This is a genomic window from Sphingomonas rustica, from assembly GCF_039652585.1.
Lineage (GTDB): Bacteria > Pseudomonadota > Alphaproteobacteria > Sphingomonadales > Sphingomonadaceae > Sphingomonas > Sphingomonas rustica.
In genome coordinates this window covers 54,445-109,926 of the sequence record NZ_JBDIZK010000008.1, presented here as the reverse complement: position 1 = coordinate 109,926, position 55,482 = coordinate 54,445, and the positions used below count along the sequence as shown (strand labels likewise).

Genomic DNA, 55,482 nt, shown 5'->3' with positions numbered 1-55,482 from the left:
CGAACGGCAGCTGTTGTCAGAGACCGTCGTTTAGCGAGCCGTTTCGGAACGACCACTTCGTCCCAATCTCGGTCGTCCGGCTGGGCTTCGGCGTATGCCTGCTTTCGGGCGAAAGGGCTTCAGTCTCCAACGACAGCGATGGGGCGCATTGCAGAACGGCCGCATTTAGAACCTGCGGTCCGGCGAAGCCTGTTCCAACCGCCGATCGCTCCAAGTTGGCTCAGAAAAATCTCGTATTTTGTGGTAGGAAAAGTGGTGGGTAGATGCTTTCAAGCTCAAGGTTTTGGCATTAAAATCAACAGCTTATACGGAAAGTGCAACTACCTCCCGCGGATCTTTACGAGACCGGAGGGGCTAATTCGGCAATTTTCCGTATCTCTGCGATCGTCGTGATAATCACAGTTTGCCCGAAGGCCGGTAGCGCCTCAAGCTGCGCCATGAAATCCCACTGACTGTGGGACGGGAATGTGGGACGAGTTTACCGCCCACCCCCTAAGGGGTTGATTTTAAATCAAAGATTTTGCTGGCGTGGTGGAGCTGAGGGGAATCGAACCCCTGACCTCTGCAGTGCGATTGCAGCGCTCTCCCATCTGAGCTACAGCCCCGCCGCCGGCCCCGGCATCGCCGGGAGGCGATCCAGATAGCGGCGCTTCGGATGCGATGCAACTGGCTTGGCGCGCGTGCTGCGACTTGTTTTCCGCGTGCGGCGAACCGCTTGAACACGCTTCCCTTTTCCCGGAACCAACCTGCGTTTCATCCGCTGAATCGGCCATTGGACGCCCGAGCGTCCCTGTGCCCATTGAGCAGGAGAGTGAGATGAACGACCGTTATCCCGGTTTCGACAACGGCGATCACAGCTATTACGGCCCGCACGATCAGGAGCATTTCCGCAGCCCCGGCACCGGCGGCAGCTATCGCGGTTCGAGCAGCGCGCGCGACTATGCCGCGGCCGGCTATCGCGGTGGCGAGCGCGACCGTTCGGACCGCGGCGATCGCGGCTATCGCGCCGGATATGACTCGCGCGGCGCCTATGGCGGACGCGACGAGGGTCGCGGCTATGATGGCGGTTATGGCGGCGGCTATAGCGGCTTCACCGGCAGCTATCGCCCGGACGACCGGTCGGACGATCGCGGCTATGGCGCGCGCGGCGGCGATCGCCAGGATCGCTATCGCGACGAGGGGCGTTCGCGCGGCGGCGGTCGCCGGCCCGAAGGCTATGGCAGCCATGACGATCGCGGCTTCCTTGCCCGCGCCGGGGACGAGGTCCGCTCGTGGTTCGGCGACGAGGAGGCGGAGCGCCGCCGCGAATATGACATGCGCCAGGACGAGGAGCGGATGCGCCGCGAACGGTTCGAGGACAGCCAGCGCGACGACCATTATCGCTCGTGGCGCAACGAGCGCGTGTCCGAACTGGACCGCGACTATGACGAATATCGCAACGAGCACCGCCAGCGCTTCCAGAGCGAGTTCACCAACTGGCGCACCGAGCGTCAGGGCCAGCGCGACAGCCTGGGCCGGGTGACCGAGCATATGGAAGTCGTCGGCTCGGACGGCGGCCATGTCGGCACTGTCGACAAGGTGCGCGGCGACCGGATCGTCCTGACCAAGAACGATACCGATGCGGGCGGCCATCATCATTCGATCCCGTCGCGCTGGATCCAGACCGTCGACGACAAGGTGACGATCCGCAAGACCGCGGACGAAGCCAAGGCGGCGTGGAAGGACGAGGAACGCGGCGCGATGTTCGGCAGCGATGACGACAAGCGCGGCAGCCACCGCGACCGCGGCAACGACTGGTCGAGCGACCACAACCTCAACAAGTCCTTCTCGGGCACCTATTGAGGCATGACAGCGCCGCCCGATCCGGGCGGATGCGAGGGAAAGCCCCGGCGCCGCGCGCGCCGGGGCTTTCCTGCATTCAGGACCCGCGCATCATTTCAGAAAGTCGTTCAGCGCCGTGCGAAACGCATCGGGCTCGTCGAGCATGATGAAATGATAGCTGCGGGGAAAGGCGACCAGGCTCGCCCTGGACCCGGCATAGGCCCCCTCCCAAAAGGGCTTGGCACGCGCCTCGCCCATGCCGGCGGCATAGAAGACGGTGAAGCGCGGCGGCGCGATCGCCTTCAGCCTGGGCCGCAGGTCGGTGGTCAGGTCCTCGTACATCGCCTGGGCGACGACGCGCGGATCGGCCTGGGTGCCCCACAGCGCAACCTTCATCCGCCCCTCCGGCGTGATCGACATGTTCCCGCCAGGATCCTTGGTCACCGCGGCGGCTGGCTTGCCATGGGTCGCGGCGATACCGTCGCGCATCTGGCCCGCGCGCGCCTCGATCGCATCGACGCTGTCCGCGCCGAAGATCGTGCCGATGAACGGCAGCGCGTCGACCACCAGCAGCCGGCCGATATCGTCCGGATGCCGCTCCGCCAGCATCATGCCGACCAGTCCGCCCATCGAATGGCCGACCACCGCGGCGCCCTGGAGCTTGTATTCGCGGATATAGGCGTGCAGCTCGGCGACCACGCCGTCGAGAATGCCGGGCTCGAGGTTGCTGCGCGGATCGTCGCCGCCAAAGCCGTTGACCTGCACCAGATAGACGCGGTGCGTCTTCGCCAGATCGGGGGCAACGCCGTCCCACACCGCGCGCGGGCTGGACAGGCCGGGGATCAGGATGACCGGCGGCCCGTTGCCGATCGCCTTGATCGACACATGGCCCATCTGCAGCGTCGCGGGCGCGGCCTGCACCCGTGCGGCGGCAGGGCCGGCCGCGGCATGAACCGGAGCAAGCGATGCGGCGAGGGATAGCGCCAGCGTCGCCGCCAGCCTCTTCGAGAATCGCGGGGTCATGATGCAGTCTCCTTGGACGGGTTCTGGAATATATCCTCGATCGGCATCGCGAACAGGTCGGCAATGCGAAAGGCGAGCGGCAGCGAGGGATCGTATTTGCCCGTCTCGATCGCATTCACGCTCTGGCGCGACACCTCCAGCCGGTCGGCCAGTTCCTGCTGGCTCCAGGCACGCTCGGCGCGCAGCACGCGCAGTCGGTTGATCATTCCGCCGACCCGCGCTCGCGCAGCGCCATCGCGCAATGCGCCATGCCCCAGAAGAAGCACCAGCCCGGAAAGGCCCAGAAGGTGCTGATCTCGCCGAGCAGTCCGTTCATCTGGAGAAAGCCGAGCACCGTCGCCACCGACATCACCCCGCCGAGCCCGATCAGCATCGCGGTAACCACCCGGCCGCGCAGATACTCGTCCCGCTCCTCGCGCAGATACAGGCCGATGATGACGAGCACCCCGATGATCGGGAGCGCCGGCAGGACCGAAAGGATGACGAGCCCCGCGCCCGTCGGATGCCAGGTCCGGACAGTCCAGGAGACCCCGAACAGCACCCCGACGTACAGGAGGATCGCCGGGAAAAAGCGTCGCAGATAGCGGTTCTGCGCCGGGTTTCGAGAGGCCATGCGTGGCGTCCTTGTCAGTTGGTAACGCGACCTTTACTCCCCTCGAATCGAGTGTCAAGCATCCTTGATAAAATGACCAGCGTGCTTGATCGCCGAAAAACCTTCATGTTATGCTATATTCTCGTTGCCCTACCGTTACGTTCATCTATGTGAAGCGTCGGGAATCGGCGCGGGGGCATCGATCCCGGGAGGGGAGCTTCAGCGATCCGGACCGGCACACGCCGGCCGGATCGACGGTCGGGCGATCGCCGAGAGGCAGGGCGAACGCATCATCGGTGTGCCAGGGGGCCTTATGAATTTTATGCAGTTGATGCGGTGCTTGAGGGGCAATCATCACCGCGACCACGCCCGGCGGTGGAAGGTCGGGGACAAGACCTATTCGGTCTGCACCGGCTGCGGGCGCACGATGACGCGCGTCTATGGCGACTGGCGGATCAGCCGGGAAAAGCTGCGGCCGCCGGTCGACGCCTGAACGATCAGCCCAGCCGCGAAACCATGTCCGCGGCGAGCAGGCTGAGCGTGTCGTCGCGCGCGCCCATCAGCACGATCCGGTCGCCCGGCCGCGCCTCGGCGATCAGCGCCGCGGCGGCATCGTCGCGCACCGGAATGTGACGCGCGCGGCCGCCGATATCGGCGACGATATCCGCGCTGGTCACGTCGCGGCTGGTGGTGCCGCCATGATAGACCGGATCGGGCAGCACCAGCAGGTCCTCGGCGCCCAGCCGCCGGCGGAACATCTCGACCAACTCGCGCCGCATTACCTTCAACGGGCCATAGCCGTGCGGCTGGAACAGGATCAGCAGCCGCCCGGGAAACGCGTGCAGCGTGTCGAGCGTCGCGGCGATCTTGTCGGGGTTATGCCCGAAATCGTCGATGACGGTCACGCCGCCGCCCTCGCCCACCCGTTCGAACCGGCGCTTCAGCCCGGCGAAGCCCTCGATCGCGGAGATCGCATCCGCCGCATCGACCCCGGCGGCCACCGACGCGGCGATCGCGGCCAGCGCGTTCGAGACATTGTGCCGCCCCGGCACCCCCAGCCGCACCCGCCGCGCCGCGCCGCGCGTGACCAGGTCGAAGGCGATGGCATAGGGTTCGGGGACCAGGTTCTGCGCCGACCAGTCGGCCTCGGCCTCGACCGCGAACGTGACGACCTGCCCTGCCCGCCCGGCCAGCGCCGCTGCCTCTTCATCGCCTGCGTTAACCACGGCGGTTCGCGCCTTGCCGACGAAATCGCCGAACAGGATGCGCAATTCCTCCATCGACTTGTGATCGAGGCTGACATTGTTGAGCACCGCGACCTGCGGCGAATAGAGCGCGATCGAGCCGTCGCTCTCGTCCACCTCGCTGACGAACGCATCGCCCCGCCCCACCAGCGCGCTGGCAAAGGGCGCGTCGGGCGAGGCGAAATTCTTCATCACCGCGCCGTTCATCACCGTCGGATCGCGGCCGCAGGCGTGCAGGATCCAGCCGATCATGCCGGTCACGGTCGACTTGCCGCTGGTGCCCGCGACGCCGATCGGCACGGCGGCCGCGTTGAACAGGCTGGCCAGCAGCTCCGCCCGCGACAGCCGCGCCGCACCGACCCGGTCGGCGGCGATCATGTCGGGCACCGTCGCCTCGATCGCGGCGCTGGCGACGACGATCTGGTCCGCGGACACGATGCCGCTGCCGTCCTGGGGGAACAGCGCGACGCCGCGCGACTTCAGGTCGTCGAACTTGGCGGGCAGCCGCGCCTGGTCGAGGCTGCGGTCCGATCCGGCGACGGTCGCGCCCTGTCCGGCCAGGATCATCGCCAGCGGCATCATGCCCGAACCGCCGATGCCGACGAAGAAGTAAGGTTTGCGATGATCCATGGCCTCGCGCTATCGCCGGTTCGCGCGGGGGGCAAGTTCCCTGCCGCCGCGATCGGCCCGATCGGGCCGAAGCGTTGGGTTCGCTGGGTGTCTCGGCGCCGGCTGTTTTGGAGTTGAGACGCAATGCGCATCGGAGTGGTCGCGCCGGCACGAACGGTCACGCAGGTATCGGCGCTGCGCATGTCCGCCTTCATGGCGCTGACCTACCCCGCGCACGAGATCGTCTTTCACCCGCAATGCTTCATGAACCAGGGCCATTTCGCCGGATCGGACGCGGTGCGCGCAAGTGCTTTCCTGGAATTCGCCAATGATCCGGCGTTCGATGCGATCTGGTTCGCGCGCGGCGGCTATGGCTCGAACCGCATCCTGCACGAGGTGATGCCGCAACTGGCCCCGGCGGCGCGCAACAAGACCTATATCGGCTATTCCGACATGGGGTTCATGCTGGGCGCCCTCTATGCGCGGCGGATCGGGCGCCAGGCGCATGGATCGATGGCGAGCAGCATGGGCGTGGACGACACCGGCGAGGATGCCGGCTGGGTGCTCGGCTGGCTGATCGACGGCGACAAGCGCGGGCTCGAGCCCAGCCTGCTGACCGATCGCCGCCCGGCCGCCGCGTTCAACCTGGCGATCCTGACCGCGATGATCGGCACGCCGTGGCTGCCCGACCTGACCGACCATGTGCTGATGATCGAGGAGGTAAGCGAGCAGTTCTACCGGATCGACCGGATGCTGTTCCAGCTTGCCCATTCGACCCAGTTGCGGGGGATCGCCGGCATCCGCCTGGGCCAGGTGACCGACGTGCCGTCGAACGACACCGAATTCGGCGAGACGCTGGAACAGATGATGACCCGCTGGTGCGCCGAAATGGGCGTTCCTTATCTGGGCCGCGCCGGGATCGGCCATGTCCGGGCGAATCACGTGGTGCCGTTCGGCGTGATCTGAGCCAGGGGGTCTTCCGGCATACGGAGGCAGGCTCGCCACGCGGCACTTCCTACCCCGTTCGGGCTGAGCTTGTCGAAGGCCGCCTTTCAACCCTTGGTGGCCAGCCTGGGGATATCCGCCCTTCGACGAGTTCAGGGCAACGGAAGACGAACAGCACGCTCTCCGAGCCCTTCATTCCATCATCCGAAGCGCGCCGCATCGCTGCGGCGCGTTCCGTCATCGCCTCACTGATAGCCGCCTTCCTTGCGCTCCTCGGCGGCTTCTTCCTGCGCCTCTTCCATCTCTTCGGCTTCGGTCTCGGTCTCCGGGGTGTCCTGTTCGGGGTCGATCATGTCGCTGCTCCGCGGTTCGGGGGAGGCCTCAACGGCGGGGACGCCGGCGGGTTTCACTGCCGCAGGGCGCGGAACGCACCGCGCCGGCATGGCGTTGAGCGGAACATACAGGGAGCCGATCGATGGAAACACAGGAACTGCACCGCGGCAGGCTGATCGACCATGTCCATCTGGTCGTGGCCGATCTCGACGCCAGCCGGCGCTTCTACACCGCCTTGTTCGACGTGCTCGATATCCCGATCGGCGGCAGCGGCGAGAGCTATTTCTGGGTCGACGAGCTGTTCGTCTCGACCGCCGACAGCGACGCCGCGGCCGGCAGGCTGACCGGCCGGCATCATCTGGCGTTCCAGGCACGCGACGAGGCAATGGTCCAGGCGTTCCACCGCGCCGGCCTGGCCGCGGGCGGCACCGACAATGGCGCGCCGGGGCTGCGGCCCTATCATCCGGGCTATTACGCCGCCTTCCTGCTCGATCCCGACGGCAACAATATCGAGGCGGTGTACCACGGCCCCGCCACGCGCAGCGCAGCGTCGGTGCACATCAGCTTCTAAGAAATGCGCCTGTCCGCGCATCGCGGCACCCGGTTAAAATCGCCCTTTCGCGATTTCCCAAACAGTCTCCGAAGTGCGCCGTCACTTCACCTTGACGCGGAAGCGCAAGGTGAAGCTCGACCCCGCGACCTGGGTACCGCTCAGCCGGACGCGGATATTGGTCACGTTCGCGTCGAATTCGCCGCTGGGGACATAGGTCCAGGTGGCGCCATTGTCGTTCGAGAAGTCCAGCCGGTCGGTCGTGCTGCCCAGGCCGGAGAAGGTGTAGCTGAGCAGGCTCGCCGGCAGCAGGCCGTCGGTGAACACCACCGGTCCCGACCCCGCCAGCAGGCCGAGATCGCCCACCCGCAGCACCGTATTGGCGGGGATCGCATCGCTCAGCGTCACGCCGGTGACCGGGCTCGCCACGCTGTTGGGATTGGACACCGTGATCGTATAGTCGATCAGCGCCCCCGGCACCCGTTTGGGCAACACGTTGCCCTGCGGATCGGAAACGACTGCCGACGTCTTCGAAATGTTCAGCGGGGCCATCGCCGCCGTCAGGAACAGCAGCAGCAACGGCGCAAGGTGGATCGGTTTCACCGGCGACCTCCCAGGATCGGACGAACCAGGCTGCCAAGCATGTCCTGGTCGAATTTCATGCGCACTGTCAGATAGGGGCCCTGGCGGGTCCAGCGGGCATCCTCGAAATCGCGGTCGCGATAGCCGGAGATGTTGTAGCCTGCGGTTACCCACAGATTCTTCGCGGGCGAGGCACCGGCCGAGGGGCCTGCCGACCAGGCGATCGTGCCACTGGTCAGCCCGTGCTGGACGCTGGCCTGCGCCCCGATGTCGAAGCGGGTGCCCAGGTCCTGGCGAAGCTCGACCCCGACGACATGGACGAACCCGTCGACGGTTTCGTCGGCATAGCGGCCGCGGACATATTTCGCGCCATAGTAGAGGCTCGCCTCGAACCCGTGGCCGTCGCCCTCGGCGCCGGTGCGGTAATTGACCGCGATGTTGTTGACCAGGCGGAAGGTGGCCAGCGTGCCGTTGGCGAAGGTCGGGATGCCCAGCGAATTGTTGGTGCTGGTCTGCGCACCCGCGCTGTCCTGGCGCAGCTGGAACCGCTCCAGCAGCGACCAGCGGCTGTCGACCGGGCGCAGCGCCAGCGCCAGGTCGGCGGTGATGCTGCTCGACACGGCACCGCTGCGCTCGCGCAGATGGCTGACGCGGACGCCGGAGGCCAGCGTGCTGCCCTGCCCCAGGCTGCGCAGCAGGTTCGAGGTCAGGCCCCAGCGGCGCTCCTCGCCGGCCAGGCGGATCTCGCCGCGGCCGTTCCAGCTCCAGCGATTGCCGCGATAGGTGGCACCCAGCGTCAGCGAGACGAAATCCTCTTCCAGTCCGCTGCCGCCCAGCGCGCCGCCCGACGAGACCGGGTGAAGCGGATTCACGATATCCGCCTCGGGAATATGGCCCGAAATCGTGCTGGCCGAGTCCAGCGTGGCGTCGATCGTCCAGCGCTTGCCCAGCGGCAGCGACTGGCTGAGGCCATATTGGGCATAGGTACGCGGGCCGTTCTCGCCGATGTCGCCGCGGTTGATCGTCGTCATCAGCCGGGCACCGCCCCAGGGTGCGACATCGAAGCCGATCCGGGCATTCTGCGCGGTGAATTCCTGGCCCTTGGCGATCTCGATATCGCCGACCAGCCGCAGCCAGTCCTTGAACCGCCAGGATGCGCCCAGCCGCTGGCGGGCGGGGAAGTCGACGCTGGCGTCCTCGCCGCCCAGCGGAACCTGCGCCTCGGCGTTCAGCTCGAGCCGGTTGGCGAACAGCTTCTGGGTGCCGCCCAGCGTCAGCAGCAGCGACCGGCGGTCGTCACCTGTGGTGCCGACGCCGCGATCCGATGCATAGCGCAGGCCGCCATACAGGGTCCCGGCGTCGCGGCGATATTCGGCGCGGACTTCGCCGGCAATGCGGTTCGCCGGGCCGTCCAGCTGGTCCTGATGCCATGCCGAGCCGACCAGGCTCAGCCGCTGGCCGATGCGCAGCCGCCCGTCGAAGCCGATCTTGCGCGTGCCCGCCTCGCCGCTGTTCTGCTGGCCGAAGCCATAGTCGCTGTCCTGCTGGCGGGCATAGGCCAGCACGTCGGCGGCCGGGCCATGATGCTCCGCCTCGACCAGCCAGGCCTTGCCCTGCTCGATGCCGAAGCGGCCGCCAAAGCCCATTTCGGCGCGCACCTCGGTGGTCCGCGACAGCGCGACCTTCGCATCGGCGGCGGCCAGCATCGCATCGCCGAAGCTCTCGTCGCGCAGCACGGTCGCCCCCAGCTCGGCGGGGCCGGCCTTCACCGATGCGCGGCCGCCGGCGACCAGCGTGTTGATCCCGCCGCGGGTCTCATATTCGGCGACGATGAAGATCGGGTTCAGTTCCGGATCGCGGCTCAGGATCGGCTCGCGGAAGCGCAGCGTGCCGGCCAGTGAATCGATGTCATAGTCGATGTGGCGGGTCAGCAACCGACTGTCGAGCACCAGCTCAGAGCGGAAGCGGTCGCGCACTTCGATGCGCAGCTTGTCGCTGCCCGGGATCAGGTCGCGCGCGGTCAGGCGGTACGGGCCGCTGAGGCCGTTGCCCTGGATCTCGTCGCGGCCGAACCGGCTGTCGTCGCGCGCCGCAAAGGCGGTGAAGTGCAGTGCCCGCCCGATATATTCCGCACGCACGCCGTTCAGCGTCCGGCTGAAGCGGCCCAGCCGCGTCTCGACCAGCCCGGTTTCGTAATCGCCGAACAGGGCGACGAATTCGGGGCGCTCCAGGCGGATGTACAGCTTGCGGCGGCTCGGGGCGTCCTGCCCCTGCAGCGTGCCGTCGCCATAGACGGTGTAATAGCGGTTCGGATCGATCGCGCCCAGCACGCCGCGGTCGCGCATCCGCTCTTCGTCGCGGTCGCTGTCATAGGCCAGCGTCAGCAGCCACTGGCCCTTGATCCGGCCCTTGGCATACAGCGCCAGCTGGCCGTCGGTCACGACATCGTGCCTCTTGCCCTTTTCCAGCTTCTCGGCGCCGGCCAGCGTATCGTACCCGATCGTGCCCTTGCCGAAGCCGACGACGACCCAGTCCTGCGCCGGCGCGGCCAGCCACGCCTTGATCTCGATCTTCTGCTCGCGGTCGCGCTCGGCGAGCGTCAGGGTCAGGTGGGCCATGCCCGCCTGGCGCGTCGGCTCCAGCGCGATGAAGGCCAGGCCCTCATCGCCGATGACGGCCGCGGTCGCCTGGGTCTTCTCGAGGCCGGCGAGCTGGCGGCCCTGCTCGGCCTCGACCTGCTGCGCCGCGCGATAGGGCTGATCGACGCGGAACGCGACCAGCGTGCCCTGGCGCACCGGACGACCGGCGCGATCGGTGACGCGCACCGCGATCAGCGGGCGGGTCAGGCCGTCGGCGCTCAGCCGCGACTTGTCCGCGACATAGGTCGCGCCGGTCGGCAGGCCCGAGAAATGGACCACCCGCTCCAGCGTCTGCGCCACGCTGCCATCGGCATTCAGGACGCGCGCTTCGAGCTTGTTCTCGCCCTCGACGATCGCCAGCCCGCTCCAGCGCGAGATCGCGACGCCGCGCGCCTCGTCGGCATCGCTGCCGTCGAAGGTCAGCGCGTCGACCAGCTTGCCGTTCAGCGACATCGCGACGCGCTGTCCCGGCAGGTGGCGGATGACGGCACGGACCGAGGGCGCGCGCGGGTTGTAGTCGATCTCCGGGAACAGCCAGCCGATGCCGGGCTCCGCACGGTCCAGCCAGTCGTCGCGGTTGCCCGCGGCTTCGGAAGGGGCGACCGGCGTGATCGGCAGCGCGTCCTTGGCCTCGGCGGTCAGGCCGGTCGGGCGCAGCTGGAAATCGACCCGCTGCAGGCTGCCGCCGCTGCCTTCGACAAAGCGCGAGATGCCGTTCCCGGCGCTGCGCGTGTCGCGGTCGCAGATCAGCGGCGCATGGGTCCGCGGAACGCTGGCGCGGTCGAGCTGGACGACATGAGTGCCCGGGGCCACGCCCTCGAAATGGTAATAGCCGTCCTTGTCGGTGACGACGAAGCTGCCGTCCTCGATCATCAGGCGGATTCCGGCGACGCCCTTGCGGCCGCGCTCGGGATCCATGCAGCCGCCTTCGGTGACGCGGCCGATCACGGTGAAGCTGTCGGTGAACAGCGGCGGGCGGATGCGCACCGGTGCGCTCGCCGCTCCGCTGACCTCGCCGCCCTGGCCGGGGGCAGTCGCGACCACGCGGTTGATCGCCTCTCCGGTGGGCGCTCCGGCCGGAATTTCCACCAGATAGGTGAATTCGATGCGCGCATCGACCGCCAGCGAGGGCAAGGTGAAGCGCAGCGTCTTGCCGTCGCCGCTCACGACCGGCTCGGTCGCGCCGCGGGTCGATCCGACCCGGTAATGCAGGCCGCGCGGCAGCGTGTCGGTCACCACGACCGGCTTGGCCGCGAGCGTGCCCTTGTTGCTGACGGAAACGCGGTACTGGACGAAATCGCCGATCTCGGCCTCGCGGCTCGACGCGATCTTCTCGACCACCAGCCGGGGCGAGGCATTGGGATCGACCCCGCCCGCGGCGGTGTCGATCGGAATGTCGATCGTCATCGGCTCCGGATCGACCAGGTCGAACGGCGTGCCATAGGAAGCCGCGCTGATCTGGTAGGGCAAGCCGTGCGGATTGCGCAGCCCGGTCATCTCCTCGGGCTTGCGCTTCGACGGCGCGGTGTAGCCGGCCGGCGGCGTCACGACCAGGCGATAGCGGCCCTTGGCAACCAGCGGAAAGCGGAAATCCCCGTCATCCAGGGTGTAACGCCAGCCACCGGCATCGACCACGTCCTGGCCGGTCACGACCTGGTTGGGATAGGCGCTCATGCCGTCGTCGCCGAACACCTGGGTCGCCGGCTGGCCGGTCGCCTCGTCGATCAGCGTGACGGTGGCGCCGTTGATCGGCTTGCCGGTCGCGGAATCGAACACATGGCCCAGCGGATCGATCAGCAGCGCGTTGGTCGACCCATAGCTGTCCTCGTCCTCGGCGAAGCTGAGCGTCAGCCAGCCGTCATTGTCCTGGGTGATGTCGCAGGCGACCGCCTCGAGCACATTGTCGTCCATGGTGCTGGGCGGGAAGGCGCCGGCGAACATGCCGGTGTCGGGACCGGTCTCGACCATGACGATCCGCGACGTGCGCGAACCCGAATTGGCCAGCATCTCGGTGCGCTCGATCCGGCTCGGGTCCTTGTTCTCGCCCTTTGCCTCCAGGACGATGATCAGCGGGTTGTGCAGATCGAGCGACGCCAGCGGCTCGGCCTTGGCGAGTTCGGCGGCGGTAACGGGCAGCGGGGTGAAGCGCAGCGGATCGGTTTCGCAGACCAGCTTGCTGTAGTCCGGCACGAAATCCGTCGGCAGGCGGCGAAAGCTGATGCGGGTGGGATATTTGGTGCGACCGAGCTCGACCGTGTTCGACGGGATCTGGCGGACGCCATCGGGGGTGCCGACGCTGAGCGTGGCGGTATTGGTGATGCGGGTGACTTCGGGCTGCCCCTGCGCCGCTGCGGCGACCGGCATGACCAGCGTCGCCAGCGGCGCCAGCACGGTCAGGGTCTTTTTCAGCAGGGAGCGGAGCGGGTTCATGCATCGGGATCCGGTTCCCGGCGCGCATCGCGGGGACGATGCGCGCCGGGTGGGGGACGTCAGGCTCAGTTGATCGTCACGCGGAACGCGACGTTGACGGTCGTGGACGGCAGGACGCTGCCCAGCGCGCCGCGCACGGTCTTCGTGCCGGTATCGAACGAGCCGCCGACGGGATCGCTCTCGTCCGCACCCGTCGCGTCGTCGTCTTCCGACGTGCCGAGCAGGATGCAGGTGCCGGTACCCGGCGTACCCACGACGATCGAGCCGGGGACATAGGTCGTGTTGGCGGGAACGATATCGCTCAGCGCCATGCCGGTGGCGATGCCGGGACCCGCGTTCGACACGCTGAGGCAATATTCCATGGTGGCGCCAGGGATCGCCTTCGGGTTGACGAGCAGGTTGTACGGATCGCTGATGACCCGCGACGTCTTGAGGACCGAGACGACGGCGGAGTCGATGACATAGGCGTTGAACGCCCAGTGCTTGCCGTCGCGCAGCTGGTCGAGCAGGTTCGCGTCATCGGCGAAGACGACATCGACCGTGGTCGGCGAGTCCGGCGTCAGGATCGAGGTGGCGACCAGGTCGGCGCCCAGAGAGCCGGCCGAGCCACCGGCGGCAACCGTGCCCTGCAGGCCGACGATCGCGGCCTTCACACCCGGGGTATTCGGGATGTTCGCGACGATGAACACGGTCACGCTGGCATCCGCCGCCAGTTCGTCCAGATAGGTGATCTGGGCGTCGCCCGCGTCCCACTGGCCGTTATTGTTGGTATCGCGGAAGATGCGCATGTTCGACACGTTGAAGTCGTCGGTGCCCAGCAGCGGGATCGAGACGTTCTGCTGGTCTGCGGTCAGGCGGATGTCCTGGGTCGAGTTGGTCAGGTTGGTCACGGTCCAGGTGGTCACCTGGTCGTTCGAACCGACCGCCACGCGGGTCGGGCCGCCGACGGCGACGACCGACAGGTTGACCTTCTTGTCGACCACGAACGTCGCGGTGTTCGAGGTCGCGGTTCCGTTGGTTCCACCGACGGTGAAGCTAACGGTTGCCTGGTTGTTGATGTTGGTACCGGCGGCAGTTTCCTGCTGCGCGAAAGCAGGCGTTGCGAAGATCGACAGGATCGCCGCGCCGCTCAGCAGCTTCAGCTTCGTATACATGGTGCTTTATCCCTCTGTTCTAGGAGTTTGATTTGAGATTACTTGGACGGTTACTTGATGACGGCGCGGAACGAGACGTTGGCAGTGCCTCCGGCGGGCACCGAGGCGATCCGCCAGCGGACGACGCGGACGTCGGCTGCCTTGGCGGCGCGCAGTTGACCGTTCGCGCCATGAGCGGTCAGCTGAGCGATGGGGGCGAAGCGCTTGCCGTCGGTCGACAGCTCGGGCGCGGGCGAGCCGGAAGCTGCGCCGACATAGGCGAGCTCCGCGGGTACGGGATTGGCGATCACCAGGTTCGTCGCGGCCTGCTTGCCGGAGTTGCGAACGGTGAGCTGGAAGACCACGTTGGTGCCGGGCGTCACGCGGCCGGCCGGTTCCAGGTCGGTGCGCACGGTGCCGTCGGACGCGGTCTTGCGAACCTCGGCGAGCACCCGGTTGGTGATCGTGATCGGGTCGATCGCCGCGCTCAGGGCGGCGGCAGGCAGGGCAATGGCGATCAGTGCCACGGCGGCACCGGATTTGATCAGAGCAGTCATGGTCATGGTCCTCACTTGATGGTCACTTGGAATTTGACGATGCGGGTGACGGGCCCGGCGATGTCGCCGAGTGCGATGCGGATGCCTCCGCCGTCGAAGCTGCCGGCGTCGTCGCCGTCAGCGTCGGTCAAGGCGGTACCGTCCAGCAGAAGGCTGCCCGGGACATAGTCCGTGCCGGCGGGGATGGGGTCGGCAAGCCGGGCATCCTGGACGGTACCGCTCCCGCCGAAGCGGGATTCGATGGTGTAGGTGACGATCGCGCCGCGCACCGGCGACGTGCCGCCGTCGGGCGAAGCGACGCTCTGCGACTTCACCACGTCGATCTGCGAGGGGTCGCCGCCGGCGATCGTCAGCGTGATGCTGGTGCGGGCGGCAGCGGTGGTCGCTCCGACGATCGCGTCGCAGCCATCGTCACCCTTGCCGCTGAAATCGGTGCCCGGCGTTCCCGATCCGGTCACTGCGCGGGCATCGACGATCAGTCGTCCGTTCGCGGCGGTGTTGCCCCGCACAAGGACAAGAAGCGGCAGGACGGTGCCCGGCGCGAGCCGCGGCGTGGCGCCGTTCAGTTCGATGCGCAGATCGACTGCCGGGTCGAACCGGCCATCCCCGTCGCGATCGATCGCGAATGCCTCGATGACGCCGTCGATGCCCTGAAGCTCGCCCGACAGGATGAAGGCTTCCTGCCCGTTGCCGGCATTGGTCAGCGTGAAGGGAACAGGGCTCAGCGCTCCACGCTCGATTGCCAGCTGGGAAGTCAGCGCGCCAAGATCGATATCCAGGACTTCATTGACCCGGACATTGACTGTGTTCGACGCCGTACCGCTCTGCTGACCATTGATGCTGTACGTTACGGAGGCAGTATTGGGCAGAATCTCGCCCGCCGGGGTCGCAGAGGCCAGCGCGGGAACGGTAGCAAAGCTACCCCACGCGCCGATCATTACTGCAAGACACCCCTTAAGCGAAAACATCGTCGCCACTCCCCCATTCCTGTTGATCAAGGAACTGGGAGTGGATTTATTTATTCTTCGATCGGGTGGCTAATAGGTACTTGTACCGCAGATTAATACATTTCAATCCAGAATGGATATTTAGTACCTGTAGTTTACCTTAGTCCTGTACGACGTTGTCATTACCAAGGTTATATTTATCTGTCGCTATCCTTAAGGAAGAATACCTAAGTATCTTTCTTCGGAATGACTAGAATCGTCGCAATGCGCGTGTCGGCGCATTGCCCTCGCGAATCGCTCTTTCGCGAAGGTTCAGACGGTCTTCCGGACCCGAATCGCGAGCAGCGCGAAGCTGGCCAGCCAGTGGCTGCCCATATAGCTGTCGTCGAGATGGCCCAGGCTGGCGTCGAGATGCGCCTGGGCGGTCGTCCGCGCCGCCGACGCGGCGGGATGGTCGCCCAGCGCCGCCGCCACGCTGCGCCAGCACCAGGCGCGGCTGAGGTTCAGCCCGTCGAGATGCGCGATCTTGCCGTCGTCGCGGTCGGAGACATGGGCCGGCACGAACAGGCTGGCCGGATTCCCCGACGCGGCGCGCGGCAGGAACGCGTCGAACCAGGCGGCGAAGTCCGCGCGGCCCAGCACCCGGCTCATCAGCAATGCCTCGCACAGCGCCGAGGACAGGAACTCGTCCCCGCCCGGCTCCCATGCCTGGCAGTCGCGGTCGCCGCCGAACCAGGCGCGCGCGCGCGCGTCGATCAGCGTCACCAGCGCGGGATCATGGGTCTCCGCCCAATCGCGCGCCAGCGTCAGCGCGAAGCTGGTGTTGAAATGCGTCCCCACCCGGATCGGATAGGTCAGCTTCGGCAGGAAGGCATGGAATCGCGCCGCGAATGCGCGCGCCAACGGCTCGAGCGCCGCGCCCCAGCCCGCGTCATGCCGCGCCGCCTCGCCGTGCAGCGCCAGCAGCCACGCCCAGCCATAGGGCCGCTCGAACCCCGCGCTCATCGGCCGGTCCAGAAAGGCGAGCTCGCCCGCCACCTTGTCGGGCACCAGCATCCGGTCGGCCTTCGCACGCACCTCTGCGGCCTCGGGCAGGTCGGGATAGAGGCGCGCGATCGTCAGCACCTGCCACCAGCCATGGACGCAGCTGTGCCAGTCGAAGCTGCCGTGAAAGATCGGGTGATGTTCGATCGGCAGCCGCACGTCGTGCGGGCCGTTCATCACCAGGTCCATCTTGTACGGCCATTGCTGTTCGAGATGGCCCAGCGTCAGTCGCGCGAAGCCGGCGGCGAGTTCGGGGGTGAGTTCGGTCATCGATAGGCCAGGAAATAGATGAGGAGGATGTTGACGCCCAGCAGCGGCAGCGCGGTCGCGACCTGCGCCTTGACCACCGCATTGCGGTCGCGCAGCTCGAGCAGCGCCGCGGGCACCAGGTTGAAGTTGGCCGCCATCGGCGTCATCAGCGTCCCGCAGAAACCGGCGAGCATGCCGATCGCGCCGATCACCGCGGGATCGCCGCCATAGTCGCGGATCAGCAGCGGGACGCCGATCCCCGCCGCCATCACCGGGAAGGCCGCGAAGGCATTGCCCATGATCATCGTGAACAGCGCCATGCCCAGCGCGAAGACCAGCACTGTCAGGAAGATGCTGCCGTCCGGAATCGCCGCGCGCGCCGTCTCTCCGACGATCGCGCCGACGCCGACACTGGCGAACACCGCGCCCAGCGCCGCCAGCATCTGAGGCAGCACCGCGGCCCAGCCGATCGCCTCGATCAGCCGGCTGCCCTCCTGCAATGGCGCGGCGGCGGGGGGCCGCAGCCATGCCCAGATCACCAGCACCGCCAGGATCGCGCCCAGGCACAGGAAGACATAGGTCTCGCGCTTCGCCTCGATCAGCCCCGACTGGCCGAGCGGGGTGTAGTTCCACACCACCGTGCCGATCAGCGCGGTGACCGGGATCACCAGCGCCGGCAGGAACACCCGGTTGCCCAGCCGCGCGCTGAAGCCCTCGCGCTCGGCATCGCTGGTCGTCGGCGGGGTGCCCCGGCCCAATGCACCGAAGCCGGCCAGCCCGGCCAGCCCCAGCACGATCAGCCCGTTGGCGAGATCGCCGATATGGGACCCGCCCAGCAGGCTCAGCGCCATCAGGCTCCAGAAGGCGGCATTGCCGAACCGCTTCCTGTTGCTGCGATCGATCACCGCGAAGATCGCGAAGGCGGCGAACAACAGCCCGAGCAGCGCATAGAGCGTCGCCATCGAGATCGGCGCAGCGCTCACGTGCCCCGCCTCCCCAGCGACCGGTCGAGCAGCATCAGGCGCAGGCTGTGGATCAGGAAGGCGGCGATCGCGGTCGGGATCGCCCAGATCGCAAGCTGGATCGGGGTCAGCTCGATCCGGTAGGTGGCCAGCGTCGCCTGGATCAGCACGATCGATCCGATCGCGAAGAAGATGTCCTCGCCGAAGAACAGCCCGACATTGTCGGTCGCCGCCGCGCTCGCCTTCACCCGGTCGATCGTATCGGCGTCGAGTTCGCCATGCGCCTTCTCCGCCGCGGCCAGCGCCATCGGCGCGACCAGCGGGCGGACCGTCTGCGCCGGGCCCGCGGTCGAATGCAGCCCGATCGCCGCGGTGATCTGGCGATAGAGAAGGTAGAGGACCAGCAGCCTGCCCACGGTCGCGCCGCGAAAGCCGAGGATCACCGCGCGGGCGCGCTGTTGCAGCCCATAGCGTTCGAGCATGCCGATCGCGGGCAGCACGATCCACACGATCGCCAGGATGCGATTGTCGTTGAACGCCTTGCCGAAGATCTGGGTGACTTCGACCGGGCTCTTCCCTGCGAGCAGTCCGGTGACATAGGCCGAGGCGACGACCACCAGCATCGGATTGAGCCGCAGCGCGAAGCCGGCGACGACGACCAGAATGCCGAGCAGCGGCAGATAATGGCTCATCGCCCGTACCCGCCGCCGCCGGGCGTCTGAATCACGAACATGTCGCCGGGCGCCATCTCGGCCGATGCGGTCGCGGGCAGGTCCTCGACACGGCCGTCGGCGCGCTCGATCCGGTTGATGCCGACCGCACCGTTGCCGCCGCCGCCCAGCCCGAACGGCGCGACGCGGCGATGGTTGGACAGGATGCCGGCGCGCATCGCCTCGCGGAAGCGGATGCGGCGCACCGCGCCGTCGCCGCCCCGCCAGCGCCCTTCCCCGCCGGACCCGCGCCGGATCGCGAAGGTCTCGACCAGCACCGGATAGCGCGCCTCCAGCACTTCGGGATCGGTCAGCCGGCTGTTGGTCATGTGCGTCTGCACCGCGTCGCACCCGGCAAAGCCCGGCCCCGCCCCCGCCCCGCCGGCGATCGTCTCGTAATATTGGTGGCGGTCATTGCCGAAGGTGAAGTTGTTCATCGTCCCCTGCGACCCCGCCAATGCGCCCAGCGCACCGAACAGGGCGTCGGTCACTGCCTGGCTGGTCTCGACATTGCCCGCGACCACCGCGGCGGGATAGCGCGGGTTGAGCATCGATCCCTCGGGCACGCGGATCGTCACCGCGCGCAGGAAACCGTCGTTCAGCGGCACATGGGTCTCGATCAGCGTGCGCATCACGTACAGCACCGCCGCGCGCACCACCGCCAGCGGCGCATTGAAATTGTCGGGCTGCTGCGCGCTGGTCCCGGCAAAGTCGAAGGTCAGCGCGGGCGCGCCGGCATCGACCGTCACCGCGACCTCGATCGCGGCGCCGCTGTCCATGTCGTAGCGAAAGCTGCCATCGGTCAGCGTCGGGATCAGCGCGCGCACCGCCTGCGCGGCATGATCCTGGACATGCGCCATATAGGCCTGGACGACATCGACGCCGTATTCGGCGGCGGTGGCGCGCAACCCGTCCGCGCCGCGCGCGCATGCCGCGACCTGCGCTGCCAGGTCGGCGATATTCTGGTCGATGTTGCGCGCCGGCCAGTCGCCCGCCCCCAGGAGCGCGCGGACCTCGTCCTCCAGCAGATGCCCGTGCTCGACCAGCAGGACATTGTCGAAGATGATCCCCTCTTCCTCGATGCTGCGGCTGTTCGGTGGCATCGATCCCGGGCTGATCCCGCCGATATCCGAATGATGGCCGCGCGCCGCGACGAAGAAGGCGGGGGCCGTGTCATCCTCCGCGACGAACACGGGCTGGATCACGGTGATGTCGGGCAGGTGCGTGCCGCCGTCATAGGGGGCGTTCAGCGCATAGACGTCGCCGGGCAGGATGCCGCGCCCGTCCTTGCCGCGTCGTGCCAATATGGTTCTGATGCTTTCCCCCATCGAACCGAGATGGACGGGGATGTGCGGGGCGTTGGCGATCAGGTTTCCGGCAGCATCGAACACCGCACAGGAGAAATCGAGCCGCTCGCGGATGTTCACCGACGATGCGCTGTGGCGCAGCGCAGCGCCCATTTCCTCGGCAATCGACATGAACAGGCCCGAGAATATCTCCAGCCGCACCGGGTCCAGCGCGGTGCCGAGCGCCGCGGTGGCGCGCGCGGTCGCCCGCGTCAGGATCAGGCAGCCATCGCCGTCCACGCTCGCGCGCCAGCCAGGCTCGATCACCGTCGTTGCAACCGGATCGGTGATCAGCGCCGGACCCTGGACGATCGCGCCCTGCGCCAGATGCGCCCGGTCGAACACCGGCGTCGCGTGGCGGTCGCCCGCCATGAACGTCTCGACCGTCGCGACCGGCGGATCGGTGCGCAGCGGGGCATCGGGCAGCGTCGTCGCCGCGTCGCTCTCGGCGATCGCCTCGGCCCGTAGCATGTCGACGATCAACGCGCTCGTCGCCTCATAGCCGAAGCGCTGGCGATAGGCGGCGGCGAAGGCCGTCCGCATCGCTTCCGGCGTGTCCAGCACCACGGGGATCGCGCTGTCGCTCCCCTGGGTGCGCAGATGCGCGGTCGTCTCGACCCGGTTCGCCTCGGGCAGCGCCGCCCGCGCCTCGGCCGCCAGCGCATCGGCGACCGCGCCCAGCCCGGCATCGTCCAACGGCAGCTCGACCGTCCGCTCGCGCACCTCGCGCCGTGCGGCGATGCCGATGCCATAGGCGGACAGGACCCCGGCCAGCGGGTGGATCATCACCGTCTCGATGCCCAGCGCATCGGCGACCGGGCAGGCATGCTGCCCGCCCGCCCCGCCGAAGCTGGCCAGCGCGAAGCGGGTGACGTCGTGCCCGCGCGCGATTGAGATCGACTTGATCGCATTGGCCATGTTGGCGACCGCGATCGCGATAAGCCCCTCGGCACAGGCGAGCGGTTCAAGCCCCGCCGCCGCCGCGACCTCGCCCAGTCGCGCCAGCGCCGCGTCGCGGTCCAGCCGCTGGTCGCCGCTCGCGCCGAACACGCCGGGGAAAAACTCCGGCTGCACCTTGCCCAGCGCGACGTTGCAATCGGTCACTGTCAGCGGCCCGCCACGGCGATAGGCGGCGGGGCCAGGCAGCGCGCCGGCCGATTCCGGCCCGACCTTCAGCCGCCCGCCCTCGAAACTGCACACTGATCCGCCGCCCGCCGCCACCGTATGGATGCGCAGCATCGGCGCGCGGATGCGGGCGCCCGCGACGATCGTCTCGTTGTCGCGCTCATACTGACCGGCGAACAGCGACACGTCGGTCGATGTGCCGCCCATGTCGAAGCCGATGACCCGGTCGAACCCGGCGCGCTTCGCCGTCTCGGCCATGCCGACGATGCCGCCGGCCGGGCCCGACAGGACCGCATCCTTGCCGCGAAAGCCGCGCCCCGGCGCCAGCCCGCCATTGGACTGCATGAACAAGGGCGAGGCGCCGTCCAGCGCATTCTCCAGCCGCTCGACATAGCGGCGCAGCACCGGCGACAGATAGGCGTCGACGACGCTGGTATCGCCGCGCCCGACCAGCTTGATCAGCGCGCCGACCTGATGGCTGGCGGACACCTGGGTAAAGCCGATCTCGCGCGCCAGACCGGCGAGCGCCGCCTCGTGCGCGCTGTGCCGGTAACCATGCATCAGCAGGATCGCGATGGCGCGAAGCCCGCGGTCATGGGCCGCCTGGAACGCGGTGCGCGCGGCCTCCAGGTCGAGTGGGCGCAGCACCTCGCCCTCATGGGTCACGCGCTCGTCGATCTCGACCGTCTCGGCATGGAGCGACGCGGGGCGGACGATCTGGCGGGCGAAGATGTCGGGCCGGTCCTGCGTCCCGATCACCAGCGCATCGGCAAAGCCGCGCGTGATCGCCAGCAGCACCGGCTCGCCCTTGCGCTCGAGCAGCGCGTTGGTGGCGATGGTGGTGCCGATGCGGATCTCGGCCGGGGGCAGCGGCCCCTCGGCGACGCCGGTCAGCTGCCGGATCGCGGCGACGGCGGCGTCGTCATAGCGTTCCGGATCCTCGGACAGCAATTTGGCGGTGACCATGTCCCCCGCCGGTGTCCGCGCAACGACGTCGGTAAAGGTGCCGCCGCGATCGACCCAGAAATGCCATGGCTCCATGCGCGAAGGGTTTCGGGGGGCGACGTGCCCGCGTCAAGCGCTGGCGGGCGCAATCAGGCCGCGGCGCGCAACTCGGGCGCCGGGCGGCGATGCGCCGCGATACAGCTGACCACGCCCGCAACCACCAGCGCGAAGGCGCCTGCCTCCGCGAGGCGGGGCAACCGCCCTTCCCAGGCAAAGCCGTAGATCAGCGCGAACAGCGTCTCGAACAGGATCATCTGCCCGACCAGAGTCAGCGGCAGCAGCCGGCTCATCCGGTTCCACAGCGCATTGCCCAGGATCGACGCGAACAGCGCGACGCCGACCGACACGCCGCCCAGCAACGCCCAGGCCGATGCGGCATGCGTCCCCGTGCCGATCGCCAGCGCCACCGGCACCAGCACCAGGCTCTGCGCGCCCGTGACGATCCCGGTCAGCAGGTTCCACTCGTCGGCCGAGACCTGATCGAGCCGGCCCAGCCAGCGCGCGTTGCCCACCGCGAAGGCTGTCCACGACGCCAGCGCCCCGACCGCGCAGGCAAGGCCGGTCAGTTGCGCCCCGACCGATCCCGACACCGGCATCGCGATCGCCTGCCACCCGATACAGACTGCCCCGCCGACGCACAGCAGCAACGACGGCGCCAGGCGCGCCAGCGGCACCGCGTCGCGGTCGCGGCTGCCGATGATGGTTACCGCCACGGGCAGGAAGCCGATCACCAGCGAGGTCATCGCGATCCCCCCGATCTGAACCGCGCTGGCGAGCAGGATGAAGTATGCGGTGTTTCCGGCCAGCGCGAGCCAGCCCAGCGCGATCCACTCGCGCCGCCCGATCGCCCCGCGAAGCCCCCGCCACCGCGGCGCGATCAGCCCGGCCGAGATCAGCCCATAGGCCAGATACCGTCCGATGGTGAGCTGCAAGGGACTGAAGTCGCGCGCCAGTTCGGGCGCCAGGAACACCAGCCCCCACAGCGCGCCGGCCCCCATGCCGCACAGGATGCCGAGCCCGATCGATCGGCTGGAGGCGTGGGGCTGAGTCATCGTGCGGTGCCGTGCCAGCCGGAGCCCCGCTTGTCATCGGGCGATCGACCCGCCGTCAGCAAAACTCCCGCACAACCTCGATCGCGCCGACGATCGCGTCGTTGAACGCCTCCAGTTCCTCCGCCGGAATCCAGTATTCGCGGTGGGCGCGGCCGCCCGCGTCCTGGATGTCATAGGCGCTGAGGAAGTCGCGGCGCACCTCGAAGCGGGTGACGAACCCCGCGCCGCTGTCGCGGACATTCCAGTCGCGCGCGATCTTCACCGCATAGTCCTCGGTCGTGACCGGGTAGAAAATCGGCTGGTCGGGCAGGCGCGGCGGGAAGCGCCGCATCCCGCTGTCGCGGATCAGCGCCAGTTCGGCCGGCCCCACCGGCCGCCACAGGATCGCCGTCTCGGTCATCTCCGCTGGCTATCCGCTTCGCACCCGCCGCTCAATGCGCGACCGAGGACGAGAACAGGTTCATCACCACCACGCCGCCGACGATCATCGCCATGCCGATCATCGCCGCCAGGTCGAGCTTCTGCCCCTGGAACAGCCAGGCGATCGTCGCGATCAGCACCACGCCGACCCCCGACCAGATCGCATAGGCAATGCCGGTCGGCACGGTGCGCAGGGTGAGCGAGAGGAAATAGAAGGCGACGAGATAGCCCAGCGCCATCCCCAGCGTGGGCAGCGGGCGGGTGAAGCCGTGCGACAGCTTGAGCAGCGAGGTCGCGACGACTTCGGCGACGATCGCGATGGCGAGGTAGAGATAGGGCACGGCGACGCGGCTCCGGTTGCAGGACGACCTTCGAGTAGAGACAGCGCCGCAAAACAAAAAGGGGCAGCCGAAGCTGCCCCTTTGTGACCCTCGATTTCCTGCTGGGAGGAAATGGCGCGCCCGGAACGATTCGAACTGATGCGTCACGTCACGACTTACGATCCTCCATAGCACGAGGCCAATCCTTCTCGGCGCAGTCACCGCAAGCCATAATCCGACGCTCGTCAGGCTGCGTGCGATTCCACAATTTCAACCTTTGGATCGAAGACCATGTCCTGGGATCTGCGCGTCACCGGCCTCGTCGCCTACCGGGATTTCGTTCTGCGCCGCAAATACGATAGATAGTCAATTATCGAAAGAAACCGACCCTCTCTCTCGTCGCGTGGCATACGTACGGGAACGGCAGGGCGCCTACCTTGGTCGGAACAAAGAGCCGCGGAGGAGTCAGCGCAGTGCATCATAGACTGGACGTTTCCGTGGTGACGTTATTATTTATCAGCGCGGTATCCGGGCTGATCCTTAACGTGCGGCCAATATCGGCAATGGCAATTCCCCTTTGGTTAGGTCTGGGAATAACCATCCTGCTTTTTGCAGGCGTTTTCGGAGTCGATTTTAGGGTTAAACATTCCGGCATCCTGGGATGGTGTGGAATAGCTCTTTTATTGATCGTCGGAATTCTGAGTGCATCTCCTTTGGAAGATGATGTTCACAGATGGGCGCGAGAAGGCGTCGCCACGCCCGTTATTGCCAGCAGGATGGCTATATATGGCAAGATAATCGCGATCATCACGATATCGGTTTCATGGACCTTGCTTTTTCGCAGGCTGATTGCCGAACGCAAGTGAGCGGTCATTTCCGGCGTTGCTTGTTTCGGGTCCAGCCGATGCGACGATCGCGGACGGAGGCGCCGCACCTCCGCCACCCAGTCGAAGGGTTCGCGGACAAACAAAAAGGGGCAGCCGAAGCTGCCCCTTTGTAACCCTCGATTTCCTGCTGGGAGGAAATGGCGCGCCCGGAACGATTCGAACGTCCGACCCTCAGATTCGTAGTCTGATGCTCTATCCAGCTGAGCTACGGGCGCTTGGGAGTGGCGCTGATAGAAGCGACTCCGGATTCGCGCAAGCCCTTTGTCGCCACTTTCGACAGCTTATTTTCGCGGCGGTTGCACGGCCCTCCTGCGCGGCATAGATCGAGGCCATGCGTCACGCCGTCTTTCCACTTCTCGCCCTGGCACTTGCCGGCTGTTCGGACACCGGCCGGACCTATCCCTCGCTGTTGCCGCGGCCGATCGAGGGGGTTGGCATCGCCGAACCCAAGCGGACGGTGCCCGTGGCGGAGACCGATGCGGCGCTGGACAAGCGGATCTCCGAACTGGTCGGCACGCTGGAGGCGCAGCAGCGCGCCTTCTCGACGCTGGCGGGCGAGACCGAGGCGAAGGTCGCGGTCGCCAGCGGGTTGCCGCGCGGATCGGACCGGTGGCTGGATGCACAGACCGCGCTGACCCAGCTGAGCGGGACGCGCGGGTCGGTGACCGATACGCTGCTGGCGCTCGAAGGGCTGGCGAGCGAGCGGGGCATGGCGGGCAAGGTGCCCTACCCCGCGCTGGACGCGGCGGTGGGGCGCGCGTCGCAGGTCGACGCGCAACAGGCGGCACGGCTGCGCAGCCTCGAAAGCGCGCTCGGCACCCCCTGATCGGCGGCGCGTCGGCGTAGGAAGCTTCCTACGCCAAGATATATCTCAGTCGCCCGCGCCCTTGTCCCACGGCATCGCCGCCGGGCGCAGCACCGGGATGATCGAGGCATAGTCGTCGGTCCAGCCGGTGAAGCCCGGCTTGCGCTCCAGCGGGGTCCAGCCGGGGGTCGCGTCGCCCAGCCGCTTGAGCACCGCCGGATCGGGTGACAGCGCGATCCAGTCGGACGCGGACGCCTCGGGCTCGGGCTCGGCGGTGACCGCGATCTTGCCGCGCGCATCGGGCGAGGCGGTGAAGGTCATCATCGGCTGGTAGCGGAACTCGGCGGCATGCCAGCCGCCGCGCGCAGCCGCCTCGGCGACGACGGGATCGAGCGCCATGTAGCGGTTGGAGATGTGCACCAGCAGCAGCCCGTTCGGGGCCAGCACGCGGCGATAGACGGCAAAGGCCTCATCGGTCATCAGGTGCATCGGCACCGCGTCGGACGAGAAGGCGTCGAGCGCCAGCAGGTCGAGGCTGCCGGCCGCCTGCTGCTCCAGCCGCACGCGGGCGTCGCCGACGACGATCTTCGCATCGGGCGCGCACTGGCTGAGATAGGTGAAGGCGCCCGAATCGCGTGCCAGCGTGACCACGGCCGGATCGATCTCGAAGAACTGCCAGTGCTGGCCGGGCCGCGCATAGCAGGCGAGCGTACCGGTCCCGAGACCGACGACGCCGATCCGCGCGCTGGGTCCGTAGAGGCCGGGGGCAGCGAGCATCGCCTGGCCTACGCCCGAACCCTGGACATAATAGGTGGTGGGCTGACGCGACCAGGCACCCTTGAGCTGGACGCCGTGCAGCGTGGTGCCGTGTGCCAGCCGTCGTAGATTTGGCAGATCGGTCATGGTGTAGACGCCGAAATAGCTGCGCATCCGCGTACCCGAGGCAGACACCTCAAGCGCCTGGTGCAGGCCCAGCAGGAACAGCGCGCCCATCAGCGCCGCGACGAAGACCGGGCGGCAGCCGATCGCCGCCACGCCGATCAGTGCCACGCCGAGAAAGGCGGTGCGGTCGGCGAAGTCGGAAGATTGCGCCCAGGCATTGAGGCCGAACAGGTCGCGAATGCCGATCAGCACGAGCAGCGAGATCAGGAAGATCGCCGCCAGCGCCTTGACCAGCGCGACCTGCGTCTCGCCGCGCCACAGCTTTTCGAGGATAGGCAACAGATAGCGCTGCGGCACCAGCAGTCCGGCGGCGATGATCAGCAGCGGATATTCATAGGTCCAGTCGAAGATGAGCGGCGCGATCAGCGCGGCGAACACGCCGCCAAGCATGCCGCCGACCGACATGGCGAGATAGAAGCCGGTCAGCCGGTCGGGCTCGGGCCGCAGCTCGTACATGCGGCGATGGCACGAGACCGCCACCAGCAGCAGCAGGAACAGGCCGATGCCCGCATTGACATAGGGATAGTCGTGGTTGCCGGTGATGAAGGTCGATCCGGCGATCAGCAGGAAGGCCGGGGTCAGCTTGGGCAGCAGCCAGTCGAGGAACGGGCTGTCGCGGAACGCCAGCGAGAAGCTGAGCAGATAAAGGCCGAGCGGCACCACCCACAGCAGCGGCACCGCGACGATGTCGGTGGTGAGGAAGGTGGTGGTCGCCAGCATCAGGCCCGAGGGGACCAGCGCCAGCACGATCCAGTGGACGATGCGGCGCCTGGTCGGCGCCTCGCTGCTGTGGCGGACATGCGGCACGTCGGGCGCACGCCTGGGCAGCAGCAGCGCGCAGCCGGCGATCAGCACGAAGACCAGGCCATAGCCCGCGGTCCACAGCCAGCTCTGGCTGCCCAGCGCCATGTTGGGTTCGACCAGCAATGGATAGGCGAGCAGCCCGCCGAAGCTGCCGATGTTGGACGCGGCATAGAGCGCATAGGGATCGCGCCCGCCGCTGGCGACCGAGAACCAGCGCTGGAGCAGGGGCGCCTGGGCGGAGATGGCGAAGAACAGCGGCCCGATCGAGGCGACCAGCAGCCCGGGCACCCAGATGCCCGGCTCGGCATCGGCGGGCAGGTCGATGTCCCACAGCCAGATCGGTAGCCACAGCGCGGCGACCGCGAGCACGCCGAGATGGATCAGCGCCTGGCGCCGCACCGGCACCCGGCCGAGCCAGTGTGCATAGGCATAGCCGCCCAGCAGCAGCGCCTGATAGACCAGCATCGCCGAGTTCCACACCGCCGGCGCCCCGCCCAGCCTGGGCAGCGCCATGCGCGCGATCATCGGTTGCACGAGGAACAGCAGGAAGGATCCGCCCAGGATCGCCGCGACGAACAGTCTGTGCGTGGCCGCGGGCGCGGGCGCCGCGTCCTTTTCCGCCTGGTCGGTCATGACAGAATTCTCTCCAGGCAAGGCGGCGTCAGGATCGATGCGCTGCCGCAGGCGCCGGCCGGTCGGCGGGCCGGGCGATGCGATAGGTGATGTGCGGGATCAGATGCCCCTGCGCCTTGGGATGATCGAAATCGTCCTGTGGCGCGCGGACCATGCCCAGCCGTTCCATCAGGCCCCAGCTGGCGCTGTTGCCCGGCGTGGTGATCGCGGCGACATGGTCGACCGCCAGATGGTCCCAGACCCAGTCGAGGCTGGCCTGCGCCGCCTCGCGGGCATAGCCCCTGCCCCAATGGTCATGGGCCAGCCGCCAGCCGATCTCGATCTCGCCCTCGATCGGCGTGTCCTCGGCACCCGGCTTCACCCCGCAAAAGCCGAGGAACGCGCCGTCCTCGCGCCGCTCGATCGCCCAGAAGCAATGGCCGTGCGCGGCGCGGACGCCCTCGATCCGCTCGATCAGCGCCGCCACCTCGTCGCGGGACATCAGCGGTCCCAAAGTCGCCATGACGCGCGGGTCCTGCCCCATCGCGGCGAAGGGGTCGAGATCGGCGGGCGTCCAGCCGCGCAGGATGAGGCGTTCGGTGAGAATCATGCCGGTCGGTCGATCGCATAGACGATCATCGCGCCCAAGGGATCCCCGGCTCGAAAATCGGGATGGGCGAAGTCGAGGTCGGTGCGCCGCCGCATGCCCAGCCGCTCCATCAGCCCCCAGGAGCGGCTATTGCCGATCACGGTCCAGGCGGCGATCCGCCGACGGCCGGTATTGGCCCAGCCCCAGGCGATGCTGGCCTCGGCCGCCTCGCGCGCGATGCCCTGCCCCCACCAGGCCTCGCCGATGCGCCAGCCGATCTCGAGCTCCTCGGGCACGGGCGTGCCGGCATGGCCGCCGATGCGCACCCCGCACACCCCGGCCAGCGCGCCGGTGTCGCGCAGCTCGACCGCCCACATGCAGTGCCCGTCGCGGGCCTGGAGCGCGATCTGGCGGTCGATGATCCGGTCGTGCGCCGCCTGATCGGGCGGGCCGCCGAAATGGGCCATCATCGCCGGCGTGTTGACCAGCGCGTGGAAGACCGGCTTGTCCGCCTGGCGCCACGGCCGCAGGATCAGGCGATCGGTCTCGATCACGCGCGCGCCCGGTCCGCCGGCCTCTGAATCGCGAAGGTGACCGTCGGCTGCAGCCGGTGGCCGTCGGGAAACAACGTGGTCAGATAATCGCCATCGGCCAGCCGGTGCATGCCCAGCCGGACCATCAGCTTCTGGCTCTTCTCGTTCACCGCCGAGGTGATGGCGACGATCCGGTCCGCGTCCAGCCAGTCCCAGGCATCGTCGATCACCGCGGCCATCGCCTCCTGCGCATAGCCCTGGCCCCACCAGGCCTGGCCAGTGATCCAGCCCGCCTCGACCATGCCGGCGATCGGCGAGTTCGGTGCGCCGGGCTTCAGTCCGCAAAAGCCGATGATCGCCCCGTCCTCGCGCCGTTCGAGCGCCAGGAAACCCAGCCCCTCGCCGCGATAGCCGTCATGCCGCGCCAGCGACGCTTCGGCCCCCGCCCGGTCCTGACCGGGGAACAGGTCGGCCATCACCGCCGGATCGCTGAGGATCGCGACCAGCGCCTCGCGGTCGCCCGGCCCGGGCGGGCGCAGGACCAGCCGCGCCGTCTCGATCATGGGTTCAGCAGCCGCGCGGCGTGCGGCGCGTGATAGGTGAGCACCCCCGAACAGCCGGCGCGCTTGAACGCCATCAGCGTCTCGATCACCAGCGCGTCGCGCTCGCCCGCGCCGGCGGCGACCGCGGCCTCGATCATCGCATATTCGCCGCTCACCTGATAGGCGAACACCGGCACCTGGAACTCGCTCTTCACGCGCAGGATGATGTCGAGATAGGGCAGGCCCGGCTTGACCATCACGCTGTCCGCGCCCTCGGCCAGGTCGAGCCCGACCTCGCGCAGCGCCTCCTCGGCATTGGCCGGGTCCATCTGATAGGTCTTCTTGTCGCCCTTCAGCAGCCCGCGCGAGCCGACGGCGTCGCGGAACGGACCATAGAAGCCCGAGGCATATTTGGCGGAATAGGCCATGATCTGGACATTGTGGTGCCCACCCTGCTCCAGCGCCTCGCGGATCAGCCCGATGCGGCCGTCCATCATGTCGCTGGGCGCGACGATGTCGGCCCCCGCCTCGGCCTGGACGCGCGCCTGGTCGACCAGCACGGCGGCGGTCGCGTCGTTCAGGACATAGCCGGCGGCGTCGACCAGCCCGTCATGGCCGTGGCTGGTATAGGGATCGAGCGCGACGTCGGTCAGCACGCCCAGGTCCGGCACCGCATCCTTGATCGCGCGAATCGTGCGGCACATCAGATTGTCGGGATTGAACGCCTCGCGCCCGTCGTCGCTGCGCAGCGCGCCGGGAGTGTTGGGGAACAGGGCGATGCAGGGAATGCCGAGCGACACCGCCTCGCGCGCGCGCTCGACGATCTTCGGGATAGAGCAGCGCGAGACGCCGGGCAGCGTGGCGATCGGCTCCTCGTCGGCGCCTTCGCTGACGAACAGCGGCCAGATCAGGTCAGCCGGGGTCAGCACGGTCTCGGCATGCATCCGCCGGCTCCAGGCCGTGGAACGGGTGCGGCGGAGGCGAAGCGCGGGATACTGGCTCATGGCCGGGCTTCTGCGCCTGTTGCCCGTCTCAGGCAAGCCGTCAGGCGGCGGGCTGCTGCCGCCCCGCCGGCTCGGCGTCGGACAGCGCCTGTTCCTCGAGATGCGCCGGCTCGGGCGGAACCGTCAGCTGGCCCTGGCGCCAGTTGCCCCAGCGATAATAGGCGGCGGCCATCAGCAGCGTCGCGGTCGACCCCAGCGGGAAGCTCCACCAGATCGCGTCCGCCCCCAGCCACGGCATCGCGGTCAGCGCGAAGCCGATGCGGACCGGATAGAGCGCCACGATCAGCGCGATCAGCGGCGCCCATACCGCGCCATTGGCGCGCACGGTCGAGAACAGCACCATCGTCATGCCGAACAGGACGAAGTTCCAGCTGGCGATCAGCTGGATATGCCGGCCGATCGGGATCGCCGGGCTGTCATGTCCGACGAACAGCGCCATCACCGGCCGGTCGAACAGGATCACCGCCGCCACCATCGCGCCGGTGATCAGGCAGTTATAGACCAGGCCCGACCGGGTGATCCGGGCGATCCGGTCCCAGCGGCCGGCGCCGATATTCTGCGCCGCCATCGCGCTGACCGCGGCGCCGATCGCCATCGCCGGCATCTGGATATAGGTCCACAGCTGCTGGCTGACGGCATAGGCGGCGGCGGTCTCGACGCCCTCGCGGTTGACCAGCCCGATCATGGTGAGCCCGGCAAAGGTCATCACCAGCATCTGAGCCCCCATCGGCAACCCCTTGGCGATGATGGTGCGCATCAGCGCGCGTTCGGGCAGCAGCCATTTCAGCTCCGCCCCGCGCAGCCGGATCGGCAGGTCGCGCCAGTACAGCGTCACCAGCAGGCCGATCGCCGCGACATGGTTGGCGATCAGCGTCGCCGTCGCCGATCCGGCGATGCCCATCCGCGGAAACGGCCCGATCCCGGCGATCAGCAGCGGGTTGAGCCCGGCATCGACGACCACCGAGAGCCCCATGAACCACAGCGGCGTCATCGCGTCGCCCGCGCCGCGCAGCCCCATCATCAGCAGCACCAGCAGCATCGCCGCGGGCAGCCCCAGGAAGATCACCCGCAGATAGGCCTGGGCCATCGCCATCGCCTCGGGCGGGGTCGCCAGCACCCGCAGGATCGCGGGCGAGAACAGCCAGCCGAGCAGCGATACGAAGATCGCCCCGCCCAGCACCAGCCCGACCGCCGACCCGAAGGCACGCCGCGCGCCCTCGACATCGTTGCGGCCCATGCTCTGCCCGACCAGGATCGTCGCCGCCATGCCGAAGCCGAACACGGCGGAAAACATCAGGAACATGATGATGTTGGCATTGCTGGTCGCCGCCAGCGCGCTCTCGCCCAGGAACCGCCCGACCCAGATCGAATTGATCGACCCGTTGAGCGACTGGAGGATGTTCGACCCCAGGGTGGGGAGCGCGAACAGCAGCAAGGTGCGGCCGACATCGCCCTGGGTCAGGTCGCGGCGCGGTTTGGGGGAGGATGCCATCGCCCGACACTACTGCGATGCGGGCGAGTTGTTCCAGTGGCGATACTGCCGCTGGTCGCGGCGCTGATTGCGATGCTGGTGCTGTTCGGCGCCGGGGCGATGGCGCGGCCGAAATGGTGACGGTTCAGCGGCTCGCGTCGATCGCCAGCTGCATCGTCATCGTGCCGTCGCCATAGGGCGGATCGCCGGGCACCTCGGCAAAGCCCTGTGTCCGCCAGAACCGGTCGGCGCCGTTGACCGCGATCAGCATGACCGCCCGCGCCCCCTCGGCCCGCGCCTGCGCCAGCACCCGCGCGACCGCGGCCTGCGCGGCACCCCGGCCGCGTGCCGCCGGCATCAGCGCGAGGTCGTGGAGATAATAGCCGTCGGCGCCCTCGGGGACCGCGCCGATCGGCTTGCCGATTGCGGGCAGCACCGCGCCGGCCGGCCAGGGATGGCCGATCAGATAGCCGATCGCCGCCTCGTTCTCTTGGGCGAGCACATGGCACCCCAGCGGATACAGCGCCAGCCGCTCGGCATAGACCGCCGCAGGCTCGGTGAACGCGCCATGCACCGCGTCGGAAATGGCCGCGACCGCGGACAGGTCGTCCGCCCGCATCGGCCGCCAGGCGGCGGATCCGCTCATGGCCTCACGCCGCCGGGAACGCCGCGCCCACCCGCCACTCCAGCACGGTCAGCGGCACCCGCCCGGCGCCCAGCACCGTGTCGTGGAACTTCGCCTGGGTGAAGCCCGGCCGCGACGCCACCTCGTCGCGCAGCCGGCTGATCGCGATCTGCCCGATCTTGTAGGCGCATGCCTGGCCCGGATAGACGATATAGCGGTCGATCTCGGTCTGCGCCGCGCTGATCTTCGACGAGGTCGCCGCCAGATACTCGACTGCCTTGTCGCGGCTCCACCCCTTGGCGTGCATGCCGGTATCGACCACCAGCCGGGCCGCGCGGAACGCGAACGAGGCGAGATAGCCGATCTTGCCCAGCGGATCGTCGTCATACATGCCCAGCTCGTCGGCGACCTGCTCGGCATACAGGCCCCAGCCTTCGCCATAGGCCGTCACCGATGCGGTCTGGCGGTAAATCGGGAGCCCCGCATCCTCGTACTTCAGCGCGCCCTCGAACAGGTGCCCCGGCGCGCCCTCGTGATAGGCGAGCGTGGGCAGGGTATAGCGCGGCCATTCGCCGGTATCGCGCAGGTTGATGAAGAAGATTCCCGGCCGCGACCCGTCGGGCGTGCCCGCCTGGGCCGACCCGCCCGGCGCGCCGATCTCGATCTCGGGCGGCACCCGGCGGATCTCGTACGGCGCCTTGGGCAGGCGGCTGAACACCCGCGGCAGCCGCTCGCGCACCGCGACCAGCCGGCCGTTGAGATAGGCGAGCAGCTCGGCGCGGCCCTCATCGGTATTGGCGAAGGCCTGGCCCGGCGCATTGCCCAGCGCCGCCAGCCGGTCGCGGATGCTCCCGTCGCGATAGCCCTGCGCCTTCAGCAGCGTATCCATCCGCGCATTCAGGTCGGCGACCTGCTCCAGCCCTAGCCGGTGGATCTCGTCCGCGGTCATCGTCGTCGTCGTATGCTGCGCCAGCGCGGCGGCATAATAGGCCTCGCCCTCGGGCAGGCCCGACACGCCCGGCGCATCGCCGGCGCGCGGCAGCAGCGCGGTCAGCGCCTCGATCTGCCGGGTCAGCGCGGCGCGGATCGGCCCGGCGAAGATCGCCGCCGCGCGATCGCCATAGCCGCTCAGGCCGATCTCGCCGCTGCGCCGCGCGATCGACGAGACCAAAGTCTTCGACGCCGGCTCGCCGTCGCGCAGCCGCGCCAGCTGCTGCAACGCCTTGTCCAGGATGAAGCGCGGCGCGATCACCCCGGCCGCGGCATTCTTCTTCACCAGCGCGGTATCGGCATCGATCAGCGCCGGCACCGCCGCCAGCCGCGCCATATAGGCATCGGCATCGGCGCGGGTCTTCACCGGATGCTGGCTGTCCAGGAAGGTGCCGACCCCGGTATAGAATCCGCCCAGCTGGGTGACGGCATAGGGCCCCGGCCGATGGCAGAAGCCGCCGGTGTGATAGCGGAACCGATTCAGACGCTGCCGCGCGAGCAGGTCGAACTCGGCACAGTCCCAGGCAAGCCCCGCCTGGTCGCCGAGCCCCGAGCGTCCGATCGCGCGCAGCTCGGCAAGGTTCCGGTCCACCCGCTTCGCCTTCGCCGCCCGCCCGGCCGCGCTCCAGTCGGGAAAGCGACTGCGCAACGCCGCACGCGCGCCGGTATCGAGCGCCAGGCTGGTCGCCCCGGTCGGATCCTCGACCAGCCCCGCCTCGAACTGCCGCATCAACAGCGCATCGAGCCGTGCGTCCTTGTCGGGCGCGACGAAGGCGGCGGCACCGGAGGGCAGGCCGGCAGCAACGGCGGCGGTGCCGATTCCGGCAAGCAACTGGCGGCGGTCGAAACTGGCGGTCATGGTCATCGGTCCCCTTTGCGTAGCCCAACCCTAACCAGCCCACCCGCCCCGGTCGAGGCCGCGCATCCCGCAACCTCAAGCCGCCCCTACCGATCCCACCGCGCCGGGATCAGCCCGATCCGCACCGGCGCCATCGCCGTCCATCCCCGCGCGGCGATCACGTCGTTGCTTTCCTTCGCCTTGCGATCCGGTCCCAGCGACCAGGTGATGTGGAAATGGCTGCCGTCGCCGCGCTCGGTCGTGCCGGCGATGCGCACCACCAGCGCCTGCACGCCGTCGCCATCGTCCGCAACGCCGATCACCTCGCCCTCGGTCTCGACCGGTATCGGCGTGCCGTCGCCGGTGTCGAAGCGCAGCGTCACATGATCGGCCACCACGCGGCCGTAGCGCGGTGGCACGCGGCCGAGCAGCATCTCGCGCGCCGCCGGCGGCAGCTTCCACCCCGTGACCCGATGCGTCACCTGCGGCAGCTCACTCGGCCAGCGCCTCCTCGGCATCGTCCGCCCTCGCGGTGCGGGCCGGGCTGCGGGGCGACACCTGCGCTACCGCCTGGCCCAGCTGCGCGCCGTCATAGGGCTTGGCCAGGATCACCGCGCCGTCGACCGCGCCCGCCGCCGGGGCGTGGCGGTCGCCGGTGGCGAAGACCACCCCGATGCTCGGCCGGATCGCCCGCGCGCGCTCGGCCAGCTCGGGGCCGTTCATGCTCGGCAGGTTCACGTCGCTGACCAGCACGTCGATCCCGGTGGTCTGCAGCGCGACCAGCGCATCCTCGGCGCTGCCCGCGTCGATCACCAGATAGCCCGCCTCCTGCAGCATGTCCGACGTGCTCGCCCGGATCAGGTCGTCATCCTCGACCAGCAGAACCGTCGCCGGTGCGACCGGTCGCGCGGCGACGCGGGTCGCCGGCACGGGCGCGGGCACGCCCTCGACCGGCAGGATCGGCGGCGCCGCCTCGATCGGGCGCGTGCCCGCGACGCCGCGCTGCTGCTGGTTGGCGACCACATGGCGCAGCCGCCGCGCCAGCTGCTCGCGCGTATAGGGCTTGGACAACAGCTCGACGCCGGGATCCAGCCGCCCGCCATGGACGATCGAATTCTCGGTATAGCCCGAGGTGAACAGCACCGCGACATGGGGCAGCCGCTCGCGCGCCATCCGCGCCAGCTCGGGGCTCTTCAGCCGGCCGGGCATCACCACGTCGGTGAAGATGATGTCGATCGGAATGCCGCTCTCGATCACGCTCAGCGCGTTGGTCGCGTCGACCGCCTTCAGCACGCGGTAGCCCAGGTCGGTCAGCAGCTCGATCGCGGTCGCGCGGACCTCGTCGTCGTCCTCGACGACCAGCACCGTCTCGGTCCCGCCGACGATCGGGCCGGAATCGACCATCACCTCGACATCCTCGGGCGCGGTCGATCGCGGCAGGTACAGCTTGACCGTCGTGCCTTCGCCCGGCTCCGAATAGATCTTCACATGGCCGCCCGACTGCTTGACGAAGCCATAGACCATCGACAGCCCCAGGCCCGATCCCTTGCCCTCGCTCTTGGTCGAGAAGAACGGCTCGAACACCTTCTCCAGCACCTCGGCCGTCATGCCCGATCCGGTGTCGCTGACCGCCAGCATGACATATTGCCCCGGCGTCACCTCGGCATGGGTCCGCGCATAGGCGTCGTCCAGGCTGGCATTGCCCAGCTCGATCGTCAGCTTGCCGGTGCCCTCCATCGCGTCGCGCGCGTTGATCGCCAGGTTCAGCAGCGCATTTTCCAGCTGCGCCGGATCGATGAAGCTGTTCCACAGCCCGCCGGCGACGATCGTCTCGACCTCGATCCCCTCGCCGATCGCGCGGCGCAGCATGTCGTCCATGTCGCGCACCAGCCGCGTCGAGTTGACCACTCGCGGCTCCAGCGCCTGGCGCCGGCCGAAGGCGAGCAACTGTGCCGCCAGCTTCGCGCCGCGCGACACGCCCGACAGCGCATTGGCGACCCGCGCCTCGGCACGGTCGTTGCCGGCGACGTCCTTGGCCAGCAGCTGGAGATTGCCCGAGACGACCTGCAGCAGGTTGTTGAAATCGTGCGCGACGCCGCCGGTCAGCTTGCCGACCGTCTCCATCTTCTGCGACTGGATCAGCACCGCCTCGGCATGGCGGCGCTCGGCGATCTCCTCGATCACGCGCGCCTCCAGCGTCTCGTTGAGCTGGCGCAACTGCTGCTCGGCGCGGGTGCGGTGGCGCACCTGGCGCGCCAGGTCGGCCTCGCGGTCGACGCGGTCCTGGATATCGAACACCAGCACATGGAACCCGATCACCCGGCCGTCCTGCTCGCGCGGCAGGTAATGGACCTCGCAGGCGCGCTTGACGCCGTCCTGGTGCGGCATGGTGGTGTCGGCGATCACCGTCTCGCCCTTCAGCGCGCGCTCGATCAGCGGCCGGCGCTCGGCAAAGGTCTCCTCGCCGACGATCTCGCGCACGCTGCGGCCGACGACGTCCTCCGCCCGCACGCCCAGCCAGTTCTCGTAGAAGCGGTTGGCGAAGCGATAGGTCAGGTCGCTGTCGATATACGAGATCAGCACCGGCAGCGCGTCGGCGATCGTGCGCAGCTCATATTCGCGATGCTCGGCGCGGCGGCGCACCTCGACCCGCTCGGTGATGTCGACCACGGTGCACAGCACGCCGCCCACCTTCCCGCCTTCATGGACGGGGGTGTAGAACAGGTCGAACACCATCTCCTCGGGCGTGCCGTTGCGGTTGAGGACCAATGTCTGTTCCAGCGCGGACATCGTCTCGCCGCGGAACCCGGCCTCCAGCACCTTGCGGTTGAAGTCCCAGATCTCCGGCCAGATCCCCGGCACCGTCCCGCCCAGCGCGGCGGGATGATTGGCGCCGGCGATCAGGCTGTAATTGTCGTTGTAGATCATGACATGGTCGGGGCCCCACATCAGCACCTTGGGCACCGGCGAGTTGACCACGTTGCTGACGGTCGTCTTCAGCTCGGGCGACCAGAGGCCGATCGGGCCCAGCGGATTGAGCGACCAGTCCATGTTGCGGATGATCCGCGCGCACGCGCTGGTGCCGATCAGCCAGCCATGATCGGTCGGATCGACCGGGGCGGCAGGGGTGCCGCCGTCGCGCAGCAGCTTGATCGCGGTGCGCACGACCTCGCTGGCATTGCCATATTCGCCGATGGCGAGCTGGTCGTCGATATACTGGTCGAGCTCGGGGGTGAGCGAAACGTTGCGCGTCTGTCGGGATGCCATGTCGCGGCGACAGATGGTAAAGCGGCGACTTTGTGTCAACCAATGCTACATCGCCGCTACTCGCTATGGCGATCCGCCTGCCGGGTCGATCCGCTCAACCCCGCCCGCGCGCTGCCACCCCGATCGCCTGCACGCCGGTCGCCAGTGCCGAAGCTGCGGCGCCGAACGCGACCACCCCGGTCCAGCCCCAGCCGCTCCACAGCGCCGTGGCCGCTGCCGATCCCGCCGCGCCGCCCACGAACATCGCGCCCATGAACAGCGTGTTGAGCCGCGCGCGCGCCTCGGGCCGCAGCGCATAGACGATATGCTGGTTCGACACGAGCACGCCCTGGATCGCGAAGTCGAGCAGGATCACCCCGGCCACCAGGCCCGCGATCGAGGTCCACAGCCCGAAGATCGCCCAGGACAGCAAGGCCAGCGCCGCGCCCGACACGATCACCAGCTGCGGCCCGCGCGCGTCCGCCACGCGCCCGGCCAGCGGCGCCGCGGCAATGCCCACCGCGCCGACCACCCCGAACAGCCCGGCAATGTCCGCCCCGAGGCCGAAGCGCGGTTCCTGCAGCCGGAACGCCAGCACCGTCCAGAAGGCGGTGAACCCCGCGAACAACAGCGCCTGGGTGATCGCCGCGCGGCGAAGGGCGGGAAACTCGCGCCACAGATGGACCAGCGAGGCGAGCAGCGCGCCATAGCCGATCCGCGCATCGGGCCGGCTGCGCGGCAGGCGCAGCGCCATCCACCCGCCCATCGCCAGCGCGATCGGCGCGGCCAGCAGGAACATCTCGCGCCACCCGCCATGGGTCGCGACGAACCCGGCGACCGTCCGGCTGAGCAGGATCCCGCCCAGCAACCCGGCCATCACCGTCCCCACCACCGCGCCGCGCCGCTCGGGAACCGCCAGATGCGCCGCCAGCGGAACGACCTGCTGCGCCACCGTCGCGAAGATGCCGATCCCCAGCGATGCCGCCAGCAGCGACCAGGCGCCGCCGGCGATCCCCGCGAACACCAGCGAGACCGCAAGCAGCACGAACTGCGCCACGATCAGCCGCTTGCGCTCGACCAGGTCGCCCAGCGGCACCAGCAGGAACAGTCCGGCGGCATAGCCGATCTGGGTCACGGTCGGCACGAACGCGGTCAGCCTGCCGGGAAGCTCGCCTTCCATCACCGCCAGCATCGGCTGATTATAATAGATGTTGGCGACCCCGACGCCGGCAGCCGCCGCCATCGCGAGCACGAGGCCGCGGGACAGTGCGGGGGTGGTGGTTCCGTGCATGGCGTGCCCTTCCGATAGAGCCGCGATCTAGGTGCGCCGACACTCCCCGAAAAGGCAAACCAAGGTTTGGGTGTGCAACACAGCCGCACCCTCCCCGTCACCCCGGCATTCCAGCCACTGCGGCCGGGGGACGGTTGGGGGCGGGCCCGCCCCGCTTTGCTCAGTCGGGCTTCTTGGCCACGCCGACCAGCGCGGGGCGCAGGAGGCGGTCCTTGATCATGTAGCCGGACTGGATTTCCTGGACGACGGTGCCGGGTTCGGCGTCCGCGCTGGGGATTTCCATCATCGCCTGGTGCCGATTGGGGTCGAGCGCTTCGCCCATCGCGACGATCTTCGTGATGCCATGGCGCGAGAAGACCGAGTCGATCTCGCGCCCGGTTGCCTCGAGACCCACGACCAGGCCCTTGAACTTGTCATCCTCGCGCAGTTCGGCGGGGATAGTGGTCAGCGCGCGGCTCAGATTGTCGGCGACCGACAGCACGTCGCGGGCAAAGGCGGTGGCGGCATAGGTGCGTGCGTCCGCTGCCTCGCGCTCGGCGCGGCGGCGGACATTCTGGGTTTCGGCCTGGGCATAAAGGACCGCTGCCTTCGCCTCGGCAAGGTCGGCCTCCAGCGTGGTCAGCCGGTCATGCTCGGCGACTTCGGGCGCTTCCGCGGCAGTCTCGTCGCGCAGCGTCTCGCTCTCGTTCGCATTCGCTTCGGCAGTGTCCATCGTCTCGTCTTTCGCCATATCGTCCTGTCACTTTACCCCAAGAGGCGCGCCATCGTCGCAGCCGTGAAATCCACCATGGGCACGACACGCGCATAGTTCAACCGCGTCGGGCCGATCACGCCGACCACCCCGACCACCCGCCCGTCGAGCGCGCGGACCGGTTTCGCGATGACCGACGACCCGGACAACGCAAACAGCTTGTTTTCCGATCCGATGAAGATTCGCGTCGCCTCGCCGTCGCGCGCGCTGTCGAGCAGCCGGGCAATCTCCTCCTTGCCCTCCAGCTCGTCGAGCAGCTGGCGGACGCGGTCGAGATCCTCGGCCGCCGCCGTGTCGATCAGCCGCGCCTGGCCGCGAACGATCAGCACCGGGCGGTGGCCGCTATCCTCGCTCCACAGCGCCAGGCCGCGCTCCACCAGGGTGCGGGCCGCACTGTCCAGCGCGGCGCGTTCGGCGCGGATCTCGCGATCGATCCGCGCGCGCGCCTCGCCAAGCGTCAGGCCCGACAGGGTCGCGCTGAGATAATTGGCGGCCTGTTGCAGCGAGGCGGGGTCCATCCCCGCGGGCAGGTCGACGACGCGGTTCTCGATCGACCCGTCGGTGCCGACCAGCACCGCCAGCGCGCGGTCGCCGCCCAGCGGGGCGAAGCCGAACTGGCGCACCACCGGCTCCCGCTTGGGCACCAGCACCATGCCGGCGCAGGCCGAAAGGCCCGACAATGCGGAAGCGGTATTGGCCAGCGCCTCCTCGATCGGGCCGCCCTCGCCCGCGCGCGCCTCGATCGCGGCGCGTTCCTCCGCCGAGGGCTCGTTCGCCTGCATCATCCCGTCGACGAACAGGCGCAGGCCGATCTCGGTCGGCATCCGCCCGGCGCTGGTGTGCGGCGCGGCGAGCAGGCCCAGTTCCTCGAGATCCTGCATGACGTTGCGGATCGACGCTGGCGACAGGTTGAGGCCGGAAATCCTGGAGATGGTGCGCGAACCGACCGGCGCACCGCTGTCGAGATAGGATTCGACGAGGATGCGGAACACGCCCCGCGCGCGGTCGGTCAGTTCGTGGATCGGCGGGCTGTTCATGCCAGCGATGTAGGACGCATCCGGCGCTGCCTCAACGGGCTTGCGTGCGGCATCGCCGGGTTCGGGGCCGGGTCCGGGGCTATTCGATCGCGCTGCTGCGGCGCGTGAGGCCGATCCACTCGATCACCGGCAGCTTCGCCAGCGCCGAGTTGATCGAGCGCTGGATCGGCGCATAGCGCGGTTCGACGCAGCCGGTCGCCCAGTGCAGCGCATCCGACCGGCCCGCCTCGCCCGCCCAGGCGATCGAGCGGGAGGCGCCGTCGGGAATATGGTCCGCGCATTCGCCGGGCTCGTTCTCGACGATCATCCGCCGGCCCGACGGGCGCACCGGTTCCAGCGCCGCGACCACCTCGCGATAGGTCTGGGGCGACACCTTGAAGGTGCGCGACCCGACCAGCGTCGTCGTGTCCATGTCGGTGAACGGCCCGGCACCCTTGCCGTCGAAGATGCCGCGGCCATCGGCGAACAGGGTGATGGTGAATACCGGGCACTGGCCCTCGCACGGGCCATAGCCGATTTCGATCGAGCTCGGATCGAACCGGGGCCCCGCCGGCGCCGGCGATGCGAGCGACGTCGGCAGGGAGACAGGCGACGGCGCGCCGGTCGCGACACCGCCCGGCATCGGCCGCTGGCGCCCACGCTTGGCGGGCACGTCGTCGCCGCACCCTGACAACAGCAGAATCAGCGCGGCAAGTGCCGCCGTTCGAAATCCTCGCATTCGTCCCCCGGCGAATCGTCGATCAGGGCCGCTCGCCGATCAGCGCTTCCAGCTCGGGAATCGCCTCGGGCGCGTTGCCCAGTGCGTCGGCCATTGCCCGGTTCTTCTCCAGATTGCAGCCGAAATAATAATAGAGCTGCTGGCTGTCGCCGATCATCCGCGTCCAGCTGATGTCGACGCTGGGCATGTCGGTGACCGGCTGCTCGCACCCCGCGCTGCCCCGTTCGTAGCGCCGGACACCGCTTTCCGGGCGATAGGGCTGGAGCCGGGCGAGGAATGCCTGATAGGCGGCCGGCGTCGTCCTGAAGGGGCGTTCGCCCTCGACCCTGGTGAAGCGCTTGCCGGTGAACACGCCGCTGCCGTCGGGGCGCAGCGTCACCGAATAGACCGGGCAGGCGCCGAAACAGGGCCCGGTCGCATAGGTCACCGAATCGCCCTCGATCGCGACCGGCCGGTCGCTGCGGGGGACGCAGCCCGCCAGTGCCAGCGCCGCCACGCCCAGGATCATCCACCGCATCGTCATTCTCCCTTGAATCGCCCAACCCCCGAGGCCGGCTCTGGTTGCCGTCGGGCAAGCTGCGGGCTGGCGCCGCCCCCGACAAACGCTTAGGTGCCGCGTCGAACCTTGCAGGAGACTGAAGCACATGCGCCCTTCCGGCCGCGCCCCCGACCAGATGCGAACGATCTCGATCGAGCCCAACTTCACCCGCCATGCGGAAGGGTCGGTGCTGATCGGCTTCGGCGACACCCGCGTGCTGGTGACCGCCAGCATCGAGGAGCGCGTGCCGCCGTTCCTGCGCGGCAAGGGCGAAGGCTGGGTGACGGCGGAATATGGCATGCTGCCCCGCGCCACCCACACCCGCGGCAGCCGCGAGGCGGCCAAGGGCAAGCAGTCGGGCCGCACCCAGGAGATCCAGCGGCTGATCGGCCGGTCGCTGCGCTCGGTCACCGACCTCAAGGCGCTGGGCGAACGCCAGATCACGCTCGACTGCGACGTGATCCAGGCGGACGGCGGCACCCGTACCGCCGCGATCTCGGGCGCGTGGGTCGCGCTGCGGCTGGCGGTGAACAAACTGATCGCTGGCGGCCAGCTGACCAGGGATCCGATCCGGCAGCAGGTCGCGGCGGTCAGCTGCGGCATCTACCAGGGCACGCCGGTGCTCGACCTGGACTATGACGAGGACAGCGCGGCGGACGCCGACGGCAATTTCGTGCTGCTGTCCGACGGCAAGATGGCCGAGGTCCAGGCGACCGCCGAGGGCGCCTGCTATGACGAGGAAGCGCTGCTTCGCCTGCTGCGGCTTGCGCGGATCGGCGCGAAGGATATCTTCGCCGCTCAGTTGAAGGCGGTTGGATGATGATCGACGAGAGCGACCAGGAACGCGCGGCACCGCGCCAGGCGATCCGCCAGCTTGCCCCCGGCAAGCTGGTGATCGCCAGCCACAATGAAGGCAAGGTGCGCGAGATCCGCGAGTTGCTCGGCCCCTATGGCATCGAGCCGGTCTCGGCCGCCGAGCTCGACCTGCCCGAGCCCGAGGAGACCGGCACGACCTTCGTCGCCAATGCCGAACTGAAGGCGTTGCAGGCGGCCGACCTGTCGGGCCTGCCCGCGCTGGCCGACGACAGCGGGCTGTGCGTCGAGGCGCTGGGCGATGCGCCCGGCATCTTCTCGGCGCGCTGGGGCATGGCCGATCCGGGGCTGCCGGGCGTCGATCCGGTCGCGGGCGGCGCGGCGCGCGACTTCGACCTGGCGATGCGCCGGGTCGAGGACAAGCTGGCGGCGCTGCCCGAGGGCACGTCGCGCAGCGCGCACTTCGTCTGCGCGCTGGCGCTCGCCTGGCCCGACGGCCATGTCGAATGGTTCGAGGGGCGGGTCGACGGCACGCTCGTCTGGCCGCCGCGCGGCGAGCGCGGCTTCGGCTATGACCCGATGTTCCTGCCGCTGGACGGCGAGCAGACATTCGGCGAGATGGACCCCGACGCCAAGCACGCGATCAGCCACCGGGCGGACGCGTTCCGCCAGCTGGTGGATGCCGTCTTCACGGGCTGAGCCCAGCCAGCCAGATCAATCCCGGTTCGTCCGGACGATGGGACCGCATCGTCCGGACGAACGACGGCCGTGCCGTCCGGCGCGCAGCGCCGACTTTGCCGCCAACCCGCTGGAATCGTTTCCGGCCGCGCGAACCGCCCCCGCAAATCAGTCGTTTCGCAGTCGCAACAAACCACCATTCTCGACTGGATCGCGGCTATCGGCCAACCGATCCATGCCCTAGCCCTAGCCTGCCGCGCCCCGAGACTCATGTCCGGCCGCTTGCGGCCGTTGCTGTCCGGGGAGAGCATATGAGCCGGCAATTTCTTGGCGAGATCCGCCTGTTTTCCTTCGATTTCGCGCCGAGCACATGGGCCTATTGCGCGGGCCAGTTGCTCAACAGGTCGCAGAACCAGCGATTGTTCGCGCTGATCGGCACGACCTATGGTGGGGACGGAATCACCAATTTTGCCCTGCCCGACATGCGTGGTCGCGCGCTGATCCATTCGGGGACCGGTCGCGGCGCGACCTATTTGATCGGGCAGCAGGGGGGCCTGGAGAGCGTCACGCTGGTCCAGGACCAGATACCGTCGCACAGCCACCTGTGGCAGGTGACGCGTGATACGGGCGACAAGGCATCGCCTGCGTCGAATTACTTCGCCGGAGGCCGATCGAACGCGCAGCCAGCCGCCGCCTATGCCGCTGCACTCACGAACCCGGTCCTGATGGCGGCGACGACGATCGGGCCCGGTGGGGAATCGCGGCCGCACACGAACATGCAGCCCTATCTCGCGCTGGCCTATTGCATCGCGCTCCAGGGCGCCGATCCGCAGCGCAACTGAGCCCACGCATCCACCGCATTTGCGAGGATATCGACATGAGCAATCCCTTCATCGGCGAGATCCGGCCCTTTGCCGGCAATTACGCCCCCCGGAACTGGCATTTCTGCGACGGATCCCTGCTGGAGATTGCCGAGTATGAGCTGCTCCACACGCTGCTGGGCACGTCCTATGGCGGGGATGGTCGGGCCACGTTCGGCGTGCCCGACCTGCGCAGTCGCATTCCGATCGGCCAGGGCCGCGGCACCGGACTGACCAACCGCCCGCTCGCCGAAACGGGGGGCACCGAGAACGTGACGCTGACCGCGCAACAGGTCGCCGCGCACAGCCACGGCGTCATCGTCTCGGCCGATGCCGGCAGGTCGCCCCAGCCCGGGCAACATGTTCCCGGAGCACCGGCGAACGAGGCCCTGTTCTACCTGGCGCCCGGTGCCGGCATTCAGATCGACGCGGTGCTGGCCGCGGACAGCATCGTGCCGACGGGCGGGCGCCAGGCGCACGAGAACCGCATGCCGATCACCGCCCTGAACTTCATCATCGCGCTGACGGGCATCTACCCGTCACGCAACTGACGCGAGGGAACCACCATGAATCCGTTCATCGGCGAAGTCCGCGCCATCAGCTTCCCCTTTGCGCCGCTCGGCTGGCTACGCTGTGACGGCACCGTCCACTCCGTCGTGCAATATCGCCGGCTGTTCGACGTGATCGGCAGCACCTATGGCGGCAACGGGACGACGACCTTCGCCGTCCCCGACCTTCAGGGCGCTGCCGTGGCGGGCCAGGGCCAGGGACGCGGCCTGACCCGCTATGCGCTGAACGAGAGCGCCGGCGAGATCGCCGTGACACTGACGCTGGATCAGCTTGCCGCGCATAACCACCCGGCGGTTGCCAGGGTCGAGCGGAGCGGGACCACCAACATGCACGGCGTGCCTGCCGCGGGGGATCATCTGTCCCGCTTTGCTGGCGCAGCCGCTCCGGGCTCGGCCTTCAACGATCCGCCCCTGGTCGACCCCGACACCTTCCTGCCCGATATGATCCAGCCGACCGGCGCGGGCGAGGCGCATGAGAACCGGCAGCCCTTTCTCGCGATGGTCTATTGCATCGCGACGCAGGGCCTTTTCCCGCAGCGCAGTTGACGGGTGCACCGCAACCGACGCTGCGCGGGTCGCTACGGTGAGACCGCGCCATGGCCGCCGGGAGATACACCCATAATCGACGGAATCGGGGCTATCGGCCCCCCGCCCCATCGGTTAGCCCTCTCGTCGTCCGCGTTCAGACCGGACGATGAAGCGATGATCGCTGCTCTGGGGGAGGGCATATGAGCCAGCAATATGTGGGCGAGATCCGCCTGTTTCCATATTCGTTCGCTCCCAAGACCTGGGCCTATTGTTCGGGCCAGATCCTGACGATACAGCAGAACCAGGTGCTGTTCGCGTTGCTAGGCACGACCTATGGCGGCAACGGCACCACGACTTTCGCCCTGCCCGACATGCGCGGACGTACCGTGGTCGGCATGGGTACCGGGCCCCTGGGCAGCTATGCCTGGGGTCAGCAGGCCGGCAGCGAAACCGTGACGCTGATCCCGTCGCAGATGCCGTCGCACACCCATTTGTGGCAGGTGACGCGGGATGCGGGCGACACGACTGCGCCCACCGGCAATTATTTCGCGGCAAGCCGGGCGGGCGGACAGCCGGCCGCGGCCTATGGCGCGCAGACCACGCCGGTCATGCTGGCGCCGACCACGATCGGCATCGGCGGCGGCTCCCTGCCCCATGAGAATATGCAGCCCTACACCGCGCTTGCCTATTGCATCGCGCTGCAGGGGCTTTTCCCGTCACGCAACTGAGCGCCGCGCGGCCGCATTCTGCGAGGATATCGATATGAGCGATCCCTATCTGGGCGAGATCAGACCGTTTGCGGGCACCTATGCCCCGCGCAACTGGCGCTTGTGCGACGGATCGATCATCAGCATCGCCGACAATCAGGCGCTGTTCACGCTGCTGGGAACGACCTTCGGCGGCGATGGGCAGACGACATTCGGCCTGCCTGACCTTCGCGGCCGGCTGCCGGTGGGCGTCGGCCAGGGGCGGGGCCTGACCAACCGCTTCCTCAGCCAGATGGGCGGTAGCGAAAGCGTGACGCTGACCCAGGCGCAGATTCCGGGGCACACGCACGCGGTCGTGGTCTCCGGCGACGCGGCCGAATCGCCCCAACCCGCCAACCAGGTGCCCGCAGCACCCGTCAATGGCGGCGTCTTCTATCTGCCGCCGAACATCGGCTCGCAAGTGGATGCCCCCCTTGCCGGGGACTGTCTGACCGCAGCCGGCAACAGCCAGCCGCACGAGAACCGCATGCCCGGCACGGCCATCACCTACATCATCTCGGCCGCCGGCATTTTTCCGCAGCGCAACTGACGAGCGAAGGGAAGTTCAATCGTGGCTCCATTCATCGGCGAGATCCGGGTCGTCGCCTTCAGCTATCCGCCGGCCGGCTGGATCCCCTGCGACGGGCGCATGCTCTCGATCTCGGTGTACAGCATCCTGTATTCGGTCATCGGCCTCACCTATGGCGGAAACGGAACGACGATGTTCGCCGTCCCCGACCTGCGCGGTTCGGCGACCATCGGCCAGGGCGCCGGGCCAGGCCTGACCGACTATTCGATCGGCGATATCTTCGGCACCGTCGCAGTCACGCTGAATTCCGACCAATTGCCGAGCCACACCCACCTGACCGATGCGAAGGTCAACCAGTCGGGAACGGCGAACATGCACAATGTACCCGTCACCGGCGACCAGCTGTCGCGCTTCGCCCCGTCGGGCGGGATCGGGTCGGCCTATAACAACCCGCCGCTGAACAACCCGGCGACGTTCGCCCCGACCATGGTGCAGCCGACCGGCGGGAGCGACTCCCATTCGAACCAGCAGCCCTATCTTTCGATGATGTATTGCATCGCAACCCAGGGGGTTTTTCCGGCACGGAGCTGACGCGGAAGCGGCGGCGCGCAGCACGCCGTCACGGTTGGCTTCGCGTGTGCAGCATACACCCATTTCCGACGGAATCGGGGCTATCGGGGGCCAAGGCCTTGCTCTAGCCCTAGCCGGACTGCCCGCTGCGCCACCACGGCGTCGTGCGCTGTTCGGGGGAGGGCCTATGAGCCAGCAGTTTGTCGGCGAGATTCGCCTGTTTCCCTATACTTTCGCACCGCGAACCTGGGCTTATTGTTTCGGCCAGCTCCTTGCGATCCAGCAGAATGCCGCCCTGTTTTCCCTGCTCGGCACCACTTATGGCGGGAACGGCAGCACGACCTTCGCCCTGCCCGACATGCGCGGCCGGGCGCTGGTCGCGACGGGAACCCGCGACGACCTGACCTATATGCCGGGCCAGGTAGCGGGGACCGAAACCATCTCCCTGACCCAGTCCCAGATGCCGGGTCACACCCACGGGTGGCAGGTCACGCGCGCTGCGGGCGACACCGCCGCGCCCGCCGGCAATTATTTTGCAGGAAGCCGCGCCGGCGGCCAGCCGGCCGCCGCCTTCGGAGCGCTCACGACCCCGGTTCCGATGGCGCCCGCGATCATCGGCCTGGCCGGCGGGTCCCAGCCGCACAACAACATGCAGCCGTCGCTCGTGATGACCTACTGCATCGCGCTCCAGGGCATATTTCCGTCGCGCAATTAAGCGCCCGCATCCACCGCATCCGCGAGGATATCGACAATGAGCAATCCCTTCATGGGCGAAATCCGGCCTTTTGCCGGCACCTTCGCTCCGCGCGACTGGCATTTCTGCGACGGCACGCTGCTCCAGATCGCCCAATATGATGCCCTATATACCTTGCTGGGCACCATTTACGGCGGGGACGGGCAGACCACCTTCGGGCTGCCCGATCTGCGCGGACGCCTTGCCATCGGGCAGGGCACGGGGCCGGGCCTCAGCCCCCGTACGGTCGGCCAGGTGTTCGGAACCGAAAGCGTTACGCTGACCACGCCGCAAATGCCCGGCCACAGCCATACGGTCGTCGTCAGCGCTGCCGCCGCCACCTCGCCCCAGCCCGGCGACAATGTGCCGGCGGCGCCGACCAACAACAATCTGCTCTACCTGCCGGTCAATGTCGGAACCCAGGTCGATGCGGTCCTGGCCCCCGACAGCCTGTTGCCCGCCGGCGGAAGCCAGCCGCACGAGAACCGCATGCCGATGACCGCCATCAACTTCATCATCGCGTTGTCGGGTGTCTACCCGTCGCGCAACTGACACGCGAAGGAACGACCATGGATCCATTCATCGGCGAAATCCGCGCCATCGCGTTCAGCTTCCCGCCCCGCGGCTGGATCCCCTGCGATGGACGCCTGCTATCGGTCAGCCAGTATAGCCCGCTATTCGCCATCATCGGCATCACCTATGGCGGAAACGGGACGACGACCTTCGCCGTCCCGAATCTTCAGGGTCTGGCGCTGACCGGTCAGGGAACCGGCCCCGGCCTGAGCCCCTATGCGCTCGCCGACGTGGTCGGAGAGACAAGTGTCCAGCTCACGACCGACCAGTTGCCGGCGCATACGCACCCCGCGGTGATACGGGTCAACTCGACCGGAATCGCCAACATGCATACCGTGCCGCAGCTCGGCGACCAGTTGTCGCGCTTCGCGACGCCAACCGGGCCAGGTTCGGCATTCAACACGCCACCGCTCGAGAACCCGGACACCTTCGCACCGGGAATGGTCATGGGTACCGGCAGCGACCTGGCGCATGACAACCAGCAGCCCTATCTGTCGATGACCTATTGCATCGCCGCGCAGGGCATCTTTCCGTCGCGCAACTGACGCCCCGTGCCATCGCGCCGACGGCCGGCCTCGATCGATCGAACCGCCTATCCGTCCCGTACGACCCGGCCCGACCGACTTCGCCCCGCTCGCGATGCGCACAGCGCGCGCCGCACCCCGTTCCTCTGACCGGAATCGCATATGTCCCAGCAGTTCATCGGCGAAATCCGCCTGTTCCCCTATAATTTCGCGCCCAAGGGATGGGCCTTCTGCATGGGGCAGATCGTGCCCACCCAGCAGAATTACCCCCTCTTCTCGTTGATCGGCAGCATCTATGGCGGGAACGGGACGACGACCTTCGCCCTGCCCGACATGCGCGGCCGTGCGCTCGTCGGCAGCGGGACCGGGAATGGCGGCACCTATGTGGTCGGCCAGGAGTCGGGGGTCGAGAACGTCGTCCTGATCTTGCCACAGATGCCGAGCCACAACCACCTGTGGACGGTCACGCAGGACACCGGGGACACCGCCCTGCCCGGCGGCAATTATTTCGCGGGAAGCCGCTCCGGCGGACAGCCGGCTGCCGCCTATGGCGCGCCCGGGTTCCCCCAGTCGATGGCAGCCACGACGATCGGGATCACCGGCGGTACGCAATCGCACAACAACATGCAGCCCTTCACGACGCTTTGCTATTGCATCGCGCTGACCGGCATCTTTCCGGCGCGCAACTGAGCGCAGACATTCACCGCCTCCTGCAGGGATATCGACATGAGCGCTCCTTTCCTGGGCGAAATCCGTCCCTTCGCCGGTGACTTCGCTCCGCGCGACTGGCATTTATGCGACGGCTCGCTGCTTTCGATCGCGCAAAACAGCGCGCTCTATGCGCTGCTGGGCGTCGTCTATGGGGGCGACGGCATCACGACCTTCGGCCTGCCCGACCTCCGCGGGCGGATTCCGATCAGCCAGGGACAGGGCCCCGGACTGTCCCCAAGATCAATCGGCGACCAGGGCGGCACCGAAAGCGTCACGCTGACCACGCAGGAGATTCCTGCGCACACGCACAGCGCCTCCGCCACGGTGACCTCCGCAACCTCGTCCCAGCCCGCGCAACTGGTCCCCGCGGCACCGGCGAACAACGGCGTCTTCTATCTGCCGCCCAATGTCGGAAACCAGGTCGAAGCGGTGCTGGCGGCGGACAGCCTGACACAGAGCGGCGGCGGCGAAGCGCACGAGAACCGGATGCCGATCGCCGCCATCAGCTTCATCATCGCGCTGTCGGGTATCTACCCGTCGCGGAACTGACCGGGAGGCAAGCATCATGGACCCATTTATCGGCGAAATCCGCGCCTTCGCCTTCGCATTCGTACCGTTCGGGTGGACGCCGTGCGACGGGCGCCTGGTGCAGATCAGCCAGAACGGTGCGCTCTATGCCGTCCTCGGCACGCGGTACGGCGGCGACGGCATCGAGACCTTCGCCCTGCCCAATCTTCAGGGTGCAGCACTGGTCGGCCAGGGATCCGGCCCCGGCCTGACGCCCTATCAGACCGGCGACACGGCCGGCGAAACCACGGTGGTGCTCACGCTCGAAGAGCTCCCCGCCCATACGCACACGGCAACTGCCAAGATCGACACGACCGGCACCGCCAACATGCACAGCGTCCCGCAATTCGGCGATCAATTGTCGCGGTTCGCCGGCGCGGATGCTCCGGGATCCGCGTTCAATACCCCGCCGCTCACCAATGCCGCCACATTCGCACCCGGCATGGTGCAACCGACAGGCGCGCCTCCCGGAATGACCTCGGCGCATGCCAATCAGCAGCCCTATCTGTCGATGATCTATTGCATCGCCACCCGCGGGATATACCCGGCGCGCAACTGAGGCGGAGCGCGCAGGAGGCGGTGCCTCCCCCCTTCACCCCGGCCGCAGCGCCGGGGGCCACCGGACGGCACAGCCCGGAGGTGAGATTCTTGCGCCACCGGGTCGCGCCGGGCGGTCGGAGCGCGCCATTGCGGGTCCGGGATGGAGGAAGGGTGGACCCCGGCACTCCGGCCGGGGTGACGGGGGGTATGGGTGACGAGGTTACGGGTAATCAGCGCAGGTCGATCAGCAGCAGTTCCGCCTCGGTGTCCGCCTCCAGTTCGAGCATCGTCTCCCCGGTCAGCGCGGCGCCGTCGCCTTCGCGCATCTCGGTGCCGTTCAGCCCGATGATCCCGCCGATCACCTGCACCCAATAGCCGCGCGCCGAGTCGAGTTGGCGGGCGATGCTGCGGCCCTCGTCGAGGCGCAGCATCTCCATCCGCGCATCCTGGTTGAGGCGCAGCGATCCGTCGCGGCCATCGGGGCTGGCGATCAGGACGAAGGCGTTGCGGCCCTCCTCGGGCGCGAAGCGGCGCTGTTCGTAGGAGGGCGTGACGCCGGGCTCGGCCGGGAGGATCCAGATCTGCAGCGCATGGGCGCGCTCGTCCGGGCTGGGGTTCATCTCGCTGTGACGGATGCCGGTGCCGGCGCTCATCCGCTGGACGTCGCCGGCGTTCAGCGTGACGACATTGCCCATGCTGTCGCGGTGGGCGATCGCCCCTTTCAGGACGAGGGTGACGATCTCCATGTCCTCATGGCCATGTTCGGCAAAGCCGGCGCCGGGGACGACGCGGTCCTCGTTCAGCACGCGCAGGTCGCGAAAGCCCATATGGCGCGGATCTTCATAGTCGCCGAACGAGAAGCTGTGCCATGCGTCGACAAAGGCGCCGCGGTGCATGCCGCGGGCGCCGCGGTCGCGAAAGCTGATCATCGTGCCTGTCCCTGTAAGATGCGGATACCGCGCCGCCGGTGACGGCGCGGTATCGCTTGCGTGTCAGGCCGCGTCGACCATCACGATCTCGCTGTCCTCGATCGCGGTGACGCTCAGCACGTCGAGGTCGCTGATCGCCACGCCGTCGCGGGCATTGGCCTGGACGTCGTCGATCCGGATGCTGCCGGTCGCCGGGACCAGATAGGCCTTGCGATCCTTGCCGATCTTGTAGGTCGCGGTCTCGCCGGCCTTCAGCGTGGCGGCGACGATCCGGGCGTCGGTGCGGATCGGCAGGGCGTCGCCATCCTCGGCATAGCCCGAGGCGAGCGTGACGAACTGGCCCGAGCGCTCGCCCCTGGGGAAGGGCTTGGCGCCCCATTGCGGCGCGTCGCCGGTGCGGGTCGGCACGATCCAGATCTGGAAGATGCGGGTCGTCACATCCTCGCGATTATATTCCGAATGGCGCACGCCGGTGCCCGCCGACATCACCTGGACGTCGCCCGCCTCGGTCCGGCCGCTATTGCCCAGGCTGTCCTGATGGGTGATCGCGCCTTCGCGGACATAGGTGATGATCTCCATGTCGCGGTGCGGGTGCGGGGGAAAACCGGTGCCCGGTGCGATGGTGTCGTCGTTCCAGACGCGCAGATTGCCCCAGTTCATCCGGGCCGGATCATAATAGTCGGCGAACGAGAAATGATGCTTGGCGTCGAGCCAGCCATGATTGGCGCCGCCGAGGCTGTCGAAGGGACGAAGTTCGATCATCTGAAGTCTCCCGAAATGCGCGGCGGGGTCGCCGTCTCGAGAACTCATCTAGGTCTTGCCGATCGTTTCGATCAGAGAGATAAAATCGTCCATCTTGTTCGAGAAAGTTGAATAGTGAGCGATCCCGGCACCCCTACCCTGGACCAGTTGCACCTCTTCCTGGCGATCGTCGACGAGGGCAGCTTCGCCGCCGCGGCGCGCAGGCTGAACCGGGCGGTGTCGGTGGTCAGCTACGGGATTGCCAATCTGGAGGCGCAGCTGGGCCTGACGCTGTTCGAGCGCGAGGGCACCCGCAAGCCGCGGCTGACCGATGCCGGGCGCGCGGTGCTGAGCGAGGCGCGATCGGTGAGCGAGGGGATCGATGGGCTGAGGGCGACGGCGCGCGGGCTGCTCCAGGGGCTGGAGGCGGAGGTCGATCTGGCGGTGGACGTGATGCTGCCGACCGAGCGGCTGGGCCGGGTGCTGCGTGCCTTTTCGCGCGAATTCCCGACGGTGTCGTTGCGCCTTCATGCCGAGGCGCTGGGCGCGGTGACGGCGATGGTGCTCGACCGCACCGCAGCGGTCGGCCTGTCCGGCCCGCTGTCCGCCGGGGTGGAGGGGCTCGAGTCGATGGCGGCGGGATCGGTGACGATGGTGCCGGTCGCCGCGCCGGATCACCCGCTGGGGCGGATGACGGCGATCCCGCCGGGCGCCGGCCGGGGTTTCACCCAGATCGTGCTGACCGACCGGTCGCGCTTCACCGAGGGGCGCGACTATTCGGTGATGAGCCACAAGACCTGGCGGCTCGCCGACCTGGGCGCCAAGCACGCGCTGCTGCGCGAGGGGATCGGATGGGGCAACATGCCGCTGCCGATGATCGAGGCGGACCTGGTCGCGGGCACGCTGGTGCGGCTGGCCATGCCCGACCATGTCGGCGGCACCTATCGCTTCGCCGCGATCTGGCGCCGCGATACGCCGCCGGGGCCGGCGGCGTCGTGGCTCCGCGATCAGTTCGTCGGGATGGGGCGCGATAATGTGGAACAGGAGGGGCTGGGGGATATCTGAATTTTGAAACCACAGCACACATTTGCAGTACGCAGACAAGTTGCTGTCGCATTACCAGCTGTTACGCTTCATGCAGCGGATCTAAACGGATCAGCGCAAACCGCATTGAATAAGCACACAATATAATTGCTAAATTGTATTATAGTGTCGGAAATATCTGAAAAGCTCAAGTCAAGAGCGTCGTCATTATGGTGAACTATCAAGTTTCTTTTCTCCACCCTCATAACTATTATATCTTTAAAGTTATCTACGCCCGATCCTTCTAATCTTATCCCAACCCTTTCAAACGCTTTAATAGTCTTCCAGTAGTTCGGAGAAATTAGATCGGAAATATCTTTTCTACTCTTATTAGCGTGGACAGCCTTGAATTCCATTTTCGCTTTCTCATGATCGGTAATCCAAGACATTAAATTATGGGGTAGGTTTGCAGAATTTACACGCTCTTGTATCTCATCGATATACGCCGTAGCCAGATCTTGGATGAACGCCTCTAGCATTGAGCAGGCGCTTACCAAATATGACTTAACAAAAATATTCTGATTCTCGTAGAAAAGCATATCAGGAGGATCAGCTATCGATCGGCTATGTGACTGCTGCACCACTTGGTTAAGGCCACTCAATTGGCCTAGGTAGCCATCTAACAATTCTAACGAAATCATGAGAGCGCAGCCTCCAACTTCTCAGCCCACAGACGATTACGTCTTGCGATTGAGGTTTTACGTTGCAGGCCACCGGCCGTTAAGCGAGTAAACTCTTCTGATGCACATAACTTTCTAAAAGCATCACGAATTTCATCTCGACGACTAATAAGAGTTTCTTGCGGAATATTCCCGAGAGAACCCATAAGCAGATCGTAGTACACCACCCCCTGCCGACGCCGATTGCTACTTATATCAGTGAATATTTCATCTTGATCAAATATGATCGAACAGGCACTAACACTTCTTATGAACTCATCTCTTAATTCTTCGATACGATTATCGTCAAACTGTAAAGATTGCTCCATAAATCTATCAAGAAACTTAGTAAGATTATCGCTATAATCACCACCAGTTTCCCGAAATGCAAAATATCTTAGTACCAGCTCTTCCGACTCCCGAGAATTTTTATCTGATTTACCCTTCTTGCCAACTTTAAAATTAGCAATAATGGAGTTATCGGATAACTCGATAAGCAAGTCATCAAACGGACCAGCAAATAGAGCGTGCCTTATTTCTTGGTCAGAAAGCTCAACCGCCCCCTTATTAAGTCTAGAGAATATTTCAGCTATTAACTCTCGAGGATTCTCATTTCTAAGAACCACACAACGAATCGTTGTTGATTCAAAATCGGCAGCAAGAGCACCTAGTTGAGAAAACCGCTTTCCTTCTAGATCCGGGAAAACTGTCATTCCTTCCAGAGCGAATTCGTCATTCATAAATTTTATGATCGTCGTAATTCGCTGAACTCCATCGATTACCAAGTGAGCTCTATTATCGTTTTCGGCGAAATAGCATGAGGGTAGCGGTATCCTCATCAAGCACGATTCGATAAATTTCGAAGCCCTACCCCACCCATCTTTGTCCCACTTATACTTCCGCTGGAAATCGGGATCGAGAATTAACTTCGGCGGCTTCGCGCCCGCTCTCTGCGCCAAGGTTTCGAATGGGTAATCGATGGTGTGGAGACTCAAGGTCGCAGATTGGCTCATTTTTTCCATCCAAAGCATCTTGCAGATTTTGTGCACGACCCTCGTAAAATCGCAACGACAATATCTCGCGAAGAAATTCAATTTCCAAACATGGCATCCCGCCAACTCGACGTCCCGCTCAGATTCAAACGCACACGAAATATTAGTCAGCGAGCTTCGCTGCGCCGATGACACGCAACTGCCTATCCCGCTTGCTTACTAGAGTCGGTCGGCATGCCATTGCACCGCGGAATTCGATCGGATTAGGTGGTATTC

The 55,482-nt window shown here is 67.4% G+C and carries 57 protein-coding genes and 2 tRNA genes (1 of these 59 only partly in view); 21 read left to right on the top strand and 38 right to left on the bottom strand.

Annotated features, from left to right (window positions below):
• Positions 1-529: 529 nt before the first annotated feature.
• Positions 530-605: transfer RNA gene (locus TPR58_RS14260), tRNA-Ala, on the bottom strand.
• A gap of 211 nt (positions 606-816) precedes the next feature.
• On the opposite strand from TPR58_RS14260, the gene TPR58_RS14255 reads away from it, so the two are divergent.
• Positions 817-1,842 (top strand): DUF2171 domain-containing protein, encoded by a 1,026-nt coding sequence (locus TPR58_RS14255; protein WP_346247363.1) that lies wholly within the window; start codon positions 817-819, stop codon positions 1,840-1,842.
• 90 nt (positions 1,843-1,932) lie between these two features.
• Here the strand turns inward: TPR58_RS14255 and TPR58_RS14250 are convergent, their stop codons facing one another.
• The 3 genes from TPR58_RS14250 to TPR58_RS14240 are packed head-to-tail and all read right to left on the bottom strand — an operon-like array spanning position 1,933 to position 3,457.
• Positions 1,933-2,844, bottom strand: coding sequence for an alpha/beta fold hydrolase (locus TPR58_RS14250; RefSeq protein ID WP_346247362.1), 912 nt, complete (start codon positions 2,842-2,844; stop codon positions 1,933-1,935).
• Complete coding sequence (locus TPR58_RS14245; protein WP_346247361.1) at positions 2,841-3,050, bottom strand: helix-turn-helix transcriptional regulator; 210 nt, start codon at positions 3,048-3,050, stop codon at positions 2,841-2,843. Before TPR58_RS14245 ends, TPR58_RS14250 begins: the two co-directional genes overlap by 4 nt.
• On the bottom strand, positions 3,047-3,457 hold the full coding sequence (locus TPR58_RS14240; protein ID WP_346247360.1) for a hypothetical protein: 411 nt from the start codon (positions 3,455-3,457) through the stop codon (positions 3,047-3,049). The genes TPR58_RS14245 and TPR58_RS14240 overlap by 4 nt, the downstream gene beginning before the upstream one ends.
• Positions 3,458-3,776: 319 nt before the next feature.
• Here TPR58_RS14240 and TPR58_RS14235 point away from each other — a divergent pair, with 319 nt between their 5' ends.
• Positions 3,777-3,929, top strand: a complete 153-nt coding sequence (locus TPR58_RS14235; protein WP_346247359.1) for a hypothetical protein — start codon at positions 3,777-3,779, stop codon at positions 3,927-3,929.
• A gap of 4 nt (positions 3,930-3,933) precedes the next feature.
• Here TPR58_RS14235 and TPR58_RS14230 read toward each other — a convergent pair whose 3' ends face one another.
• Positions 3,934-5,310, bottom strand: a complete 1,377-nt coding sequence (locus TPR58_RS14230) for a glutamate ligase domain-containing protein (protein ID WP_346247358.1) — start codon at positions 5,308-5,310, stop codon at positions 3,934-3,936.
• A gap of 123 nt (positions 5,311-5,433) precedes the next feature.
• Between TPR58_RS14230 and TPR58_RS14225 the strand changes: the two genes are divergently transcribed.
• Positions 5,434-6,255 carry an LD-carboxypeptidase gene (locus tag TPR58_RS14225; protein WP_346247357.1) on the top strand — a complete coding sequence of 274 codons (822 nt, stop codon included), beginning with the start codon at positions 5,434-5,436 and terminating at the stop codon, positions 6,253-6,255.
• 454 nt (positions 6,256-6,709) lie between these two features.
• Complete coding sequence (locus tag TPR58_RS14220; RefSeq protein WP_346247356.1) at positions 6,710-7,138, top strand: VOC family protein; 429 nt, start codon at positions 6,710-6,712, stop codon at positions 7,136-7,138.
• Positions 7,139-7,219: 81 nt separating this feature from the next.
• Here the strand turns inward: TPR58_RS14220 and TPR58_RS14215 are convergent, their stop codons facing one another.
• The 12 genes from TPR58_RS14215 to TPR58_RS14160 form a co-directional block, all read right to left on the bottom strand.
• Positions 7,220-7,720 carry a hypothetical protein gene (locus TPR58_RS14215; protein WP_346247355.1) on the bottom strand — a complete coding sequence of 167 codons (501 nt, stop codon included), beginning with the start codon at positions 7,718-7,720 and terminating at the stop codon, positions 7,220-7,222.
• A complete protein-coding gene (locus tag TPR58_RS14210; RefSeq protein ID WP_346247354.1) occupies positions 7,717-12,768 on the bottom strand; it encodes a hypothetical protein in 5,052 nt (1,683 codons plus the stop codon). Before TPR58_RS14210 ends, TPR58_RS14215 begins: the two co-directional genes overlap by 4 nt.
• Before the next feature lie 65 nt (positions 12,769-12,833).
• The gene (locus TPR58_RS14205) at positions 12,834-13,922 is read right to left on the bottom strand and encodes a hypothetical protein (RefSeq protein WP_346247353.1); all 1,089 of its coding nucleotides are present in this window, start codon (positions 13,920-13,922) and stop codon (positions 12,834-12,836) included.
• A gap of 50 nt (positions 13,923-13,972) precedes the next feature.
• The gene (locus tag TPR58_RS14200; protein WP_346247352.1) at positions 13,973-14,458 is read right to left on the bottom strand and encodes a hypothetical protein; all 486 of its coding nucleotides are present in this window, start codon (positions 14,456-14,458) and stop codon (positions 13,973-13,975) included.
• Positions 14,459-14,469: 11 nt separating this feature from the next.
• Positions 14,470-15,396, bottom strand: coding sequence for a hypothetical protein (locus TPR58_RS14195; RefSeq protein ID WP_346247351.1), 927 nt, complete (start codon positions 15,394-15,396; stop codon positions 14,470-14,472).
• A gap of 321 nt (positions 15,397-15,717) precedes the next feature.
• On the bottom strand, positions 15,718-16,719 hold the full coding sequence (locus tag TPR58_RS14190) for a DUF2891 domain-containing protein (RefSeq protein ID WP_346247350.1): 1,002 nt from the start codon (positions 16,717-16,719) through the stop codon (positions 15,718-15,720).
• A complete protein-coding gene (locus TPR58_RS14185) occupies positions 16,716-17,660 on the bottom strand; it encodes a DUF979 domain-containing protein (protein ID WP_346247480.1) in 945 nt (314 codons plus the stop codon). The genes TPR58_RS14190 and TPR58_RS14185 overlap by 4 nt, the downstream gene beginning before the upstream one ends.
• 17 nt (positions 17,661-17,677) lie before the next feature.
• A complete protein-coding gene (locus tag TPR58_RS14180; protein WP_346247349.1) occupies positions 17,678-18,352 on the bottom strand; it encodes a DUF969 domain-containing protein in 675 nt (224 codons plus the stop codon).
• Complete coding sequence (locus TPR58_RS14175) at positions 18,349-21,882, bottom strand: hydantoinase B/oxoprolinase family protein (protein WP_346247348.1); 3,534 nt, start codon at positions 21,880-21,882, stop codon at positions 18,349-18,351. The genes TPR58_RS14180 and TPR58_RS14175 overlap by 4 nt, the downstream gene beginning before the upstream one ends.
• Before the next feature lie 53 nt (positions 21,883-21,935).
• On the bottom strand, positions 21,936-22,898 hold the full coding sequence (locus tag TPR58_RS14170; RefSeq protein ID WP_346247347.1) for a DMT family transporter: 963 nt from the start codon (positions 22,896-22,898) through the stop codon (positions 21,936-21,938).
• Positions 22,899-22,953: 55 nt separating this feature from the next.
• A complete protein-coding gene (locus TPR58_RS14165; RefSeq protein ID WP_346247346.1) occupies positions 22,954-23,298 on the bottom strand; it encodes a hypothetical protein in 345 nt (114 codons plus the stop codon).
• Between the two features lie 31 nt (positions 23,299-23,329).
• The gene (locus TPR58_RS14160; protein WP_346247345.1) at positions 23,330-23,659 is read right to left on the bottom strand and encodes a DMT family transporter; all 330 of its coding nucleotides are present in this window, start codon (positions 23,657-23,659) and stop codon (positions 23,330-23,332) included.
• Between the two features lie 452 nt (positions 23,660-24,111).
• On the opposite strand from TPR58_RS14160, the gene TPR58_RS14155 reads away from it, so the two are divergent.
• Positions 24,112-24,504 carry a hypothetical protein gene (locus tag TPR58_RS14155; protein WP_346247344.1) on the top strand — a complete coding sequence of 131 codons (393 nt, stop codon included), beginning with the start codon at positions 24,112-24,114 and terminating at the stop codon, positions 24,502-24,504.
• 159 nt (positions 24,505-24,663) lie between these two features.
• Here TPR58_RS14155 and TPR58_RS14150 read toward each other — a convergent pair.
• A tRNA-Arg gene (locus TPR58_RS14150) sits at positions 24,664-24,740 on the bottom strand.
• A gap of 116 nt (positions 24,741-24,856) precedes the next feature.
• Between TPR58_RS14150 and TPR58_RS14145 the strand changes: the two genes are divergently transcribed.
• On the top strand, positions 24,857-25,351 hold the full coding sequence (locus TPR58_RS14145) for a hypothetical protein (RefSeq protein ID WP_346247343.1): 495 nt from the start codon (positions 24,857-24,859) through the stop codon (positions 25,349-25,351).
• A gap of 45 nt (positions 25,352-25,396) precedes the next feature.
• Here the strand turns inward: TPR58_RS14145 and TPR58_RS14140 are convergent, their stop codons facing one another.
• The 15 genes from TPR58_RS14140 to TPR58_RS14070 all read right to left on the bottom strand — a co-directional run bounded on the left by TPR58_RS14140 (position 25,397) and on the right by TPR58_RS14070 (position 41,840).
• Positions 25,397-27,709: a spermidine synthase gene (locus tag TPR58_RS14140; protein ID WP_346247341.1), complete on the bottom strand. Its 2,313-nt coding sequence runs from the start codon at positions 27,707-27,709 to the stop codon at positions 25,397-25,399.
• A gap of 28 nt (positions 27,710-27,737) precedes the next feature.
• On the bottom strand, positions 27,738-28,298 hold the full coding sequence (locus tag TPR58_RS14135; protein ID WP_346247340.1) for a GNAT family N-acetyltransferase: 561 nt from the start codon (positions 28,296-28,298) through the stop codon (positions 27,738-27,740).
• Positions 28,295-28,831 (bottom strand): GNAT family N-acetyltransferase, encoded by a 537-nt coding sequence (locus TPR58_RS14130; protein WP_346247339.1) that lies wholly within the window; start codon positions 28,829-28,831, stop codon positions 28,295-28,297. Before TPR58_RS14130 ends, TPR58_RS14135 begins: the two co-directional genes overlap by 4 nt.
• The gene (locus tag TPR58_RS14125) at positions 28,828-29,373 is read right to left on the bottom strand and encodes a GNAT family N-acetyltransferase (RefSeq protein WP_346247337.1); all 546 of its coding nucleotides are present in this window, start codon (positions 29,371-29,373) and stop codon (positions 28,828-28,830) included. Before TPR58_RS14125 ends, TPR58_RS14130 begins: the two co-directional genes overlap by 4 nt.
• Positions 29,370-30,356, bottom strand: a complete 987-nt coding sequence (hemB, locus tag TPR58_RS14120; protein ID WP_346247336.1) for a porphobilinogen synthase — start codon at positions 30,354-30,356, stop codon at positions 29,370-29,372. The genes TPR58_RS14125 and hemB overlap by 4 nt, the downstream gene beginning before the upstream one ends.
• A 40-nt stretch (positions 30,357-30,396) precedes the next feature.
• Complete coding sequence (locus TPR58_RS14115; RefSeq protein WP_346247335.1) at positions 30,397-31,848, bottom strand: MATE family efflux transporter; 1,452 nt, start codon at positions 31,846-31,848, stop codon at positions 30,397-30,399.
• A 124-nt stretch (positions 31,849-31,972) separates the two neighbouring features.
• Positions 31,973-32,473 (bottom strand): GNAT family N-acetyltransferase, encoded by a 501-nt coding sequence (locus TPR58_RS14110; RefSeq protein ID WP_346247334.1) that lies wholly within the window; start codon positions 32,471-32,473, stop codon positions 31,973-31,975.
• 4 nt (positions 32,474-32,477) lie between these two features.
• Positions 32,478-34,307 (bottom strand): DUF885 domain-containing protein, encoded by a 1,830-nt coding sequence (locus TPR58_RS14105; protein ID WP_346247333.1) that lies wholly within the window; start codon positions 34,305-34,307, stop codon positions 32,478-32,480.
• A gap of 80 nt (positions 34,308-34,387) precedes the next feature.
• Complete coding sequence (locus TPR58_RS14100; RefSeq protein ID WP_346247332.1) at positions 34,388-34,762, bottom strand: hypothetical protein; 375 nt, start codon at positions 34,760-34,762, stop codon at positions 34,388-34,390.
• 10 nt (positions 34,763-34,772) lie between these two features.
• Positions 34,773-37,547, bottom strand: a complete 2,775-nt coding sequence (locus TPR58_RS14095; RefSeq protein ID WP_346247331.1) for a hybrid sensor histidine kinase/response regulator — start codon at positions 37,545-37,547, stop codon at positions 34,773-34,775.
• A gap of 94 nt (positions 37,548-37,641) precedes the next feature.
• Positions 37,642-38,817 (bottom strand): MFS transporter, encoded by a 1,176-nt coding sequence (locus tag TPR58_RS14090; RefSeq protein ID WP_346247330.1) that lies wholly within the window; start codon positions 38,815-38,817, stop codon positions 37,642-37,644.
• Positions 38,818-38,977: 160 nt separating this feature from the next.
• Positions 38,978-39,529, bottom strand: a complete 552-nt coding sequence (grpE, locus tag TPR58_RS14085; RefSeq protein ID WP_346247329.1) for a nucleotide exchange factor GrpE — start codon at positions 39,527-39,529, stop codon at positions 38,978-38,980.
• Positions 39,530-39,561: 32 nt separating this feature from the next.
• Positions 39,562-40,605, bottom strand: a complete 1,044-nt coding sequence (gene hrcA, locus TPR58_RS14080; protein ID WP_346247328.1) for a heat-inducible transcriptional repressor HrcA — start codon at positions 40,603-40,605, stop codon at positions 39,562-39,564.
• A 79-nt stretch (positions 40,606-40,684) separates the two neighbouring features.
• Positions 40,685-41,323, bottom strand: a complete 639-nt coding sequence (locus TPR58_RS14075) for a DUF6438 domain-containing protein (RefSeq protein ID WP_346247327.1) — start codon at positions 41,321-41,323, stop codon at positions 40,685-40,687.
• Between the two features lie 22 nt (positions 41,324-41,345).
• Positions 41,346-41,840, bottom strand: a complete 495-nt coding sequence (locus TPR58_RS14070; protein ID WP_346247326.1) for a DUF6438 domain-containing protein — start codon at positions 41,838-41,840, stop codon at positions 41,346-41,348.
• Between the two features lie 127 nt (positions 41,841-41,967).
• Here TPR58_RS14070 and rph point away from each other — a divergent pair, with 127 nt between their 5' ends.
• From rph to TPR58_RS14000, 14 genes are all read left to right on the top strand, one after another.
• A complete protein-coding gene (gene rph, locus TPR58_RS14065; protein WP_346247325.1) occupies positions 41,968-42,681 on the top strand; it encodes a ribonuclease PH in 714 nt (237 codons plus the stop codon).
• Positions 42,681-43,373, top strand: coding sequence for an RdgB/HAM1 family non-canonical purine NTP pyrophosphatase (gene rdgB, locus TPR58_RS14060; RefSeq protein WP_428835719.1), 693 nt, complete (start codon positions 42,681-42,683; stop codon positions 43,371-43,373). Before rph ends, rdgB begins: the two co-directional genes overlap by 1 nt.
• A 290-nt stretch (positions 43,374-43,663) precedes the next feature.
• On the top strand, positions 43,664-44,194 hold the full coding sequence (locus TPR58_RS14055) for a phage tail protein (protein WP_346247323.1): 531 nt from the start codon (positions 43,664-43,666) through the stop codon (positions 44,192-44,194).
• A 35-nt stretch (positions 44,195-44,229) separates the two neighbouring features.
• Positions 44,230-44,763: a phage tail protein gene (locus TPR58_RS14050; RefSeq protein ID WP_346247322.1), complete on the top strand. Its 534-nt coding sequence runs from the start codon at positions 44,230-44,232 to the stop codon at positions 44,761-44,763.
• Positions 44,764-44,778: 15 nt separating this feature from the next.
• Positions 44,779-45,327, top strand: a complete 549-nt coding sequence (locus TPR58_RS14045) for a phage tail protein (RefSeq protein WP_346247321.1) — start codon at positions 44,779-44,781, stop codon at positions 45,325-45,327.
• A 182-nt stretch (positions 45,328-45,509) separates the two neighbouring features.
• Entirely contained in the window at positions 45,510-46,037 is a 528-nt protein-coding gene (locus TPR58_RS14040) for a phage tail protein (protein ID WP_346247320.1), read from the top strand.
• A gap of 34 nt (positions 46,038-46,071) precedes the next feature.
• Positions 46,072-46,605, top strand: coding sequence for a phage tail protein (locus tag TPR58_RS14035; protein ID WP_346247319.1), 534 nt, complete (start codon positions 46,072-46,074; stop codon positions 46,603-46,605).
• A gap of 21 nt (positions 46,606-46,626) precedes the next feature.
• Entirely contained in the window at positions 46,627-47,175 is a 549-nt protein-coding gene (locus TPR58_RS14030) for a phage tail protein (RefSeq protein ID WP_346247318.1), read from the top strand.
• A gap of 166 nt (positions 47,176-47,341) precedes the next feature.
• Positions 47,342-47,869, top strand: a complete 528-nt coding sequence (locus TPR58_RS14025; RefSeq protein ID WP_346247317.1) for a phage tail protein — start codon at positions 47,342-47,344, stop codon at positions 47,867-47,869.
• Positions 47,870-47,905: 36 nt separating this feature from the next.
• A complete protein-coding gene (locus TPR58_RS14020; protein WP_346247316.1) occupies positions 47,906-48,439 on the top strand; it encodes a phage tail protein in 534 nt (177 codons plus the stop codon).
• Positions 48,440-48,456: 17 nt separating this feature from the next.
• A complete protein-coding gene (locus tag TPR58_RS14015) occupies positions 48,457-49,005 on the top strand; it encodes a phage tail protein (RefSeq protein WP_346247315.1) in 549 nt (182 codons plus the stop codon).
• Between the two features lie 141 nt (positions 49,006-49,146).
• Positions 49,147-49,674: a phage tail protein gene (locus tag TPR58_RS14010; RefSeq protein WP_346247314.1), complete on the top strand. Its 528-nt coding sequence runs from the start codon at positions 49,147-49,149 to the stop codon at positions 49,672-49,674.
• Positions 49,675-49,710: 36 nt separating this feature from the next.
• Entirely contained in the window at positions 49,711-50,244 is a 534-nt protein-coding gene (locus tag TPR58_RS14005) for a phage tail protein (protein WP_346247313.1), read from the top strand.
• Positions 50,245-50,260: 16 nt separating this feature from the next.
• Positions 50,261-50,821, top strand: coding sequence for a phage tail protein (locus TPR58_RS14000; RefSeq protein ID WP_346247312.1), 561 nt, complete (start codon positions 50,261-50,263; stop codon positions 50,819-50,821).
• 211 nt (positions 50,822-51,032) lie between these two features.
• Here TPR58_RS14000 and TPR58_RS13995 read toward each other — a convergent pair whose 3' ends face one another.
• Both TPR58_RS13995 and TPR58_RS13990 read right to left on the bottom strand, forming a co-directional pair.
• Positions 51,033-51,731, bottom strand: coding sequence for a pirin family protein (locus TPR58_RS13995; RefSeq protein ID WP_346247311.1), 699 nt, complete (start codon positions 51,729-51,731; stop codon positions 51,033-51,035).
• A gap of 63 nt (positions 51,732-51,794) precedes the next feature.
• Complete coding sequence (locus TPR58_RS13990) at positions 51,795-52,493, bottom strand: pirin family protein (protein WP_346247310.1); 699 nt, start codon at positions 52,491-52,493, stop codon at positions 51,795-51,797.
• 114 nt (positions 52,494-52,607) lie between these two features.
• Here TPR58_RS13990 and TPR58_RS13985 point away from each other — a divergent pair, with 114 nt between their 5' ends.
• Positions 52,608-53,537, top strand: coding sequence for a LysR family transcriptional regulator (locus tag TPR58_RS13985; RefSeq protein WP_346247309.1), 930 nt, complete (start codon positions 52,608-52,610; stop codon positions 53,535-53,537).
• 68 nt (positions 53,538-53,605) lie between these two features.
• Here TPR58_RS13985 and TPR58_RS13980 read toward each other — a convergent pair whose 3' ends face one another.
• The 3 genes from TPR58_RS13980 to TPR58_RS13970 form a co-directional block, all read right to left on the bottom strand.
• Positions 53,606-54,196: a HEPN domain-containing protein gene (locus TPR58_RS13980; protein ID WP_346247308.1), complete on the bottom strand. Its 591-nt coding sequence runs from the start codon at positions 54,194-54,196 to the stop codon at positions 53,606-53,608.
• Positions 54,193-55,227, bottom strand: coding sequence for a DUF262 domain-containing protein (locus tag TPR58_RS13975; RefSeq protein WP_346247307.1), 1,035 nt, complete (start codon positions 55,225-55,227; stop codon positions 54,193-54,195). The genes TPR58_RS13980 and TPR58_RS13975 overlap by 4 nt, the downstream gene beginning before the upstream one ends.
• Before the next feature lie 198 nt (positions 55,228-55,425).
• On the bottom strand, positions 55,426-55,482 hold the 3' end of the coding sequence (locus tag TPR58_RS13970) for a methyltransferase domain-containing protein (protein ID WP_346247306.1). Its footprint extends 714 nt past the window's final position; only the last 57 of its 771 coding nucleotides appear in the window; its start codon lies off the right edge, out of view — the gene reads right to left on this strand; its stop codon occupies positions 55,426-55,428.

Excerpts from the sequence above, each read along its gene's own strand:
- TPR58_RS13975 (WP_346247307.1), bottom strand. The coding sequence starts at position 55,227 with ATGAGCCAATCTGCGACCTTGAGTCTCCACACCATCGATTACCCATTC.
- TPR58_RS14135 (WP_346247340.1), bottom strand. The coding sequence starts at position 28,298 with ATGATTCTCACCGAACGCCTCATCCTGCGCGGCTGGACGCCCGCCGAT.
- TPR58_RS14045 (WP_346247321.1), top strand. The coding sequence starts at position 44,779 with ATGAATCCGTTCATCGGCGAAGTCCGCGCCATCAGCTTCCCCTTTGCG.
- TPR58_RS14220 (WP_346247356.1), top strand. The coding sequence starts at position 6,710 with ATGGAAACACAGGAACTGCACCGCGGCAGGCTGATCGACCATGTCCAT.
- rdgB (WP_428835719.1), top strand. The coding sequence starts at position 42,681 with ATGATCGACGAGAGCGACCAGGAACGCGCGGCACCGCGCCAGGCGATC.
- TPR58_RS14240 (WP_346247360.1), bottom strand. The coding sequence starts at position 3,457 with ATGGCCTCTCGAAACCCGGCGCAGAACCGCTATCTGCGACGCTTTTTC.
- TPR58_RS14125 (WP_346247337.1), bottom strand. The coding sequence starts at position 29,373 with ATGATCGAGACGGCGCGGCTGGTCCTGCGCCCGCCCGGGCCGGGCGAC.
- TPR58_RS14040 (WP_346247320.1), top strand. The coding sequence starts at position 45,510 with ATGAGCCAGCAATATGTGGGCGAGATCCGCCTGTTTCCATATTCGTTC.
- TPR58_RS14230 (WP_346247358.1), bottom strand. The coding sequence starts at position 5,310 with ATGGATCATCGCAAACCTTACTTCTTCGTCGGCATCGGCGGTTCGGGC.
- TPR58_RS13990 (WP_346247310.1), bottom strand. The coding sequence starts at position 52,493 with ATGATCGAACTTCGTCCCTTCGACAGCCTCGGCGGCGCCAATCATGGC.
- TPR58_RS14105 (WP_346247333.1), bottom strand. The coding sequence starts at position 34,307 with ATGACCATGACCGCCAGTTTCGACCGCCGCCAGTTGCTTGCCGGAATC.
- TPR58_RS14020 (WP_346247316.1), top strand. The coding sequence starts at position 47,906 with ATGAGCAATCCCTTCATGGGCGAAATCCGGCCTTTTGCCGGCACCTTC.
- TPR58_RS14000 (WP_346247312.1), top strand. The coding sequence starts at position 50,261 with ATGGACCCATTTATCGGCGAAATCCGCGCCTTCGCCTTCGCATTCGTA.
- TPR58_RS14090 (WP_346247330.1), bottom strand. The coding sequence starts at position 38,817 with ATGCACGGAACCACCACCCCCGCACTGTCCCGCGGCCTCGTGCTCGCG.
- TPR58_RS14110 (WP_346247334.1), bottom strand. The coding sequence starts at position 32,473 with ATGAGCGGATCCGCCGCCTGGCGGCCGATGCGGGCGGACGACCTGTCC.
- TPR58_RS14195 (WP_346247351.1), bottom strand. The coding sequence starts at position 15,396 with ATGATCGGCGCGTGGGGTAGCTTTGCTACCGTTCCCGCGCTGGCCTCT.
- TPR58_RS14245 (WP_346247361.1), bottom strand. The coding sequence starts at position 3,050 with ATGATCAACCGACTGCGCGTGCTGCGCGCCGAGCGTGCCTGGAGCCAG.
- hemB (WP_346247336.1), bottom strand. The coding sequence starts at position 30,356 with ATGAGCCAGTATCCCGCGCTTCGCCTCCGCCGCACCCGTTCCACGGCC.
- TPR58_RS14115 (WP_346247335.1), bottom strand. The coding sequence starts at position 31,848 with ATGGCATCCTCCCCCAAACCGCGCCGCGACCTGACCCAGGGCGATGTC.
- TPR58_RS14035 (WP_346247319.1), top strand. The coding sequence starts at position 46,072 with ATGAGCGATCCCTATCTGGGCGAGATCAGACCGTTTGCGGGCACCTAT.
- rph (WP_346247325.1), top strand. The coding sequence starts at position 41,968 with ATGCGCCCTTCCGGCCGCGCCCCCGACCAGATGCGAACGATCTCGATC.
- TPR58_RS13995 (WP_346247311.1), bottom strand. The coding sequence starts at position 51,731 with ATGATCAGCTTTCGCGACCGCGGCGCCCGCGGCATGCACCGCGGCGCC.
- TPR58_RS14180 (WP_346247349.1), bottom strand. The coding sequence starts at position 18,352 with ATGAGCCATTATCTGCCGCTGCTCGGCATTCTGGTCGTCGTCGCCGGC.
- TPR58_RS14095 (WP_346247331.1), bottom strand. The coding sequence starts at position 37,547 with ATGGCATCCCGACAGACGCGCAACGTTTCGCTCACCCCCGAGCTCGAC.
- TPR58_RS14225 (WP_346247357.1), top strand. The coding sequence starts at position 5,434 with ATGCGCATCGGAGTGGTCGCGCCGGCACGAACGGTCACGCAGGTATCG.
- TPR58_RS14140 (WP_346247341.1), bottom strand. The coding sequence starts at position 27,709 with ATGACCGACCAGGCGGAAAAGGACGCGGCGCCCGCGCCCGCGGCCACG.
- TPR58_RS14005 (WP_346247313.1), top strand. The coding sequence starts at position 49,711 with ATGAGCGCTCCTTTCCTGGGCGAAATCCGTCCCTTCGCCGGTGACTTC.
- TPR58_RS14075 (WP_346247327.1), bottom strand. The coding sequence starts at position 41,323 with ATGCGAGGATTTCGAACGGCGGCACTTGCCGCGCTGATTCTGCTGTTG.
- TPR58_RS14055 (WP_346247323.1), top strand. The coding sequence starts at position 43,664 with ATGAGCCGGCAATTTCTTGGCGAGATCCGCCTGTTTTCCTTCGATTTC.
- TPR58_RS14010 (WP_346247314.1), top strand. The coding sequence starts at position 49,147 with ATGTCCCAGCAGTTCATCGGCGAAATCCGCCTGTTCCCCTATAATTTC.
- TPR58_RS14185 (WP_346247480.1), bottom strand. The coding sequence starts at position 17,660 with ATGGCGACGCTCTATGCGCTGCTCGGGCTGTTGTTCGCCGCCTTCGCG.
- grpE (WP_346247329.1), bottom strand. The coding sequence starts at position 39,529 with ATGGACACTGCCGAAGCGAATGCGAACGAGAGCGAGACGCTGCGCGAC.
- TPR58_RS14050 (WP_346247322.1), top strand. The coding sequence starts at position 44,230 with ATGAGCAATCCCTTCATCGGCGAGATCCGGCCCTTTGCCGGCAATTAC.
- TPR58_RS14025 (WP_346247317.1), top strand. The coding sequence starts at position 47,342 with ATGAGCCAGCAGTTTGTCGGCGAGATTCGCCTGTTTCCCTATACTTTC.
- TPR58_RS14190 (WP_346247350.1), bottom strand. The coding sequence starts at position 16,719 with ATGACCGAACTCACCCCCGAACTCGCCGCCGGCTTCGCGCGACTGACG.
- TPR58_RS14145 (WP_346247343.1), top strand. The coding sequence starts at position 24,857 with ATGCGTCACGCCGTCTTTCCACTTCTCGCCCTGGCACTTGCCGGCTGT.
- TPR58_RS14200 (WP_346247352.1), bottom strand. The coding sequence starts at position 14,458 with ATGACTGCTCTGATCAAATCCGGTGCCGCCGTGGCACTGATCGCCATT.
- TPR58_RS13980 (WP_346247308.1), bottom strand. The coding sequence starts at position 54,196 with ATGATTTCGTTAGAATTGTTAGATGGCTACCTAGGCCAATTGAGTGGC.
- TPR58_RS14255 (WP_346247363.1), top strand. The coding sequence starts at position 817 with ATGAACGACCGTTATCCCGGTTTCGACAACGGCGATCACAGCTATTAC.
- TPR58_RS14015 (WP_346247315.1), top strand. The coding sequence starts at position 48,457 with ATGGATCCATTCATCGGCGAAATCCGCGCCATCGCGTTCAGCTTCCCG.
- TPR58_RS14205 (WP_346247353.1), bottom strand. The coding sequence starts at position 13,922 with ATGTATACGAAGCTGAAGCTGCTGAGCGGCGCGGCGATCCTGTCGATC.
- hrcA (WP_346247328.1), bottom strand. The coding sequence starts at position 40,605 with ATGAACAGCCCGCCGATCCACGAACTGACCGACCGCGCGCGGGGCGTG.
- TPR58_RS14175 (WP_346247348.1), bottom strand. The coding sequence starts at position 21,882 with ATGGAGCCATGGCATTTCTGGGTCGATCGCGGCGGCACCTTTACCGAC.
- TPR58_RS14165 (WP_346247346.1), bottom strand. The coding sequence starts at position 23,298 with ATGACCGAGACGGCGATCCTGTGGCGGCCGGTGGGGCCGGCCGAACTG.
- TPR58_RS14250 (WP_346247362.1), bottom strand. The coding sequence starts at position 2,844 with ATGACCCCGCGATTCTCGAAGAGGCTGGCGGCGACGCTGGCGCTATCC.
- TPR58_RS14070 (WP_346247326.1), bottom strand. The coding sequence starts at position 41,840 with ATGCGGTGGATGATCCTGGGCGTGGCGGCGCTGGCACTGGCGGGCTGC.
- TPR58_RS14210 (WP_346247354.1), bottom strand. The coding sequence starts at position 12,768 with ATGAACCCGCTCCGCTCCCTGCTGAAAAAGACCCTGACCGTGCTGGCG.
- TPR58_RS14170 (WP_346247347.1), bottom strand. The coding sequence starts at position 22,898 with ATGACTCAGCCCCACGCCTCCAGCCGATCGATCGGGCTCGGCATCCTG.